We start from the raw sequence: 52,618 nt of genomic DNA, 5'->3' as shown, positions 1-52,618 counted from the left end.
CCGCCGCGGGCGGTGCCGTCCAGCTTGGCGAGGACGACGCCGGTCACCCCGACCGTCCCCGCGAACTCGCGGGCCTGGACGAGCCCGTTCTGGCCCGTGGTCGCGTCGAGGACGAGCAGCACCTCGGCGAGCGCGTCCGGGAACCGGTCGACGATCCGGCGGATCTTCGCCAGCTCCTCCATGAGGTTGCGCTTGGTGTGGAGCCGCCCGGCGGTGTCGACGAGGACGACGTCGACGCCGCGCGCCTGGGCGGCCTGGACGGCGTCGAACACGACGCTGGCCGGGTCGCCCCCCTCCTGGCCGCGCAGGACGTCGACGCCGAGGCTGGCGCCCCACGCCGCGAGCTGGTCCGCGGCCGCGGCGCGGAAGGTGTCGGCGGCGACGAGCAGGACGCGGCGCCCGGCCTCGCGCTCGCGTCGGGCCAGCTTCGCCGCCGTCGTCGTCTTGCCGACGCCGTTGACCCCGACCAGCAGCCACACGCTCGGTCGTCCCGGCTCGAGGTGCAGGGCCCGGTCGGGGTGGTCGAAGGCGGCCGTGATCTCGGCCTCGAGGAGCGGGGTGAGCCCGTCGGCGTCGCGGACGCCGTCGCGCCGGGCCCGGGCCCGCAGGGACTCGAGGAGCCGCGCCGTCATGGGGACGCCGACGTCGGCGAGCAGCAGCGTCTCCTCGAGGTCCTCCCACGCCTCGTCGTCGAGGCGACGGGCGCGCCAGCGGTCGCGCAGGGTCCGGAACGGCTTCCGGCTGCTCGCCAGCCCGCTCTCGAGGCGCTCACCGGTCGCGGCGTCCGGCGCGTCGATGGCCGGCTCGGCGACGTCGGCGTCGGCTTCGGCTTCGGCGCGCCGGCGTCGCTCCCGCCGGCCGAGCACGCCGGGGAGCGCGAGGAGGAAGGCTGCGAACGCCAGGATGAGCACGAGGATGACGACACCAGTGGTCGTGAGCATCAGCGCGTCGATGCTATCCGGCGTCCTCCTGACCATCGCCGCCGCGGCGCGGCGCTCGCTCGGCGCCGGTGGTGATGAGCTGCGCGACCGCGAGGTCGATGCCGGCGTCCTCGAACGCGACCTTCAGTCGGGCGCGCAGGGCGCGCGCGACGTCCCACTGCGCCAGGGGCATCGTGCGCACGACGAGCCGGATCACGACGCGGTCGCCTTCGAGGTGCTCGACGCCCCACACCTCGGGCTCGGTGGGGATCCGACCGTGCCACGCCGGGTCGGCGCGCAGCTCGCTGGCGACCCGGGCGATGACGGTGGTGGCGTCGGCGACGACGGTGTCGGGCGCGAGCGCCAGGTCCAGCACGGCGCGGGCCCACTGCTGGGCCTTGTTGCCGACGCGCCGGATCTCGCCGTTCGGCACCGACCACAGGGTCCCCTCGACGTCGCGGATGCGGGTGACGCGCAGCGTGAGCGACTCGACGGAGCCGGACACCGCGGTGCCGCTGGTGCCCACCTCGATCACGTCGCCGACGCCGAACTGGTCCTCGAGGAGCATGAACGTGCCGGCGAGGAAGTCGCGCACCACGGCCTGGGCCCCGAAGCCGAGCGCGACCCCGGCGACGCCGGCGCCGGCCAGCAGCGGGGCCAGCTCCACGCCGAGGTCGCCGAGCACGGTGATGACCGCCACCGTCCAGATGACGACGGCGACGGTGCTGCCGAGCACCGCGGCGGTGGTGTCGGCGCGCTGGGTGCGACGCAGCGACGTGGTCGTGCCCGGGACGGTGCCGGCCTTCAGCCGGTCGGCGAGGCGCCGCACGAGCCGGCGGCTGACGCGGGTGGCGACGAAGGCGAGGACGACCACGAGCGCGATGCCGGCCGGCCGGGAGACCGCGTCGGCGACGTCGGCGGCCCCGTTGCTGCCCGTGATCCGGAAGACGGTCTCGCAGAGCCACGAGCGGGTGCCGGGCGACCCGCAGGCGCGCTGGAGGTCGGCGGCGTTGCCGCCCGCGGCGAGCAGCCGCGCCGGCAGGACCCCGATCGCGATGCCCGCCATCGGTCGGGTCAGGCGCCGACGGGGTCGGCGACCCGCTCGCTGACGACTCGCGTCGAGCCGCCGGGCGGCATCGTGACCCCGTAGAGGATGTCGGCGGCCTCCATCGTGCGCTTCTGGTGGGTGACGATGACGAGCTGGGCCTCGTTGCGGAACTCGTGGACGAGGTCGAGGAAGCGGTGCAGGTTCACGTCGTCGAGGGCGGCCTCCACCTCGTCGAGCAGGTAGAAGGGCGACGGCCGGGCCCGGAACACCGCGAACAGGTAGGCGAGGGCGGTGAGCGAGCGCTCGCCGCCGGAGAGCAGCGACAGGCGCCGCACGGTCTTCCCCGACGGGCGGGCGTCGACCTCGATGCCGGTGTTCAGCAGGTCGTCGGGGTCGATGAGGGTGAGCCGCCCCGCCCCGCCCGGGAAGAGCGTCGCGAACAGGTTCGTGAAGTGGGTGCTCACGTCGGCGAAGGCCTGCTCGAAGACGCGCACGATCTCCCGGTCGACCGCCCGCAGCACCCGGTTCAGCTCTCGGCGGCTGGCCCGGACGTCCTCGAGCTGGGACTCGAGGAACTCGTGGCGGGCCTGGAGCGACCGGTGCTCCTCGAGGGCGAGCGGGTTGATCGGTCCCATGAGGCGGAGGTCGCGCTCGAGCTCGCGGGCCCGACCGGCGAGCGTGGTGCCCTCGGGGACGGTGGGGGCTGGCGCGTCGAGCGCCACGTGGGGCTCGACGTCGAACTGGCTGCGCAGCGACTCGACGGTGGCGTCGAGGCGGAGCCGCGCCTCGGCGTCGTCGACGTCGACGCGCCCGAGCCGCTCCCGCACCCCGGTGAGCTCCTGCTCGAGCGCTCGGCGCTCGCCGCGGAGCCGGTCGAGCTGCTCGGCCGACACCCGGGCCGCCTCGGTCTCGCGACGGCGCCGGTCCCGGAGGCGCTCGGCGAGGGCGTCGGCGCGGGCCCGGTGCTCCGCCAGCCGCCGGGCCACGCCGCCGAGCGACTCGTCGCGGTCGAGGAGCGCCCGCCGCTGCCGCTCGGCCGTGGCCTGCGCCTCGGGGTCGCGGGCGGCGAGGCGGCCCTCGACGTCGGCGAGCCGGGCGCCGAGCACGGCCCGACGCTCCTCGGCGGCGGCGCGTCGCAGCTCGGCGGCCCGCGCGGCGCCGAGCGTGGCGCGGGCGGCCTCCACCGTGCGCTCGGCCTCGGCCCGGGCGACCTCGGCCGTCGTGGCCCGCTCCTGGGCCTCGTGGAGCGCCCGCGGGGTGATCGCGGGCGCGTGGCCGCCGCCGACGCTCCACGTCCCCTGGCCGCCGATGCGGTCGCCGTCGGCGGTGACCGCCACCAGCTCGGGCCGCTCGGCGACGACGTCGAGGGCGGCCCGCCAGTCGTCGACGAGGACGTGACCGGCGAGGAGGCGCGTGAGCGCCCGCTGCAGCTCGTCGTCGCGGGCGCGGACGGCGTCGCCGAGCGGTCGGGCGCCGGTCGGCAGGTCGAGGGACGGCGGGTCGGCCCGGTCGCCGAGCACGACGAGCAGGGCGCCGGTCTCCCCCGCGTGCAGCCGAGCCATCGCCGGGCGCGCCGCGGCGCCGCGCACCACGACGGCGCGCATGGCGTCGCCGAGGGCGGAGCCGACCGCCGCCTCGGCGCCGTCGTCGATCTCGAGGTGGTCGACGAGCGGTCCGAGCACGCCGTCGAGCGGCTCGAGCTCGCCGGCGGCGGCCTCGGCGCGCGCGACGCGCCGCTGCCGCTCGAGCGACTCGGCGCCGGCGCGGGCGCGCGCGGCCTCCACCTCGGCGGCTCGCCACCGCTCCTCGGCGGCGCGGAGGGTGTCGTCGGCGGTCTCGACCGCCACGAGGGCGTCGGTGTCGGGCAGCACCAGCTCGCCGGCGTCGAGGGCGGCCAGCTCGCCGCGGAGCGCGACGGCGTCGGCCACGAGGGTCTCGACGACGCCGGCGTCGGCGGCCGCCGCGAGCTCGCGCTCGAGGCCGCGTCGCTTCTCGGCGAGGAGGGCGCCGAGGCCTCGGCCCCGCTCGCGCAGCGCCTCGGCGCGCGCCACCCACTCGGCGAGGCCCTCGACCCCGAGGGCGGTGAGCGAGTGCTCGGCGTCGATGACGTCCTCGTCGAGGGCGGCGAGCCGGTCGTGGAGCTCGCGGTCCCGGGCCGCGAGGCCCTCTCGCTCGTCGTGGAGGCGCGCCAGCCGGGTCTGGAAGCCGGCCAGCTGGTGGCCGACGAGGTAGAGGCGGATGGCGCGCAGCTCGGCGACCACGTCGCCGTGGCGCTGGGCCGCCTCGGCCTGCCGCTGGAGGGGGGCGAGCTGGCGGCGCACCTCGCGCAGCAGGTCCTGGAGCCGCACCAGGTTGCCCTCGGTGGCGGCGAGGCGGCGCTCCGCGCGCTCCTTGCGGCGGCGGAACTTCAGGATCCCGGCCGCCTCCTCGACGATGGCGCGCCGGTCCTCGGGGGTGGCGGACAGGATGGTGTCGAGCTGGCCCTGCCCGACGATCACGTGCTGCTGGCGCCCGATCCCGGTGTCGGACAGCAGCTCCTGGAGGTCGAGCAGCCGGCAGGGGACGCCGTTCAGCTCGTACTCGGACTCGCCGGTGCGGAACAGGCTGCGGGTGATCGTGACCTCGCTGAACTCGATCGGCAGCAGGCGGGCCGTGTTGTCGATGGTGAGCGACACCTCGGCCCGCCCGAGCGGGGGCCGGCTCGGGGTGCCGGCGAAGATGACGTCCTCCATGCGCGCCCCGCGCAGCGTGCGCGGGCCCTGGGCGCCGAGGACCCAGGCCACGGCGTCGACGAGGTTCGACTTCCCGGAGCCGTTCGGGCCGACGACGACGGTCACGCCCGGCTCGAAGTCGAGCGACGTCGTGTCGGCGAAGGACTTGAAGCCCTTCAGGGTGAGCGACTTCAGGAACACGAGCGGCCGTCCCTTCTCCTCGTCGGATCGTAGCGACGGCCTCGCGGCTGCCAAGGGAGTGCCGGGCGCCGCGGCTCAGCGCACCGCGAAGCCGGTGGCCCCGGTGGCGGCCTCGTCGCGCGCCTCGACGTGGTGGACCGCGGCCCCGCGGGGCCCCGACCGGCACCACGCCTCGACGGCGGCGACGGCGGCGGGCGGGCCCTCGAGCGCGACCTCGACGCGGCCGTCGGGCAGGTTGCGGACGAAGCCGGCCAGGCCGTGGGCGAGCGCCTCGGCCCGGCACCGGTCCCGGTAGAAGACCCCCTGGACCCGACCCGAGATCCACAGGTGTCGGCGCACGCGCTCGGTCACGGCGCTCAGACCTGGCACGCCTCGCAGTAGAAGGTGGAGCGACCGCCGTAGCGCTCGCGGCGGATGACGTGCCGGCACCGGCGGCAGAACTCGCCGTCGCGGGCGTAGACGTTGTGGTGGAGCTGGAAGTCGCCCGGGCGCCCGAACAGGTCCACGTACTGCTCGTCGGCGAGCGACGAGCCGCGGTACTTCACCGCGTCCTGGAGGGTCTCGACCATGGCCCGGTAGAGCCGCCGGACCTCCTGCGAGGACAGCGAGTCGCTCATGCGGTCCCAGCGCAGCCCCGCGCCCCAGAGGATCTCGTCGCTGTAGATGTTCCCGATCCCGGCCAGGAAGCGCTGGTCCATGAGCAGCGGCTTCAGCTTGGCGTGACGCTGCGAGATGAGCTGGCCGAAGTGCTCCCACGACATGGCGGTCTCGAGCGGGTCGAGGCCGAGGTGGTTGAGCTCGGTGACCTTGTTCAGCGCGTCGGCCTCGGTCACGAACATCTCGCCGAAGGTGCGCGGGTCCACGAAGCGCAGCTGGCCGCCCTGGGTGAAGGTGATGACGACGTGGGTGTGCTTGCTCCGAGCCTCGCGGGAGGTCTTGGCCCGCAGCAGCTGCCCCGACATGCCGAGGTGGATGACGAGCACGTCGCCGCCCTCGAGGCGCACGAGGATGTACTTGCCGCGTCGCTCGACGCCGGTGATCCGCTTGCCCTCGAGGCGGTGCGCGAACTGCTTGCGGTTGTGGTGCCGGCGCACCGACCGCATGCCGTCGACCTCGACCGCCTTCACGCGCTTCCCGACGACCTCGCGCTCGAGGTCGCGGCGCACCACCTCGACCTCAGGAAGCTCCGGCATCCGCCTGGTCCTCGGTGTCGTGCAGGGTCTGCCAGGCCGCGTGCGCCGCGGCCTGCTCGGCCTGCTTCTTCGAGCGGCCCTCGCCCTCGCCGCGGGCCTGGCCGTCGAGGCGCACGGTGGCGTAGAAGCGCTTCGAGTGGTCGGGGCCCTCGGCCCGGACCTGGTAGCGCGGGAGCTGGTCGAAGCGCCGGGCCGCCAGCTCCTGCAGGCGCGTCTTGTAGTCCTGGCCGCCGGGCCCGGCGGCGGCCTCGGCGATCTGGTCGCCGAGGAGGCCGACGACGAGGTCCCACGCCGCGGTCCAGCCGCCGTCGAGGTACACGGCGGCGATCACCGCCTCCATGGCGTCGGCGAGGATCGACGGCTTCGTGCGCCCGCCCGACGCCGCCTCGCCCTTGCCGAGCAGCAGCGCCGGGCCGAGGCCGACCCGGGTGGCGAGGTCGGCGAGCACCTCGGCGTTCACCACCGCGGCTCGCACCTTCGCCAGCGCGCCCTCGGGCAGCTCGGGGTACTCGTCGTAGATGTGGGTCGTCACGACGAGGCCGAGGACGGCGTCGCCGAGGAACTCGAGGCGCTCGTTCGACGAGGAGTCGGCGTGCTCGGCGCAGTAGGAGCGGTGCACCAGCGCGGCGTCGAGCCGGCGCGGGTCGCGGAACTGGTGGCCGAGCGCCCCCTCGAGGCGGGCCCGCTCGTCGGCGCTCATGACGTGCCGTCGCCCCCCTCGTCGAGCCGGGCGACGATGTAGTCCACCGCCTCGCGCACGGTGCGCAGGTCGGCGAGGTCCTCGTCGTCGACCCGGAACCCGACCGTGCGCTCCCCCAGCTCCTCCTCGAGCTCCTCGACCAGCTCGATGAGCGCGAGCGAGTCGGCGTCGAGGTCGTCGGCGAACGAGGCGTCGAGGGTGATCCGGGCCTCGTCGATCTCGAGGATCGCGGCCAGCCGCTCCCGCAGCAGCGCGTAGACGCCGTCGGGCCCGAGCGGGGCGCGCTCCACGTGGGTCTCAGCCGGCATCGGCGACCGCCTCCTGCATCCGGCCGATGACCCCCGACCGGACGCACTCCGCCGCGACCCGCACCGCGCTCACGACGGCCCGCGCCGACGAGGCGCCGTGCGAGATGACGCAGACCCCGTCGACGCCGAGAAGGACGGCCCCGCCGGTGAGGTCGGGGTCGTAGACCTCGGCCGCCGCCAGCAGGAGGGGCAGCACGACCTTCGCCGCCTCGCGGGCCTCGGGGCTGGCGTCGAGGGCCCGGAACACGACGCCGGCGAGCGAGCGCAGCGCCGCCTCCATGCTCTTCAGGGCCACGTTGCCGGTGAACCCGTCGGCGACGACCACGTCGGCCCGCCCGGCGTGCATGAAGTCGCTGCCCTCGACGTTGCCGATGAACCCGGGGACCGAGCCGAGCCGCTCGTGGGCCTCCTTCCGGAGGTCGTCGCCCTTGCCGGGCTCCTCGCCGTTCGAGAGCAGGCCGATGGTCGGGGCGTCGAGGCCGTAGCGGGCGCGGGCGTAGGCGCCGCCCATCCGCGCGTACTGGACCAGCCGCTCGGCCGAGGCGCCGACGACGGCGCCGGCGTCCACGAGGACCTGGGGGTGCCCGCCGGGCACCGGGATCGGGACCGCGATGGCGGGGTTCGGCACCCCCTTGAAGCGGCCGAGGCGCAGCACCGCCGCGGTGGTGACGGCGCCGGTGTTGCCGGCGCTGACCATGGCGTCGGCGTCGCCGACGCGCACCGCCCGGGCGCAGCGCACGATCGAGGCGTCCTTCTGCTTCCGGACCGCGCTGACGGGCTCGTCGTCCATGGCGATCACGTCGCGGGCGTCGACGAGCTCCACGCCGCCCGGCGGCGGGTCCGGCAGGAGGGGGGTCAGCTCCTCGGCGCGCCCGAAAAGGAGGATCCGGACGTCGAGGGCGGCGGCGGCGTCGAGGGCCCCGGCGACGATCTCGCCCGGCGCCCGGTCGCCGCCCATGGCGTCGACCGCGACCGTGCAGGGCGGCCGGCGCACGGGCTCAGTCCACCTCGATGCGCTGCCGGCCCCGGTAGTGCCCGCAGTTGGCGCACACCCGGTGGGGCAGCTTCACGGCGCCGCAGTTCGGGCACAGCGACCGCGGCGGCGGGTCGAGGCGGCGGTTCGCCGACCGGCGGCTGTGGGTGCGGGCCCGCGGGGTCTTGCGCTTGGGGACGGCCATCGGGGTCTCCTCTGGGGTTCAGAGCTCGAGCTCGGAGAGGGCGGCCCACCGGGGGTCGACCTCGTCGTCGGCGGCGGCGTCGTCGGCGCCGGGGGGCGCGCACGGCGGCTCGCAGTGGGGGGCCAGCGGCAGCTCGAGGAGCACCGCGTCGCGCACCAGCGGGTCGAGGTCCAGCTCGTGGCCCTCGAGGGGGTAGGTCTCGCCGGGCACGGGGTGGGGCTCGAAGAGCTCGTCGACGTGGACCTCGAGGGGGCGGCGCACCTCCGAGAGGCAGCGGCTGCAGTCGGCCCGCCAGGTGGCCGAGACCGAGCCCCGGACCACGATCCCCTCCGAGACCCGCTCGAGGTCGAGGGCCACCGCCACCGGGCCCTCGACGACGGCGGCGGAGCCGGCCAGGTCGTCCAGCGGCTCGGCCAGCCGGACGGTGCGCCGGGCGCCGGGCTGGGCCAGCAGGTCGGCGACGTCAAGACGAAAGCGGGACATGGGGTCGGCCTCGGCGGCGGGAGCGGTGGTCCAGGATACCAGCGGCGCCGTCGCGCCTCCGATGGGCGAATCGCGCCCTTTGGGGGGTTCAGGGAGCGTTCAGGGCGGGGTCAGCCGGGGGGTGGGGCGGTGGCGGGGCCGGTCTGGTCCTGGTCGAACACCGGGACCTCCTCCTCGGCCTCCTCGCCCTCGTCCTCCTCGGGCAGGTCGACGGCCAGGCGCTCCCGCCCCTTCCGGACCCCGGCCGCGGTCCGGTCGAGGAGGCCCTCGAGGGTCGCGAGCCGCTGGTCGACGTAGTCCTCGGCCGCGTGCTGGAGGCGACGCCCCTCGGCCTCGGCGTCGACGATGATCTGCTGGGCCCGGTTGCGGGCCTCCCGCACGATGTCGCTGCGCTCCACCATCCGCTCGGCCTGGACCCGGGCCGAGTCGAGGAGCCCCTCGGCCTCGCGCTTGGCCTGCTCCAGGTACTCCTGGCGCTCCTTCAGGAGCCAGCGGGCGTGGCGGAGCTCGGCGGGCAGGTTCTGGAGCGCCCGGTCGACGAGCTCCATGGCCTCGTCGCGGTTCACGAGCACCGAGGCCGACATCGGCATGGTCCGAGCGGTCTCGATCATGTCGCGGAGGTGCTGGAGCGCCCCCTCGAGGTGGCGGGCCTCGGCCTCGCTCATCCCGTCCCGCCGCCGAAGCGCTCGGCCAGGCGCTTGGCGACGATCGGCGGGACCATGCTCGAGACGTCGCCGCCGTAGCGCGCCACCTCCCGCACGAGGCTCGAGGACAGGAACGAGTACTGGGGGCTGGTCGAGATGAAGAAGGTGTCGATGCCCGAGAGCGACTGGTTCATCTGCGCCATCTGCAGCTCGTAGTCGAAGTCCGACACCGCGCGCAGCCCCTTCACGATGGCTTCGCCGCCGTGGTCCTTGGCGAAGTCGACGAGCAGGCCCTTGAAGAACTCGATCCGGATGTTCGAGAGGTGCGCGGTGACCTCGTGGAGCATCTCCTGGCGCTCCGCCAGCGTGAACAGGGACTGGGACTTCTGGGGGTTGCGGATCACGGCCACGATGACGTCGTCGAAGTGGCGCGCGGTGCGCTCGATGATGTCGAGGTGTCCGTTGGTGACCGGGTCGAAGGAACCCGGGCAGAGCGCGGTGGCCACGCGGACGGCTCCTCAGGGACTGCGGACGGGACCGACGGTCGTGAGGAGCGTATCCCCGTAGGTGCGCCGTGACCGGACGTCGAAGCCGGGCGGGACCGCTGGGTCGACGCCGGTCGCGGTCTCGAGCACGAGCCGGGCGCCGGCGGTCAGCCAGCCCGGGCGGCCGAGGGCCGCGAGCACCGACCCGAGCGCCTCGGCGCGGCCGTACGGCGGGTCGCAGAGCACGAGGTCGAAGGGCGCCTCGGGCGGCGGCGGCGCGGCCACGACGCGCTCGACGTCGGCCGCCTCGACGCGGGCCCGGTCCGTGTAGCCCGTCGTCTCCAGGTTCCGTCGGCAGGCGTCGACCGCGGCCCGGTCCCGGTCGACGAGCACCGCGACCGCGGCGCCGCGCGAGAGCGCCTCGACCGTGAGGGCGCCGCTGCCGGCGTAGAGGTCGAGGACGTGCGCGTCGACGACGGCGTCGCCGAGGGCGCCGAAGAGCGCCTCGCGGACGCGCGCCGCGGTGGGCCGGGCGTCGGGCGGCGCCACGAGCCGGCGACCGCGCGCCTCGCCGGCGACGACGCGGAGCCGCGGCCGGGCCATCAGCTCTTGAAGAGGAACTCGGCGGCGTCCTCGGGGTAGAGGTCCTCGAACTCGTCGCGCAGGGCGTCGTGGCCGGCCAGGCTCGGGTCGAGGTCGAGGATCCGCTCGGCGGCGGCGCGGGCCTCGACGACGACGGGCTCGTCCCGGGGCAGCCGACCGAGCTTCAGGTCGCTGAACCCGGACTGCCGCTCGCCGAACACGGCGCCGGCGCCGCGGATCTCGAGGTCGCGCTCGGCCAGCTCGAAGCCGTCGGTCGTGCCGCGCATGGCCTCGAGCCGGGCCTGGCCCTCGGGGGTGCTCGGGTCGGCGAGCAGGAAGCAGCAGGAGCGGTGGGCGCCCCGCCCGATGCGGCCCCGGAGCTGGTGCAGCTGGAGGAGCCCGAACCGGTCGGCGTCCTCGACGACCATGACGGTGGCGTTCGGCACGTCGACGCCGACCTCGATGACGGTCGTGGCGACGAGCACGTCGAGGTCCCGGGCCCGGAAGCGGCGCATGACCTCCTCCTTGTCGCCCGCCGGGAGCTGGCCGTGCAGGAGCCCGAGCCGCAGCCCGGCGAGCTCCTCGCGCCCCAGGCGCTCGTACTCGGCGGTGGCGGCGGTAGCGACGACCCGGTCCGAGCCCTCGACGAGCGGGCACACCACGTAGGCCTGGCGGCCCGCGGCGACCTCGCGCCGGAGCCGGTCGTAGACCCCGGTCCGCTCGAGCGGGCTCGGCCCGACGAGCTCGGTGTCCACCGGCGCCCGGCCCGCCGGCAGCTCGCGCAGCTCCGACTTGTCGAGGTCGCCGTAGAGGAGCATGGCGGCGGTGCGCGGGATCGGCGTCGCCGTCATGACGAGCACGTCCGGGTCGTCGCCCTTGCCGCGCAGCACGTCGCGCTGCTCGACGCCGAAGCGGTGCTGCTCGTCGATGACCGCCACCCCGAGACGCGGGAACGACACCCCCTCCTCGAGCAGCGCGTGGGTGCCGACGACGATGTCGACCTCCCCGCGCTGGAGCCCCTCGTCGAGGCGACGACGGTCGGCACCGGGGGTGCGGCCGGTGAGGAGCGCGACGCGCACCGGCCGGTCGCCGAGCAGGCTCCCGGGCGCCGGCACCGTCAGCCCGTCGACGAGCGACCGCAGCGTGAGCTCGTGTTGCTCGGCGAGCACCTCGGTCGGGGCGAGGAACGCCCCCTGGTAGCCGCCCTGCACCGCGACGAGCAGGGCGGCGAGGGCGACCACGGTCTTGCCCGAGCCGACCTCGCCCTGGAGGAGCCGGTGCATCGGCGCCGGTGCGGCCAGGTCGTCGCCGATGTCGGCGACGGCCCGCCGCTGCGACCCGGTGAGCGCGAACGGGAGGTGGGCGAGGAAGGCGTCGAGGAGCGGCCCGTCCACCTGGTGCTCGATGCCGGTGCGCTCGCCCTCGATGGCGCGGCGGTGGACGACGAGGCGGACCTGGATGCGCAGGAACTCGTCGAAGGCCAGCCGCTCCCGGGCCGTCCGCGCCTCGTCGAGGGTGGCGGGCTGGTGGATGCCCCAGTAGGCGGCGGTCCGGTCGAGGAGGCCCCGGGCTCGCCGGAGCTCGTCGTCGAGCGGGTCGGCGAACCCGCGGGGCCGGGTGCGCTCGAGGGCCTGGGCGACGAGCCGCCGCAGCTGCCAGCTGTGGATCCCGGCCTTCCCCGACTGCGGGTACACCGGCAGCAGCACCCCGGTCGTCGCCTCCCCGTGGCGGCCGAGCACGTCGAGGGCCGGGTTCACCATCTGACGCCGGCCCCGGTAGAGCTCGACCCGGCCGAACACCGACACCTCGGTGCCGGCCTCGAGACGGGCCCGGTACTCCTGGTTGAAGAACGTGAGCCGCAGGTACGAGGTGCCGTCGAAGAGCTCGAGCTCGACGATGGGCCGACCCTTTCGGGGCCGCCGCACCGTGACCCGCTTCAGCTCGCCGGTCACCGTCGCCTCCTGGCCGAGGGCCAGGTTGGCGATGTCGGCCACCGTGGTGCGGTCGTGGTACCGGCGCGGGTAGTGCTCGAGGAGGTCGAGGACGGTCGTGATCCCGAGCTCGGCCAGCTGGGCCTCGAGCCGGGCGCCGACCGCCCGCAGCGCGCCCACCGGCTTGTCGCGCAGCTCGCGCAGGGTCAGGCCCGACTGCTCGGGCACGCGCTACTCGACGCCGATGAGGTACGGGTAGAGCGGCTGGTCGCCCTCGTGCACCTCGAGCTCGACGTGGGGGCAGGCCAGCCCCACGCAGTCCCGGAGGCGGTCGGTGTCACCGGGTCGGGCGTCGGCGCCGACGAGCACGGTGACGAGCTCGCTGTCGGCGTCGACGAGGTGCTCGACGAGCGCGACCGCGGCCTCCACCGCCGACGGGGCGACGGCGCAGATGCCCCCGTCCGCGAGCGCGATCCAGTCGCCGCGCGCGATCGGCCCGTTCGGGCCCACGCTGTCGCGCACGGCCCGGGTGACCTCGCCGGCCCGGACCCGGCCGGCCGCCTCGGTCATCGCCCGCGCGTTCGTGTCGAGGTCCGCGTCCGGGTCGTAGGACACGAGCGCGGCCAGCGCCTCCACGACCGAGCGGGTCTCCACCACCTCGACCCGGTGCTTCGACAGGGCGTCGACCTGCTGGGCGACGGCGACGATGTTCTTGTTGTTCGGCAGGACCACGACGCCTTCGGCGTCGACGCTGTCGACGGCGCTGAGGATCTGGGCCGTCGACGGGTTCATCGACTGCCCGCCGGCGACGACGGCCTGCACGCCGACGCTGCGCAGCAGCCGACCGATCCCCTCCCCGACCGCCACCGCCACCACCGCCGTCGGCACCGACCGGGCGAGGGCCCGCTCGGCCGCCTCGGCGGCCTGACGGACCCAGTGCTCCTCCTCGACCTGCTCGGCGAGGTCGGTCACGCGGATCTTCCACGGCCGCCCGGCCTCGATGCCGGCCTCGATGGCGGCGCCGACGTCGTTCGTGTGCACGTGGCAGTTCCAGGTGCCGTCGCCACCGACGACGACGATCGAGTCGCCGATCGCGTCCCAGGCGTCCTTGAACCCCGGGATGGTCCGGTCCTCCGCGGTGAGCAGGTACATGACCTCGTAGCGGAGCGGGTGCACGTCCTCGCCGCGCTGGTGGGCCGCGACCGCGGCGGGGGTCGCGACCGGCTCCGGCTCGGGCACCGGCCGCCCGTCGACGACGTGGAGGAAGGCCTCGACGAGCAGGGCGAAGCCGCGGCCGCCGGCGTCGACGACGCCGGCGTCCTTCAGCACCGGCAGCAGCTCGGGGGTGCGGTCGACGGCGTCGCGGGCGGCGGCCTCCACCGCCTCGAGCACGGCGTCGAGCGTCGCGGCCCCGTTGGCGCGCGCGGCCTCGGCGGCCTCGGCGGCGGCTCGGCTCACGGTGAGGATCGTGCCCTCGACCGGGCGCACCACGGCCTGGTAGGCGGCGTCGGACGCCCGCCGGAGCGCGGCCACGAGGTCGTCGACGGTCACGACCTTGCGGTCCCGGAACCCGTCGGCGAGGCCGCGCAGGATCTGGGAGAGGATCACGCCCGAGTTGCCGCGGGCGCCCATCAGCGACCCGTGGGCGACGGCCTGGCAGACGTCGTCCATGCGGCGCGCGTCGCCGAGCTCGGCCACCACCGACTCGACCGTCAGGGTCATGTTCGTGCCCGTGTCGCCGTCGGGCACCGGGTAGACGTTGAGCCGGTTCAGCTCCTCCTGGTGGGCGCGCAGCGCGTCGCGGTAGGTGGTGACGACGCGGGCCCAGGCGGCCCCGTCGAGGTCGTCGAGCACCGTGGAGGGCTGCACTCCGGCGGATGGTAGCGGCGCATGCTTCGCGGTTCGCCGACGGACGCGGCTATCGTCGAGGGCCCCCTCGACCCTGGAGCGCGTGATGGCATCGGTGTGCGACGTCTGCGGCAAGGCGCCGCGGTTCGGCATGCGCCTCAGCCACTCGCACCGGCGCACGAAGCGGCGCTGGAACCCGAACGTGCAGCGGGTGCGCGCGATCGTGAACGGCACGCCGAAGCGCATCCACGTCTGCACCTCGTGCCTGAAGGCGGGCAAGGTCCAGAAGCCCTGATGCAGGGCGTGGTCCGGATCTACGACCCGCAGACCGGCGAGGGGCTCGTCGTCCGGGACAGCGACCGGGCCGAGCTGGTCCTCGCCCCCGACGCGCTGGCCGGCTCGCTGTTCCGGATGCTGCGCCAGGGCCAGCGCGTGAACTTCGAGCTCGACGGCGAGGGCCGGGTGACCCGGGTGCGGATCGGCGCCGAGCCCGACCTGGGGCTCCCCACCGCCGAGGTCTGACCGCCCGGCGGCGACCCGCGCGCGGTCGCGTCGCTACCGGTCGCGGGCCCGCGGCCCGCGGACGAGGCCCCACAGGAACAGCAGGACGGTGGCGCCGACGAACGCGACGAGGATCGAGTACAGCGAGAACCGGTTGATGCTCTCGCCGCCGGCGGCCTTGAAGAGCGCGCCGCCGACGATCCCGCCCACCACCCCGAGCGCAACGGTGCCGAGGCAGCCGAGGCGCCGCCCGGTCGCCACCCTGGCGAGGAGCCCGGCGACGAAGCCCACGACGATCCACGACAGCCAGCTCACGAATCGTGGAGCGTACGCCCCGCTTCGGGCGGCCCGGCGGGCCCACTTGTAGACTCGATCCCCCGTTCCCATCCGAGGAGCCCGTCGTCGTGTCAGCCGTGGTGGACGCACCGACCCGGCACGTGGGTCTGCTGCGCTGGGTCGAGGCCATGGCGGAGCGCTGCGAGCCGGACGCCGTCCACTGGTGCGACGGGTCCCGGGCCGAGTACGAGCAGCTGTGCCGGACCCTCGTCGACGCCGGCACCTTCGTCGAGCTCGACGCCGCCCGCCGGCCCGGCTCCTTCTGGGCCAGCACCGACCCGAGCGACGTGGCCCGGGTCGAGGACCGCACCTTCATCTGCTCGGAGCGGGAGGCCGACGCCGGCCCCACGAACCACTGGACGGACCCGGCCGAGATGCGGGGCCGGCTCGAGCGGCTGTTCAAAGGCTGCATGCGGGGCCGGACCATGTACGTGGTGCCGTTCAGCATGGGGCCGCTCGGCTCGCCCCTCTCCTACATCGGCGTGGAGATCACCGACTCGGCCTACGTCGCCGCCTCGATGGTCGTGATGACGCGGGCCGGCAAGGGCGCCCTCGACGTCCTCGGCGACGACGGGGCCTTCGTGCCCTGCATGCACTCCCTCGGCGCCCCCCTCGCCCCGGGCCAGGCCGACGACGTCTGGCCGTGCAACCCGGACGAGAAGTGGATCGTGCACTTCCCGGAGACCCGCGAGATCTGGTCGTACGGCTCCGGGTACGGCGGCAACGCGCTGCTCGGGAAGAAGTGCTTCGCGCTGCGCATCGCCTCGGTCATCGCCCGCGACGAGGGCTGGCTCGCCGAGCACATGCTCATCCTCAAGCTCACCGCCCCGAGCGGCGCCGTCTACTACATCGCGGGGGCGTTCCCGTCCGCGTGCGGCAAGACGAACCTGGCCCTCATGGTCCCGAGCCTCCCCGGCTGGCGGGCCGAGTGCGTCGGCGACGACATCGCCTGGATGAAGTTCGGCGCCGACGGCCGGCTCTACGCCATCAACCCCGAGTACGGCTTCTTCGGCGTCGCGCCGGGCACGAACCGGCGCACGAACCCGAACGGGGTGCGCACGGTGGCCCGCAACACCATCTTCACCAACACCGCCCTCACCGACGACGGCGACGTGTGGTGGGAGGGCATGGACGGCGAGCCGCCCGAGCACGCCACCGACTGGCGCCGCCAGGACTGGACGCCGGCGGCCGACCGGACCGCCGCCCACCCGAACGCCCGCTTCTGCGTCCCGCTCGACGAGTGCCCGGTCCTGGCCCCCGAGTACGACGACGTCGCCGGCGTGCCGATCTCGGCCTTCCTGTTCGGCGGCCGGCGGGCGGGCACGGTCCCGCTCGTCGCCGAGTCCCGGGGCTGGCAGCACGGCGTCTTCGTCGCCAGCACCATGGGCTCCGAGAAGACCGCCGCCGCCGTCGGCGGCCTCGGCGAGCTGCGACGCGACCCGTTCGCGATGCTGCCCTTCTGCGGCTACCACATGGGCGACTACTTCGCCCACTGGCTGTCGATGCCGGAGCGCACCGACGAGAGCCGGCTGCCCCGCATCTACGCGGTGAACTGGTTCCGCAAGGACGCCGACGGGAGCTTCCTGTGGCCCGGCTTCGGCGACAACGCCCGGGTGCTCGACTGGATCTGCCGCCGGCTCGAGGGCGAGGCCGGCGCCGCCGAGACGCCGATCGGGGCCGTGCCCCGGCCCGAGGACCTGAACCTCGAGGGCCTCGACGCCGCCGCCCGGGCCCGAGCCGGCGAGGCGCTCGCGGTCGACGCCGAGGCGTGGCGGCGCGAGCTGCCGACCATCCGCGCCCACTTCGAGCGCTTCGGCGACCGGCTGCCGGCGGCGCTGTGGGACGAGCTGGCCGCGCTCGAGCGTCGCCTCGGCGCCGAGTAGCCGCTCACCCGAGGAGCCGCGCCACCTCCTCGTCGGTCACCTGGGCGAAGTCGCGGTACCACTGGCCGACGGCGACGAAGAACGACGGCGTCTGGACGGCCACGACCTCGTCGTAGTCGCGGCGCAGCGCGGCGAGGGTCTCGGGCGGCCCGACCGGCAGGGCCAGCAGCCGCCGCGCCGCGTCGGTGGTCGCCAGCCACCGGCCCACGGCGGCGGCGGTGGCGCCGGTCGCCACCCCGTCGTCGACCACCACGACGGTGCGCCCGGCGGCGTCGGCGCGGCGGAGCACGCCGGGCAGGGCGGCGACACGCGCGTCGACCTCGGCCCGGGCCGCGGCCACGGCCCGCTCCATGAAGTCCGCGGTGGCGCCGACCCGGCGCACGAGCTGCTCGTCGATCACGGCCACCCCGTCGGGGCCGACGGCGCCGACGGCCAGCTCGGCGTGGCCGGGCGCACCGACCTTGCGGGCCACCACCGCCCGCAGCGGCGCCCCGAGCGCCCGGGCCACCTCGGCCGCCACCACGACGCCGCCGCGCGGGATGCCGGCCACGACCCGGTCGCCGAGCTCGCGGTCGCGGAGCGCGTCGGCGAGCCGACGCCCGGCGTCGACGCGGTCGGCGAAGACGGATCCGCGGTCCACCACTACGATCCCGGCACCACGCCAAGGGGGACCCGCATGGCCATCACCGCCTACGTGCTCATCCAGACCGAGGTCGGGAAGGCCGCCCGCGTCGCCGACGCGGTCCGGGGCATCGGCGGGGTGGTCGCGGCCGACGACGTGACGGGGCCGTACGACGTGATCGTCCGCACCGAGGCCCCGAGCCTCGACGACCTCGGCAAGCTGGTGGTCTCCCAGATCCAGGCCGTGGACGGCATCACGCGCACCTTCACCTGCCCCGTCGTGAACCTCTAGGCACCGGGGTCGCCCCGCTGCCGCCCGGCCCGACGGGCGCGGCGCTCGTGGCGGGCGAGGGCGAGCTCGACGAGCCGGTCGAGGAGCTCCGGGTACGGCACGCCGCTGGCCGCCCACATCCGCGGGTACTGCGAGACGGGGGTGAACCCCGGGATGGTGTTCAGCTCGTTCACAAGGAAGCCCCGCTCCTCGCTCAGGAAGAAGTCGACGCGGGCCATCGCCTCGCCGCGGCACGCCTCGAAGGCCCGCACCGCCAGGGCGCGCACCTCGTCGGCCTGGTCGGCGCCGAGCGGCGCCGGCGTGAGCAGCTGGACCGCGTCCTCCTCGTACTTGTCGGCGTAGGTGTAGAACTCGTCGCCGGGGACCACCTCCCCCGGGACGGACGCCGCCGGCGGGTCGTCGCCGAGGATGCCGACCTCGATCTCGCGTCCCACGATCGCCTCCTCAGCGAGCACCCACTCGTCGAAGGCGAGCGCCACGCCGATGGCGGCGTCGAGCTCGCCGCGGTCGTGGGCCTTCGACACGCCGACCGACGAGCCCATGTTCGCCGGCTTCACGAAGCACGGGAGCCCGAGCCGGGCCTCGACCCGGTCGGCGAACGCGGCCCGGTCGTGGCCGTCTCGGAGCGGCAGCCAGCGCGGGGTGTCGAGCCCGGCGGCGGCGAACGCGGACTTCATGGCGATCTTGTCCATACCCAGGGCCGAGCCGACGACCCCGGCGCCGACGTAGGGGAGGTCGGCGAGCTCGAAGAGGCCCTGCACGGTGCCGTCCTCCCCGTACGGGCCGTGCAGGAGCGGCAGCACCACGTCGACGTCGGTGGGGCCGGGCGCGTCGGGGGCGTCGGCCTCGAGCGACACCAGCGCCGGCTCGGCCGGGTCCGGCGGCTCGGTCACCGGGACGCCCTCGACCCGGAACGCGCTCGGCAGCTCGGCGGGCCCGGCGGCCAGCGCGGCCCGGGCCTCGCCCGCCAGCAGCCACCGGCCCGCGGTGGTGATCGCGACGGGGACGACCTCGTAGCGGTCGGGGTCGAGGGCGCCGGCGACGGCGGCGGCGCTGACGCGCGACACGTCGTGCTCCGCCGACCGGCCGCCGAACAGCAGCAGCACTCGGATCCGGCGCGTCACCCGTGGACCTGGAGGACGGCGCGGATGCCGAGGCCCATGATGAACAGCCCGACGAGCCCCAGGTACAGCTCGCGTCGGCCGCGGATCTGGCGCCGGTACTGGTAGGCGAGGCCGACGGTCAGGAAGGCCAGGAAGCCGTAGAAGATGTGGAAGGTCGGCGCCTTGTACTGCTTGCTGGCCTGGAGGGTGACGCCGACGACCACCTGCAGCATCATCGCGGCCTGGGCGACGATCGTGGCGATCCACACCCACCGGCCCCGCCACCGCTCGACGCGCCAGGCCGCGAGCGCCGCCACGCCGACGAGCCCGTTGGCGGAGATGGCGACGTAGGCCCAGACGTGGTGGAAGCTGAGGAGGGTGGGCACGACGTCGTCGCCGCGCCCTAGCCCGCCTCTTCGTGCTGCACGACGTCGAAGGACCACAGCGCGCTGTCGGTGCCGACCGGCCCCTCGCGGGCGTGGGCGCGGTGGCCGTGCTGGAACGCGGGGCTCTGGGCCCAGCGCTCGAAGTCGGCCTGCGAGCGCCAGCGCGTGTACACGAGGTACACGTCGCGGCCGTCGGTGGGCCGGAGCAGCTCGAAGGCCTCGAACCCGGGCGACGAGGCCACCTGGCCGGCCCGCGCCGCGAACCGGCGCTCGAGCTCCTCGGCCCGCTCCTTCGGCACGGTGATGGCGTTGATGCGAACGACGCTCATGCGGCTGTTCTAATCGGCGGCCCCGCCGGGACGCTCGCCGGGAGGCCGGGCCCGGCCCCGGGGCCCGCGGGTCAGTGGTCGCGCAGGAACCGCTCGATCTCGTCGGCGAGCTCGTCGCCGCTGACCTCGCCCTCGGCCTGGGCCTCGATGGCGGTCACCAGCTCGGCCACGTCGGGCCGCTCGGCCACGCCCTCCTCGACCCGCGAGGTGTACTCGTCGGCCTGGCCCTCGAGGGGTCCGAGGTCGACGGCGACGCTGGCGAGGTCGCCGAGCCTCGAGAGGAGCGCCCGCACCGCGGGCGGGGACGGGGTCGCGGACACGTAGTGCGGCACCTGGGCCCAGAGCCCGAGGGCGGGGATGCCGGCGTCGCCGAGCGCGCACTGCAGCACCGTCTGCATGCCGGTGGCGCCGTGGTAGTCGGTGCGGATGGCGCCGGCCTCGCGGGCCAGGTCGGGCCCGGTCGCGGTGGCGAGCACCGGCACCGGGCGGCGGTGCGACACCACCGCCGGCATGCCGCCGAGCCCGACCGCCAGCTCGACCCCGAGCTGCTGGGCCAGCTCGACGAGCTGGTGGGTGACCGTCGGCCACCGCAGCGACGGCTCGGGGCCGATGCAGCACACCACGTCGCGCCCGGCCCGGCCGGCGACGAACTCGATCGTCGGCCAGACGATCCGGCGGGTGGTGCCGTCGACGAGGGAGACGGTCGGGCGGGTCTGCTGCAGGTCGACGAGGTCGTCGAGCGCGTACCGCGCGAAGACGCGGCGGCCCTCGAGCTGGTTGCAGAGCAACGCCGCCGCGCGCGCGCCCGCCTCGCCGGCGTCGACCCAGCCCACGATCGCGAGCACGAGGACGGGCTTGCGGAGGCGCGGGACCGTGTCGAGCTGGAGCACGGCATCACGGTACCGGGCCTGGGTATCGTGCCCCGTGCGGTTCGGCGTCCACACGGGGCTCCAGAACACCACCACCGACGAGCTGCGCTCGCTGTGGCGCCGCGTCGAGGACGCCGGGTTCGGGTGGATCTCGATCTGGGACCACTTCTACGCCGCCGACGCGACGGTGACGGCCGAGGGCACCACCTCGGGCGCCCGGTGCCACGAGGCCGTCGCCGCGCACACGGCCTTGGCGCTCGAGACCGAGCGGGTGCGGTGCGGCAGCCTCGTGTACTGCGTCGCCTACCGGCACCCGGCGGTGCTCGCCAACGCCATGGCGACGATCGACCACCTCGCCGCGGGCCGGGTCACGCTCGGCCTCGGCGCCGGGTGGCACCAGGGCGAGTTCGCCGCCTACGGGATCCCGTTCCCGCCCGCGCCGGTGCGCCTCCGCATGCTCGACGAGGCCATCCGCTGCGTGCGACTGCTCCTGACCGAGGACGTCGCCGACTTCGACGGCGAGTTCTTCACGCTCGAGGAGGCTCGCTGCGAGCCGAAGCCGGTGCAGGCGCGCCTGCCCCTCTGGATCGGCGGCGGTGGCGAGCGGGTAACGCTGCGCATCGCGGCGCGCCACGCCGACGGCTGGAACATCCCGTTCATCACCCCCGACGTCTACCGCCACAAGGTCGGGGTCCTGGCCGAGCACTGCGCGCGGGAGGGGCGCGACCCGGCCACGATCGAGAAGAGCGTGAACCTGACGCTGGCCTGGACCGACGAGGAGCTGCAGGCCCGCTTCGGCGGCCTGACCGAGTGGATCCGCCCGAGCGCGCTCACCGGCAGCCCGGCCGAGATCGTCGAGCGCGTCGCCGCCTACGGGGACGCCGGCGCCGACTGGGTGAACGTGGCCCTGCGGGCGCCGTTCGACCCCCGATCGATCGACCGGTTCGCCGCCGAGGTGCTGCCCGCCTTCCGCTGAGCCGGAGCCGCGACCGCGGCCGCGGCCGCGGCCCGGGTCAGCCGCCGAAGCCGAGGCCGGGGCGGTTCTGGCGGGGGCCGAGCGCGTGCTGCAGGTCGGCGCCGGCGAAGGCGGGCGGGGCGACACCGTCGACCGCGAACCGGTAGAGGGCGGTCCGGTAGATGCCGCTCAGCGCCGAGACGGCGAGGATGGTCACGAGCGCCCACGCCACCGCGACGGTCGCGAGGGCGATGACGACCACCAGGCTCCCGGTGGCGGCGCCGATCGCGACGAGGAGCGCGGCGGGGAGCAGGGCGACGAAGCCGAAGATCCCGAAGCCCACCTGGGCGGTGAGGTTCTCGCCCCACGACCGGCGGAGCAGCTGGCCGGACCGCTTGACGGCGACGATCGGCCCGAGGTCCTCGAGCATGATGATCGGGACGGTGAGGAAGGTCAGCACCGCCCACGCGGTGCCGATGAGGCTGGCGACGATCTGGCCGATGAGCCGCTGGCTCTCGAGGGCCTGGATGACGATCGACACCGTCGCCTGCACGAGGGCCCAGGGCAGGATGCGGTGCAGCCGGCTGTTCGCGGCGCCGAAGCACTCGCCGAGCTCGGCGTGGCGGCCCTCGAGCGCCTCGTTGGCGCCGTGCACGAGCGCGCCGAGGAAGTAGGTGGTCACGAACGCGGACGCGATGTAGCCGGCGGCGATGAACACGTAGCCGATGCCCTTCAGGCTGCCGCCGTTGGCGCTGTTCACGCCGGTCGCGGCGATGAGGCCGGCGACGACGCCCACGACGGCGAGGCCGGCGAGGGCGGAGAGCAACGGGAACACGGCCAGGCTCTTGTCCGACCGCAGCACCGACCACGAGACCTTGGCCAGCTCCCACGAGTTCCGGATGCGCTGCACGCTCGGATCCTAGGGCGGCCACCGCGCCGCGGCGGCGCGCCGCGGTCGGCGCGGTGCGCAGCCCGCCGCGTGCCTACCGTGACGCCGTGCAGTCGCGCGTGCGGGCCGTGCTCGACGCCCTCGGTGGCGACGCGTCGGCGCGCGTCGTGCGGGCGCCGGGCCGGGTCAACCTCGTCGGCGACCACACCGACTACAACGACGGCTTCTGCCTCCCGATGGCGATCGACCGCGACTGCCTGGTCGGGGTCCGCCCCACCGGCGACGGCCGGGTTCGGGCCCGGTCCCTCGACGTCGACGGGGTCGTCGAGTGGGAGCGCGGGCCGCCGGCGACGGTCGAGCCCGCGTGGGGCCGGTTCGTCGCCGCCGCGGCCCGGCGCGCCGGCGTCACCGGCGTCGAGCTCGCGGTCTCGTCGACCGTCCCGCTGGGGTCGGGGCTGTCGTCGAGCGCGGCCCTCAGCGTCGCCCTGGTCCTGGCGCTGGGCCCCGATCGCGACCCGCGGTCGGTCGCCGGCGCGGCCCGCCAGGTCGAGGTCGAGGCCAGCGGGGTGCCGGTCGGCCTCATGGACCAGCTGGCGTCGACGCTCGGGCGCGCCGGCGCGGCGCTGCGGCTCGACTGCCGCACCCTCGCGGTCGAGGTCGTGCCGCTGCCGGCCACGGTGCGGGTCGGCGTCGTGCACAGCGGCCTGCCCCGGACGCTCGCCACGAGCGAGTACGCGGCGCGCCGGGCCGCGTGCGAGGCGGCGGCGCGGCGGCTCGGTGTGGCCTCCTTGCGCGACGCGCGGGCCGACCAGGTCACCGACGACCCGCTGGCGCGTCACGTGGTGTCCGAGAACGGCCGTGTCCTCGAGGCCGCGGCGGCGCTCCGCGCCGGCGACGTCGAGCGGGTGGGCCGGCTGCTGGTCGCCAGCCACGCGAGCCTCCGCGACGACTTCGCGGTGTCGACCCCGGAGCTCGACCGCCTCGTGGACCTGCTCCTCGAGGAGGGCGCGCTCGGTGCGCGGCTGACCGGCGCCGGGTTCGGTGGGTGCGTCGTCGCGCTGACCACCGCGGCGGACGCGGCGGCGCTGGACCGGGCCGCGGAGCGGTACGCGGCGGCGACGCGCTTGCGGCCGCGGGCGTTCCTGGTCCGCGGCGTCGACGGCGCCGGCCCGGTGCCCGTCAGCTGAGCGCGGCGGCGAGGCGCGCCACCGCCGCCGGGGTGCGGGCGCCCCACCAGAACAGGTCGCGCCCGTCGACGAGCGTCACCGCGGTCCCGGGCAGCGCGTCCTCGACCTCGGCGAGGTGCCGGCGACCGAACGGGTACGGCTCCGACGGCAGGAGCGCCAGGTCGGGCCGGCGGGCGCGCACGGCCTCGAGCGTCACCGTCGGGTACCGGTCGGCGGCGTCGCCGGTCTCGGCGAGCGAGAGCCCGACGCGCTCGAGGACCGACGCCCCGTAGGTGTCCGGGCCGAGGGTCATCCACGGGCGCCGCCAGACGAACGTCACCGCCGGGCGCGCCAGGGGCGCCGGCGCGGCGTCGGCGAGCCACGCCCGCCAGCGCGACGGCTCGAAGGGTGGGGGCACGTCGGCGCCGACGGCCTCGGCCAGGGCCACGACGGCGGGCCCGACGTCGGCGACCGAGCGCGGCGAGCAGTCGTGGAGCGCCAGGCCGGCGGCGAGGAGCGCGTCGGCGTCGGCGCGGCGGTTCTCCTCGTTGTTGACGACGACGAGGTCCGGGCGAAGGGCGACGACGCCGGGCACGTCGGGGTTCTTCGTGCCGCCGACGGTCGGCAGGCCGGGCTGGTCGCAGAACCGGGTGCCGGCGATCGGCGGCACCCCGAGCGCCAGCAGCGTCTCGGTGGCCGACGGGACGAGCGAGACGACCCGCACGGCGACTAGAGCTGGTCGAGCAGGTGGTTCTTGCGGCGCTCGAACTCGTCGACGGTGATGAGGCCCTGGTCGCGCAGCCGGGCCAGCTGCTCGATCCGGGCCGCGAGGTCGGTGCCGGCGGCGGGCGGCCCCTGGTCGCCCATGGCGCGGACGACGGCCTGGCCGATGGCGTCGGCGCCGGCGCGGGTGCGACGCTCGGCCGCCCCCTCCATCTGGTCGTAGATCTCGTTCTGCACGTCGTCGGGGTGGCGCACGTCCTCGAAGTGGGTGTCGCCCTCCTCCCCGGCGGACTCGATGTCCAGGTCGCCGACGCCGATGAGCCGCGCCCAGATGCCCTGGTGGTAGCGGATGTCGGTGATCCGGTCGAGCGGGATCTCGACGCCGCGGCGGCTGACGAGGCCGGTGCGGTACAGGACCCGCTGGTCGGTGACCACGAACCAGGTGCGGAGCCAGGCCAGGTACTGCCGGCCGAGCCACGCCGCCCACACCAGCACGAGGAGCGCCACCGGCCACCGCACGACGTTGCGGAGGTCGTCGCTCTGGATGCTGGCCGTGGCCACGACGAGGGCGAGCAGCGGAACCCCGGTGAGGATGTGCCGCGAGAAGAACCACCAGTGCGGGCGGAGGTCCAGCGCCACCGTCTCGTCGTCGTAGACGAGGCGTCTCGGGAACGGCATCCTCGGCTAGTTGGGGCCCAGGACCCGGTCGAGGTACGCGTTCGAGAAGCGGCCCTCGGGGTCGAGCTTGCGCCGCACGGCCTGGAACCGCTCCCACTCCGGGTAGCGGGGCGCCAGCGTCGCCGCGGTCTGGAAGTGCAGCTTCCCCCAGTGAGGTCGGCCGTCGAGCCCGTCCATGACCGCCTCAACGCCCCGGAAGTACTCCTCGTACGGAACGCCGCGCGCCATGTGCACCGCCACGTAGCAGGTGTCGCGGCCGGACGCGGTGCTGAGCGGGATGTCGTCCGGCGCGACGAAGCGGACCTCGATCGGGAAGCTGACCCGGAGCCCTCGCCGCTCGACGACCTCCCGGACCCCGTCGACCGCCTCCCGGGCCCGGGCCCGGGGCACCGCGTACTCCATCTCGGCGAACCGGACGAGGCGGGTGCTGATGAGGACGCGGTCGCTGCGCTGGATCAGCTCGGTCGTGCCGAGCGCGCCGGCCACGATCGCGTTCAGGCGCGGCACGAGGCTCGGCGCGGCCCGGCCGGCCGCGACCACCGCGCCGAAGAAGTAGTTGGGGTAGAAGACCTCGGCCCGCCACCGCTTGTAGGCGCTCTTCACCTGGGCCGGCTCGTCGGTGCGGTTGTTCTCGATCGTGGCGCACGAGTCAGTGTGGGGCAGCCAGTAGAACTCGAAGTGCTCGTTCGCGTCCACGTAGCGGTCCAGGTCGGCGAGGACGTCGGCGAGGCGGTGTCGCCGCTCGACGTGGCGGAGGGTGAACGCGGGCACGCACTGCAGCGTCACCCGGGTCACGACCCCGAGGGCGCCGAGGCCGACGCGCGCGACGTGGAACACCTCCGGCTCCTCGTCCGGTGAGCACCGCAGCGTCTCCCCGTCGGCGGTGATGAGGTGCAGGCCCCGCAGGAACGTGGCGAGGCCGCCGAACCGCGCGCCGGTCCCGTGGGTGGCGGTGGCGACGGCGCCGGCGATGCTCTGACGATCGATGTCACCGAGGTTCGGCAGCGCCAGCCCGCGCGCGGCCAGCTCCTCGTTGAGGCGCGCGATCGTGATGCCCGCCTCCACGGTGACGAGGCGGGCCCGCTCGTCGACGGCCAGCACCCGGTTCAGCCGATCGAGCGACAGCATGCGGCCGTCGGTGCAGGCGATGTCGGTGAACGAGTGCCCGCTGCCGACCACCTTGACCCGCTGCCCGGCGGCGTCGGCGCGGCGAATCGCCTCCGCGACCTCGAGTTCGCTGCCCGGCAGCTCGACCGCGGCCGGGTCGCACTGCTGGGTCCGACCCCAGTTGCGCCATCCGTGCCGGTCGCGCATCGCCACCGATGCTACGGGCGCGGCCCGGGCGCCGTCAGGCCCAGCCCAGGTCGCGCAGCCGCGCGTCGGACAGCCCGAAGTAGTGGCCGATCTCGTGCAGGACGGTCGTGCGCACCTGCGCCGCGAGGTCGGCCTCGTCGGTGGCGCGGGCGCAGAGCGGCCCCTGGAAGATCGTGATGCGGTCGGGGGCGACGCCGGCGTAGCGGGTCGGGTCGCGTCGGGTCAGGGGCACCCCCTCGTACCGGCCGAGGAGCACGCCGCCACCGCCCCGGTCCTCGCGCGGGGGCCAGTCGGCGACGATGACGGCCACGTTCTCGATCGCCGACGCCAGCTCGGCCGGCACGGCGTCGAGCGCGTCGGCGACCAGCTCCTCGAAGCGTTCCGGCGTGACCTGCACCATGGCCAAACACGCGGTGACACCGCGCCGCCGGAACCGTAACGCGTTCGACACAAAAGTCTCTTGACCGCGGCACCGCGTCGGCGTACCTTGCCCAAGCCGACGCCACGACGGCACGGACCCGAACGGTTCTCGGAGCGATCCGGGGGACGGTGCGGAAGACGGGTCGACGGGGCGACGGTCGGCGAAGGAGCCCGGGCCCGCCTCGGGTGTCCGGAAGCCGGGGTCAAGGTCGAGACCGTGGACCGGTGGTGTTCCAGCCGGTCTGGGGCTGCGAGTCTGTCCCTCGCGAGAGGGTGCGGCGAGCGAGAGACATGACCCGAAGGAACCGGGGCCCCGAGGAGCCCGGATCGCTTCGGCGTGATGGCTACTCGGGGCCCCCTCGCGTCCCCCCTCGAACCATCCGCGGGGCCGTCACACGCCCTCGGTACGGTCCGAGCCGTGGACGCCGACGCGCTGCTGGTCGGCCTCGACCCCGACCAGCGGGCGGCGGTCGTCACCGACGCCGCGCCGCTCGCGGTGCTGGCCGGCGCCGGCGCCGGCAAGACCCGGGTCCTCACCCGGCGCATCGCCTGGCGGGCCGCGACCGGCCGCCTCGACGCCGAGCGGGTCCTCGCCCTGACGTTCACCCGGCGGGCCGCGGCCGAGCTGCGGGACCGGCTGGCGACGCTCGAGGTGCGTCCCCTCGTGACCGCGGGGACCATCCACGCCCTGTGCCTGGCCCAGCTGCGGGGCCGGGCCGCCGAGCGTCGGCGGGCCTTCCCGGCGCTGCTGGACCGGAAGGCCCGGCTGCTCGTCCCCCTCACGGCGCGGCGGGGCGCCGACGCCCGCGTCGCGGCCTCGGAGCTCGCGGGCGAGATCGAGTGGGCGAAGGCCCGGCTCGTCGACCCCGAGCGGTACGAGGCGGCCGTCGCCGCGGCCGGCCGGACCCCGCCCCGGCCGGCGGCCGAGGTGGCGGCGATCTACCGGCGGTACGAGCTCGAGAAGCGCCGCCGCGGCCTCGTCGACTTCGACGACCTCCTCTGGCGGTGCGCCGACGCGCTCGAGACCGACGCCGCGTTCGCGGCGGCGCAGCGTTGGCGCTTCCGGCACGTCTTCGTCGACGAGTTCCAGGACGTCAGCCCCGCGCAGTGGCGGGTCGTGCGCGGCTGGGTCGGGGGGCGCCCGGACCTCTGCGTGGTGGGCGACGCCGACCAGGCCATCTACGGCTTCGGCGGCGCCGACCCCTCGTACCTGACCGGGTTCGCCACCCACTGCCCCGGCGGCCGGGCGGTGCGGCTGGGGCGCAACTACCGGTCGACGCCCCAGATCGTGGACGTCGCCGAGGCCGTCCTGCGCGACGGGCAACGCGGCCGACCGCGGCGCGTCGCGGCCCGACCCGCCGGCCCGCGCCCGACCGTCGACGCCTACGACACCGGCGAGGACGAGGCCCGCCAGGTCGCGGCGCGGCTGCGCGCCGCGCGCGGCGCCGGGACGCCCTGGTCGGCGCTGGCGGTCCTGTACCGCACGAACGCGCAGTCGGCCGGGTTCGAGGCCGCGCTCACCGCCGCCGACATCCCGTACCGGGTGCGCGGCCCGGGCGCGTTCCTGGCCCGGCCCGAGGTCCGGGCCGCGCTCGACGCCCTCGCCGACGCCGCCCGGGCCGCGCCGGGCCGGCGCTTCGCCGAGCACCTCGTCGACCTCGCGGCCATGGCCGACGACACCGCCGAGGCCGGCTCGGAGCGGGCCGAGCACGTCGCCGCGCTGGTCCAGCTCGGCCGCGAGTACCTCGACGCCGAGCCCGGCCCGGGCTCGCTCGACGGCTTCCGGGCCTACCTCGCGGCGGCGCTGCGCGACGACCTGCCGGCGGCCGACGCCGACGCGGTCGAGCTCCTGAGCTTCCACCGGGCCAAGGGCCTCGAGTTCCACACCGTGTGCGTCACCGGCCTGGAGCGGGGCATGGTCCCCATCGCGTACGCGTCCGACCCGGCGGCGCGGGCCGAGGAGCGGCGCCTGCTCTACGTCGCGCTGACGCGCGCCGAGCACGGGCTCCACTGCTCCTGGGCCCGGACCCGGACCCTGGGGGGCCGGGCGGTGCCACGAGCGCCGAGCCCGTGGCTCGCGGCCGTGGCGGCCGCCGCCCGCCGCCCGCCGCCGACGGCCCCGGCGTCGCCGCTCACCGGGCTCGACGAGGCGCGGCGTCGGCTCCCCGCCTCGCGTCGCGGGTCCGGCGACGGCCTCCTCGCAGCGCTGCAGGACTGGCGGCGACGCCTGGCGCGCGCGGCCGGCGTCCCCGCCTACGTGATCTTCCCCGACGCCACGCTGCACGCGGTCGCGGCGACCCGCCCGGCGACGCGCGACGCGCTCCTCGCCCTCCCCGGGGTCGGGCCGGTGAAGCTCGAGCGGCACGGGCAGACCGTGCTCGAGCTGGTCCGCGCCCACGGATGACCGACACCGAGCGCGGCCCCGGGCGCCCGCTCCCGACGGTACGTCGCTGCGCGCGACGGCGCCGGTAGCGTCGACTCGGTGCGTCGACGGCTGCTGTGGGTGGCGCTGGCCGTCGTGGCCGTCGTGCTGGTGGCGGCGGTCGTCGCCATGGTCACGATCCGACCGGACCAGAGCGACGCCCGGGACCGGGTCGACCGGGCGTGGACGCCGCTGCGGGCCCCGCTCGTCGCCCGCTACCAGGCGCTCGGCGGGGTCGCCCAGGCGCTCGACCGCGCCGGCGCCCGCGGCCGGACCGTGACCGCGGACCTCGCGGCGGCGTTGGCTCGGTGGCAGCGGCTGGCGCGCGTCGACGACCCGGGGAGCCAGGCGCCCCTCGCCAACGACCTCGAGGCGCTCGGGGCCCGGGTGAAGGCGAACGTCGCCGCCTCCGACCGCCTGAACGCCGACGCCGCGATCAAGGCCTCGCTGAGCGTGTTCGACCGGGTGGTGGTGAGCCCACCAACGGTCGAGGCGTACAACCGCGCCGTGCGCGCGTACCAGCACGCGCGGACGGGGACGATCCGTCGCCTCGTCGCCGACCTCCTCGGCTACGACGCTCGCCCGCAGCTGGTGCTGGCGGGCTGATCAGCGCGCGGCGCCGATCACGCCCTCGTTCGCGCGCTCGATGCGCGCCACCTCGCTGACGGGGGCGACGCGGCGGCAGCGGCGAAGGGTGGCGTCCCAGTCCTCGAGCAGGGCGGCCGCGACGGGCGAGCCGGTGAGCTCGACGTGGCGCTCGACGAGGTAGCGGAGCCCGGCCGCCTGCTCGTCGTCGAGGCGCGCCGCGTCGACGAGCTGCGGGTTCAGCCGGCTGGCCAGCAGGCGCGCGGGGTCGAACACGTACGCGTCGCCGCCGGTCATCCCGGCGCCGATGTTGTACCCGAAGGAGCCGAGGATCACGACGGTGCCGCCGGTCATGTACTCGCAGGCGTGGTCACCGACGCCCTCCACGACCGCGGTGGCGCCGCTGTTCCGCACGCAGAACCGCTCCCCCACCCGGCCCGCGGCGAAGAGCTGGCCGCCGGTGGCGCCGTACAGGACGGTGTTGCCGGCCAGGACCGGGTCGCCGGCGTCGTCGTCGGGGGGCCGGAGCACGATCCGCCCGCCGCCCATCCCCTTGGCGACGTAGTCCTGGGCCTCGCCCACCAGCTCGAGGGTGACCCCAGCGGAGAGAAAGGCCCCGAAGCTCTGGCCCGCCGTGCCCGTGAACCGGGCGTGGACCGAGCCGGGCGGGAGCCGCTGGCCGAACTCGAGGCCGATGGCGCCGCCGAGCGACGCGCCGACGGTGCGGTCGCCGTTGGTGATCGGGTACTCGAGCGTCGCCTCGCCGCCGCCCCACACCGCCGCGAAGGCGTCCTGGAGGAGCTGGGCGTCGAGCTCGGAGCGGGGCCGCTGCACCGGGTTGTGGGCCACGAACCGCCGCGGGGCCCGCGGGTCGGGCGGCGGGACGAGCAGGGGCGCCAGGTCGAGCGAGTCGGCTCGCGCGTCGCCGGTCCGACGCTGCCGCAGGCACTCCACCCGCCCGACGGCCTCGTCGAGGCTGCGGAGGCCGAGCGACGCGAGGAGGCGACGGACCTCCTCGGCCACGTAGAGCATGTACGTCGCGACGCCTTCGGGGGTGCCGGCGAACTTGGCCCGCAGCCCCGGCCGCTGCGTCGCGATGCCGGTGGGGCACGTGTCGCGGTGGCAGGCCCGCACCATGATGCAGCCCTCGGCGAGCATGGCCGCGGTGCCGAACGAGTACTCGTCGGCGCCGAGCAGCGCCGCGACCACCACGTCGCGGCCGGTCTTGAACCCGCCGTCCACCCGGACGCGGACCCGGTCCCGCAGCCGGTTCTCGATGAGCCGCGCCCGGGTCTCGGCCAGGCCCAGCTCCCAGGGCAGCCCGGCGTTCTTGATCGACGACAGCGGCGACGCGCCGGTGCCGCCGTTGCAGCCGGAGATGTGCACGACCTCGGCCAGCGCCTTCACGACCCCGGCGGCGATCGTCCCGACGTTCTGCTCGGCGACGAGCTTCACCGACACGTCGGCGTTGGGGTTCACCTGCTTCAGGTCGTAGATCAGCTGCGCCAGGTCCTCGATCGAGTAGATGTCGTGGTGCGGGGGCGGCGAGATGAGGCCGACCCCGGGCTGGGTGAACCGCAGCCGCGCGATCTCGGGGCTCACCTTGTGGCCGGGCAGCTGGCCGCCCTCCCCCGGCTTCGAGCCCTGGGCGATCTTGATGTTCAGCTCGTCCGCGAACGCGCAGTACTCAGGCGTCACCCCGAACCGCCCCGACGCGATCTGCTTGATGCGCGAGTTCCGGTCCCGGGCCGTGCCGCGGGTGCGGTACCGCGCCGGGTCCTCGCCGCCCTCGCCGCAGTTGCTCCGGCCGCCGAGCATGTTCATGGCGATCGCCAGCGTCTCGTGCGCCTCGGCCGAGAGCGCCCCGTGCGACATGGCGCCGGTCGAGAAGCGCCGGGTGATCGCCTCCACCGGCTCCACCTCGTCGACGGGCACCGCGGGCGCCGCCGGCACCAGCTCGAGCAGGTCGTGCAGCTCGGTGACCGGGCGGCTCTCGACCAGGTCGCGGAACCGGTCGTAGAGCTCGGCCCGTCCCTCTCGGACGGCCCGGGTCAGGAGGTGCGCGGCCTGCCGCTCAACCGGCGGCGCCTCGGGGACGAGGTCGGGGAGGGGGAGCTGGCCGCTGTCGTCGCGCATCTCGGGGTCGAGCACGATCACCCGCCCCTGGTCCTCCACCGGCGCCGACGGGACGTCGGCGAACTTGCTGTCGGCGTCGGCCTTCGCCGGGCGCCGCCGCGGCGCGTCCTCGTCGTCCGGGTCCTCGACGACGAGGCCGATCGACGCGTGGAGCTGCTTGATGACGGGGTCCGGGTTGTTGGCGTGGTACTCGCCGCCGCGCTTGCGGAACCGGATGAACCCGGGCTGGTCGAGGGCGGGTCGCTCCGCCTCGTAGGCGTCCCGGTGCCGCGCGAGGACGTCGGCGCCGAGCGTCGCGAACCCGACCCCGCCGGCCGTCGAGGTGGTGTGGGTCAGGCACCGCTCCATCACCTCGCGGCCCAGCCCGACGGCCTCGAAGATCTGCGCGCCGCGGTACCCGTCGACGGTCGAGATGCCCATCTTCGACATGATCTTCAGGACGCCGTCCTCGGCCGCGGCCTGGTACCGGGACTGCGCCGCGGGCGAGTCGAGCTCGCCGAGGCGGCCGTCGTCGGCCATCGCCGCCACCGTCTGGAGGGCCACGCGCGGGCACACCGCGTCGGCGCCGTAGCTGAGCAGGCAGGCGATGGCGTGGGTGTCGCGGGCGTCGCCGGTGTCGACGACGATCGAGCACTCCTGGCGGATCCGCTCGGCGACGAGCTGCTGGTCGAGGGCGCCGAGCGCGAGCAGCGACGGGATCGGCGCCCGGGCGGCGTCGACGGCGGCGTCCGACACGATCAGCACCGCGGCGCCGGCGCGCACTGCCGCGACGCCGACGTCGACGAGCTCGTCGAGGCCGGCGCGCAGGCCGTCCGGCCCGTCGGCGGCGGCGAAGGTGGCGTCGAGGCGTCGGGCCCGGAACGGGGACCGGGCCGCGTCCTCGAGCGACTCGAGCGCGTCCGGGTACAGGAAGAAGCTCTGGAGCTCGAGGAGGCGGGCCGCCTCGGGCACCTCGGTCAGCAGCGCCCGGCGCGGGCCGAGGCAGGTCCGCAGCGACATGACGAGGCGCTCGCGGAGGTGGTCGATCGGGGGGTTGCTCACCTGGGCGAAGCGCTGCTTCAGGAAGTTGAAGAACGGGCGCGGCCGCGTCGCCACGCTGGCGAACGGCGTGTCGTCACCCATCGAGAAGGTGGGCTCCTTGGCGTCGGTCGCCATCGGCTGCAGCACCATCGTCACCTCTTCGCCGCTGCAGCCGTGCGCGACCTGCTGACGGGTGAGCTCGCCCCGCCCCGGTGGCATGAGGAGCGCGGTGCCGCCCGACGCGGGCACGAGGCCGTCGCGGGCCCACTCGCCGTACGGCGCCCGCGAGGCGAGCCCCCGCTTCACGGTGGCGTCGTCCTGCCAGGGGGTCGCCGCGTCCGGGTCGACGCAGAGCATCTCGCCCGGGCCGAGCCGGCCCCGCTGGATCTGGCCGTGCCCGGTCAGCGGCACCGCGCCCGCCTCCGAGCAGCACACGACGATCCCGTCGTCGGCGCGCTGCCACCGGAGCGGGCGCAGCCCGTTGCGGTCGAGGGCGGCGCCGACCCGCCGGCCGTCGCTGATGATGAGCCCGGCGGGCCCGTCCCACGGCTCGGTGAGGCAGGCGTGGTACCGGAAGTAGTCCCGGACCTCGGGGGCCAGCTCCCGGTCGCCCTCCCACGCCTCGGGGACGAGCATCGACACCGCGGCGCGGACGTCGCGCCCGCCGCGCACGAGCAGCTCGAGCGTCTGGTCGAGCTTCGCCGAGTCGGAGCCGGACGGCTCGAGCACCGGCCGGAGCAGCTCCTCGGGGCCGAGCCCGACCGTGTCGGAGCCGAGCCTCCCGCGGGCGAGCATGCGGTGCTCGTTGCCCTGCAGGGTGTTGATCTCGCCGTTGTGGCAGAGGAGCCGGAACGGCTGGGCCCGCTCCCAGGCCGGGAGGGTGTTGGTCGAGAAGCGGCTGTGGAAGACGACGTGCGGGGCGACGAAGTCCTCGTCGGCCAGGTCGGGGTAGAAGAGCGGCAGCCGGTCGCTGATGACGAGCGCCTTGTAGGTGACGGTGGCGAACGACCAGCTGGCGAAGTAGTGGCGCACCCCCTCCTCTCGGCACCGGGCCTCGGCGCGGCGCCGGGCTCGGAACGCCCGTCGCTCGGCCTCGTCGTCGTCGACGCCCTCGGGCCGCAGGAGCAGCGCCTGGACGAGGCTCGGCAGGTCGGCGCGCGCGTGGGCGCCGAGGTGGGCCTCGTCGATCGGCACCCCGCGCCAGCCGACGAGCTCGAGGCCCTCGGCGGCGCACGCGTCCGCCACCGCGGCCTCGGCGGTCTTGCGGGCCACGTCGTCGTCGAGGTCCAAGAAGGCGAACACGACCCCGAGGCGGGCCTCGTCGAGCGGCCGGCCGCACGCCGCCGCGCCGACCCGGCCGAAGAACGACCGCGGGATCGGCGCCAGGATCCCCGCCCCGTCCCCCGAGACGCCGTCGGCGGCCACGGCGGCCCGATGCCGGACGCAGCCCAGCCCGGTGAGGGCCAGCTCGACGACGCCGCGCGAGGCCCCGCCGGCGGCGTCGGCGACGAAGCCGATGCCGCACCCGTCGAGCTCGGGCATGCGCAGACGCTGCACGTGCGTGGACACGGTCTCCTCGCGGTCGGGGAATGGTCCGGGGAGCCGCGGCGTCACGACGGGCGCCGCACCCCATCCGGGTCCGAGAGCTGGGGCGACGCCGGTGTCGCGCCCCGGATCGTACCGGACCCCACGCAACGTCCGAGCCATTTCGGCCCCGCCCCGCCGGCGACCGGCCGTCCGGTGGGGTAGAACGCGACCGTGGAGGGCGCGGGACCGGTCGTCGCGGTGCTCGGCGGCGGACAGCTCGGCCGCATGCTCGGCCTGGCCGGCATCCCGCTCGGCCTCCGGTTCCGGTTCCTCGACCCCTCCCCCGACGCCGCCGCGGCCGCGGTCGGGGCGCTGCGGGTGTCGTCGCTCCACGACGCCGACGCCGCCGCCGCCCTGGCCGAGGGCGCCGTCGTCGTCACCTACGAGTGGGAGGGCGTGCCGGGCCCGACGGCGCGGGCGGCCGGCGCGCGCGCGCCGCTGCGCCCGAACGCCCGGGCGCTCGAGGTGGCCCAGGACCGGCTGGCCGAGAAGACGATGCTGGCCCGGCTCGGGCTGCCGGTGCCGGCGTTCGCGCCCGTCGACGGCCGCGGCGGCCTCGACGAGGCGGTCGGGCGGCTCGGGCTGCCGGCGGTGCTGAAGACGCGGCGCGGCGGCTACGACGGCAAGGGCCAGCGGGTGCTGCGGACGGCCGGCGACCTCGACGAGGCCTGGGCCGCGCTCGGCGACGTGCCGCTGATCCTCGAGGAGCACGTCGCGTTCGACCGCGAGCTGTCGATCATCGCCGTCCGCGGCCTCGACGGCACCACCGCGTGCTACCCGCTCGTCGAGACCGAGCACGGCGGCGGCATCCTGCGCGCGACCCGCGCCCCGGCCCCGGGTCCCGCGCAGGGGGGCCAGGCCGCCGCGGACGCGATCGCGCGCCGCGTGGCCGACGAGCTCGACCACGTCGGCACGCTCGCGGTGGAGCTCTTCGAGCGAGACGGTCGCCTGCTCGTGAACGAGCTCGCCCCGCGCGTCCACAACTCGGGTCACTGGACGATCGAGGGCGCGGTGACGAGCCAGTTCGAGAACCACCTGCGCGCCATCCTCGGGTGGCCGCTCGGCTCCGTGGAGGCCCGCGGTCACAGCGGCATGGTCAACGCGCTCGGGACGCTCCCCGACCGGGAGCGCGTGCTCGCCGTCACCGGCGCGCACCTCCACGACTACGGGAAGGGCCCCCACCCCGGCCGGAAGGTCGGCCACGTCACGGTGACGGCCGATACCACCACCGCGCGTGACCAGGGGCTGGCCGCGATCCGCGCCGTCGTCGACGGGCGCTGAGCGGGCGTCAGCGGATGGCGCCGGCGTCGCGCAGCGACGCCAGCTCGCCCGGGCTGAAGCCCCAGTCGCGCAGCGCGGTGTCGGTGTGCTCGCCGGGTTTCGGGGCCGGCCGGCGCAGCTCGGGCCTCGTGCGCGAGAAGCGGGGCGCCGGCGCCGGCTGCAGCACGCCGTCGTGCTCCACGACGGTCCCGCGCGCGGTGACGTGCGGGTGCTCGGCGGCCTCGCTGAGGGTGAGCACGGGCGCGAAGCAGGCGTCGCTGCCCTCGAGGACGGCGCGCCACTCGTCGCGGGTCTTGGTCCGGAACAGCTCGGTCAGCCGTTCCCGCAGGCGGGACCAGCCACTGCGGTCCATCTGCTCCCCGAGGTCCTCGTCGCCGAGGCCCGTCTTGGCCAGCAGCTCGGCGTAGAACTGGGGCTCGAGTGCGCCGACGGCCACGAAGGCGCCGTCGGCGCACTCGTAGGTGTCGTAGAAGGGCGCGCCCGTGTCGAGCACGTTCGTGCCGCGATGGGCCTCGTCGAAGGCGCCGAGGTGGCGCAGGCCCCAGAACATCGACATGAGGACGGCGGTGCCGTCGACCATCGCGGCGTCGACGACCTGGCCCTGCCCCGAGGTGCGCGCCTCGAGCACGCCGCACACCACGCCGAAGGCGAGGAACATGCCGCCGCCGCCGAAGTCCCCGACCATGTTCAGGGGCGGCGTCGGCTTCTCCCCGGCCCGGCCGAAGTGGGCGAGCGCCCCCGCCAGGGCGATGTAGTCGATGTCGTGGCCGGCGGCGTGCGCCATCGGGCCGTCCTGGCCCCAGCCGGTCATCCGCCCGTAGACGAGGCGCGGGTTGCGGGCCCGGCAGGCGTCCGGCCCGACCCCGAGCCGCTCGGTGACCCCGGGCCGGAACCCCTCGAGGAGGGCGTCGGCCTGCTCGACAAGGCGCAGCAGCGTCTCGACGCCCTCGGGACGCTTCAGGTCGACGCCGACGGAGCGGCGGTTCCGGTCGAGGACGGGGACGCCGCCGGGGTCGTAGCCGCGCTCGACCGACTCGACGCGGTGGACGCGCAGCACGTCGGCGCCCATGTCGGCGAGCAGCATCGCCGCGAACGGGCCGGGCCCGATCCCGACGAGCTCGACGACCTTCAGCGATTCGAGCGGCCCGGCCACGGCTCCTCCCCGACGTCGGTGTCCGAGACTAGAGGTGCCGGTCGCGGGCCGGCACGCCCGCGTTCGGTGCGACCGAGCCGGCCTGCTTGACCGGACGCCGAGGCCCGGGTTCGATGGCCGCATGCGACTGCGCCTCGACCCCGCCGACGAGTACATGCACCCGCTCGAGGAGGCCTCGAACTTCAACGAGAGCATGTACTTCAACTACTTCGACCCCCGCGAGCGCCTCGGCGGCTTCCTCCGGCTCGGGAACCGCGCCAACGAGGGGTACGCCGAGCTCACGACCTGCCTCTACCTGCCCGACGGGCGGGTCGCGTTCACCTACCACCGCCCCGAGATCGCGACGAACGACGCCTTCGACGCCGGCGGCATGCGCTTCGAGGTGGTGACGCCGTTCGAGGCCCAGCGCGTCAGCTACGAGGGCAAGATCTGCCTCCTCGAGCGGCCCCTCGAGATGGCCGACCCCCGCCGGGCGTTCACCGAGAACCCGTGGACGAGCTGCGCCGTCGACCTCGAGTACCGGGGCCTGTCCCCGATGCTCGGGGGCGAGCGCGTGAACGACGACGGGACCTCGATCGTCGAGGACGCGGCCGAGGCGTTCGCCCGCGGGCACTACGAGCAGCACGTCGGCGCCCGCGGCGTCGTCCGCGTCGGCGACGAGGAGTGGGCCGTCGACGGCTACGGCCTGCGCGACCACTCGTGGGGCCCTCGCTTCTGGCAGTCGCCCTGGTGGTACCGGTGGCTCACGGGCAACTTCGGCGAGGACGCCGGGTTCGTGGTCTCGATCGTCACCCGACGGACGGGCGAGCAGCAGGTGGGCGGGGTGTGGCTCGAGGACGGGAAGTACCAGCCGCTCGAGCGCGTGACCCTCGACACGACGTGGCGCAGCGACGACCACTACCACGAGCACATCCGCGCCGTCGCCGCCACCGCCGACGGCGAGCACGTGATCGACGGCACCGTGCTGTCGCTCATCCCCCTCCGCAACCGTCGCACCAGCCCGGAGGGCGAGCCGCTCGTGACCCGGATCTCGGAGGGCATGACGGAGTGGCGCAGCGACGGGCGGGTCGGCTTCGGGCTCTCGGAGTACCTGGACCAGATCGTCGACGGCCGCCCGGTGGGTGTCGCCGCCTGACCCGAGTGGCGCGGTCGGCTGCGGGCCCGGCCGACGCCGGCTCGTAGGCTGCTGCGCCTTGGACGCGGCGGCCCTGGCGGCAGCGGTGACGCGCCACCTGGCGGGCGAGGCGACCGTCGCCGGCGTCCGGCGCCTCTCCGGCGGCGCGTCCCGAGAGACCTGGGCCTTCGACGCCCGGGTCGGCGGGGACCAGCTCGCCCTCGTGCTGCGCCGCGACCCGGCGCCGGACGTCGCCGGCCCGCTCGCGCGCTCCGCCGAGGCCGACGTGCTCGCCGCCGCCCACGCCGCCGGCGTGCTGGCGCCGCGGGTGCGGTTCGTCCTCACCCCCGAGGACGGGCTCGGCACCGGCTTCGTGATGGACCGGGTCGAGGGCGAGACGGTGGCCCGTCGGATCCTCCGCGACGACGCGTACGCCGCCGCCCGGCCGCGGCTCGCGGCCCAGTGCGGCACGCAGGCGGCCCGGATCCACGCCGTGCCCACCGGCGCGCTGCCGCCGCTCGCCGCGCTCGGCCCCCGAGAGCAGCTCGACCAGTACCGCGCCGTGCTCGACGGCTTCGGCGAGCCGCACCCGGCCTTCGAGCTCGGGCTGCGCCGGCTCGCCCGCGACGCACCCTCGGTCGACGAGCTGACGCTCGTGCACGGCGACTTCCGCGCCGGGAACCTGGTCGTCGGGCCCGAGGGCCTCCGGGCCGTCCTCGACTGGGAGCTCGCCCACCTCGGCGACCCGCTCGAGGACCTCGGCTGGCTCTGCGTGAAGTCGTGGCGCTTCGGCGTGACCGAGCACCGCGTCGGCGGCTTCGGCGACGTCGAGGAGCTCGGTGCCGCGTACGCCGCCGCCGGCGGCGGCCCCGTGGACCCGGCCCGGCTGGCCTGGTGGGAGGCGTTCGGGACCCTGAAGTGGGGGGTGATCTGCGAGATCCAGGCCCAGACCCACCTCCAGGGGCTCGTCCGGTCGGTCGAGCTGGCGACGCTGGGACGCCGGATCGCCGAGATGGAGTGGGACCTGCTCGAGCTCCTCGACGACGAGGACCGGCCGCCCGACCCGGCGCCGGGCGCGGGCGCCGCCCGCGCCGATCGCGTCCCGTCGCTGCAGGACCGCCCGAGCGCGGCCGAGCTCGTGGCCGCCGTCCGCGAGTTCCTCGAGCGTGACGTGCAGGGCGCCGTCAACGGGCGCGTCGGGTTCCACACCCGCGTCGCCGTCAACGCCCTCGGCATGGTCGAGCGCGAGCTCGCGCTCGGCGCCGCGCTCGACGCCGCGGCCCGAGCGCGCCTCGCGACCTTCCTCGGCCACGACGGCGACGTGTCGACGCTCGTCGCCGAACTGGCCCGCCGGATCCGGGAGGGCGGCCTCGACGACGACCCGGAGGCGCTCGCGGTCACGCGCGCGACCGTGCGGGCCAAGATCGAGGTCTCGAACCCGCGCTACGTCGCCCCGGCCCGACGATGACGGGACGGGCGGCCGTCGCCGCCGTCGGGCTCGGCGTCACCGTGCTCCTCGGTCCCACCGCCGCGGGCACCGTCGCTGCGCCGCCACCCGCCGGCGCCGCCGTCCCGTGCCCGAACGGCCGGCCCGCGGGGCCGCACGTGGCCTGCACCGGGCCGGTCACCCACCACGCCGGCGGGGGCGGCGGCGTGCTCACGATCGTCGTCTCGGTCGTGGTCGGCCTCGGCGTGGCGGGGGCGGCGCTGGCGCTGGTCCGGCGGCGGATCGCCGTCGACGCCACCCGGCCGAGCCCGGCCGCGGCCCGGCCCCGGCGGCCCTCATGAGGCTGGCGACCTGGAACGTCAACTCGTTGAAGGCGCGCCAGGACCGCGTCGAGGAGTGGCTCGCGTACGCCGACGCCGACGTCGTGTGCCTCCAGGAGACGAAGGTCAGCGACGACGCGTTCCCGCAGCTGGCGTTCGGCGCCCTCGGCTACGACGCCGTCCACCACGGCCAGGGGCAGTGGAACGGCGTGGCGATCCTGTCCCGCGTCGGGATCGACGAGGTGAGCACCGGGTTCGACGACGCCAAGCTCGCCGACCCCTACGAAGGCGACGCGCGGCTGCTGGCGGCGACGTGCGGCGGCGTGCGCGTCGTCACCGTGTACGTGCCGAACGGCCGCGAGGTGGGCTCGGACTACTACGCCCGGAAGCTCGACTGGCTCCGGCGCCTGCGCGAGTGGCTCGACGCCACCGCCTCCCCCGACGACCCGCTCGCGGTGCTCGGCGACTTCAACGTCGCGCCCGAGGACCGCGACGTCTGGTCGCCGGCCGCGTTCGAGGGCGCGACCCACGTCACCGAGCCCGAGCGGGCGGCGGTGCGGGACCTCGAGGCGTGGGGCCTCGTCGACGCCTTCCGCGCCGTGTACGGCCAGGACCGGCTCTACACCTACTGGGACTACCGCCGGGGCGACTTCCACGAGCACCGCGGCATGCGGATCGACCTCGTCCTCGTCACCGAGCCGCTGGCGCGCCGGGTGCGCTGGGCGCTCGTCGACCGCAACGCCCGGAAGGGCAAGCTGCCGTCGGACCACGCGCCGCTCGTCGTCGACCTCGCCGACTGACCGCCGGTGCGGCGGCGCCACGCCGAGCCTCGCGCCTCAGGCCGCCTCCGTGGCCCGCAGCACCGCCTCGCAGTGGAAGCCGAGGGGCAGGCCGACCGCGGCCAGGTCGAGCCGGTACCAGAGCACGTCGCCGCGCCGCTCGTACGTGCGGCGCACCTCGGTCACCGCCTTCGCCGTCGGGGTCGTCGCGACCGTGCGCGACGTCAGCTCGAGGCGGTCGCCCCGCACCGTGCCGAGGCTCAGCTCGAGGACGCCGCTCGGGTGGGCGAGGACGAGCTCGGCGCCGTCGCCGGTCGGCCGCAGGTACCCGACCTCGGCGTGGGACGGCGCGCCGTCGGGCGGGACCCACGTCCGCTGCGAGTAGGCCACGACCGGGCGGCCGGGGTACGCGAACGTCGTCTCCTCCGCGTACGCGAAGCGCTCGATCGTCGGGTAGTCGCCCTCGCCCTCGCCGGTCCAGGTGCCGAGCAGGAACGCGAGCGGCGCCAGCGCCGGCGGCAGCTCGGCGAGGTCCACGGCTCGAGCCTCGCGCGGCGGCGCGCCGGGCTCCCGATCGGGACGGGGCCGCGGCCCGGCCGTCCCCGGCTCAGCCAGGCGGTCGGCGCATGAACCAGATCGGGAAGCCGAGCCGGCGATCCTCGGCGTCGACGTCGAAGCCGTGGCGACGGTAGAAGACGACGTTCTCGGGTCGGTCCGTCTCCAGCCAGCCCACCTCGCCCTCGGCGTCCAGCCGCTCGCAGACCACACGCAGCATCGCGGCGCCGACGCCGAGGCCCTGCCCGCCCGGCTCGACGCCGACCGGGCCGACGTGGACGTGGCGCTCGGCCGGGTCGTGGTCGCACATCGTCGAGATGACGAAGCGGGCCCGCTCGTAGCCGACGGCGTCGACGGGCCGGAGGTCCGGCGCCCGGCGCAGCTCGGGGGTGGCGGTCACGGCGACGCACCCGCCGGGCCGCGCCGCGGCGGCCACGCCGATCACGTGGCGGCCGACCAGCGCGCCGACCGAGCCGGGCGCGATGCGGTCCCCGAAGGTGTCGTAGCCGGCGCGCAGCCGGCCCAAGGGGTCGTCGGGGACGCTGAACACCATCATGGGGTTGTCGCGCAGCGCCCGCGCCGCGACCCCGCCCGCGGCGCGCACCTCGTCGTCGGTGAGGGCCCGCACCTCGAACTGCACGGGCGCGACGGCCTACTGCTTGGCCTTGATCGCCTCGATGAGCTTCGGCACGACCTTGTGCACGTCGCCGACGACGCCGAGGTCGGCGATCGAGAAGATCGGCGCCTCGCCGTCCTTGTTGATCGCCAGGATGTTGTCGGAGCCCTTCATGCCCACGAGGTGCTGCGTCGCGCCCGAGATTCCCAGCGCGACGTAGAGCTTCGGCTTCACGACCTTGCCGGTCTGGCCCACCTGCTTCGCGTACGGGACCCAGCCCGCGTCGACGATGGCCCGGGACGCCCCCGAGGCGCCGTGGAGCAGCTTGGCCAGCTCCTCGACGAGCGGCTCGTACGCCTCGGCGCTGCCGAGCCCCCGCCCCCCGGAGACCACGACCGCGGCCTCCTCGAGCTTCGGGCCCTCGCGCTCCTCGACGTGGCGCTCGAGGACGCGGGCCTCGCCGGCCCGGCCGGCGTCGACGGCGTCGACCCGCTCCACGGTGGCGGGACCCCCGCCGGACGGCTCGGCGGGGAAGGACTTCGGCCTGATGGCGGCGAGGTACGGGGCCGGCCCCGTGAACGCGGTGTCGACGAGGGTGTTGCCGCCGAAGATGGCGGTGCCGACCGTCACGCGGTCCCCGTCGACCGTGAGCGCGGTGCCGTTCGTCACCAGCGGCCGGTCGAGCGCCGAGGACAGGCGGCCGATCGCGTCCCGCCCGTCGTAGGTCTGGGCGAAGAGGATGAGGTCGGGCTGGTGGGCGGCGACGAGCGCCGTGAGCACGGCGGCGCCGACCACGCCGCTCAGCGCCTCGCCCGGGTCGGCGGCGTAGAGCGTCGTCGCCCCGTGCTCCCCGAGCGGCCCCGCGAAGGCGTCGGCGTCGGCGCCCACGTACACGGCCTCGACCGTGTCGCCGAGCTCGCGGGCCTTCGTCAGGAGCTCGAGGGTGCTGGCGTGCGGCTTCGGGCCGTCCGCCTCGGCGTAGACCCAGACCTTCGTGATGCCCATCGTCGACCTCAGATGACCTTGAGCTGTTCCAGGAAGGCGACGATCTGCTCGTGGGCGCTGCCGTCGTCCTCGATCTTCTCGCCCGCCTCTCGCGCCGGCGCCGCGGCCACGTCCGTGATCTCCTGGCGGGCGCCGGCCCACCCGACCTCGTCGGGCGAGAGGCCCAGGTCGGCGACGGTGCACGCGTCGACCGGCTTGTTCTTCGCCGCCATGATCCCCTTGAACGACGGGTAGCGAGGCTCCACCACGCCGGCGGTCACGCTCACGACCGCGGGCAGCGAGCTCTCGACGACGTCGTAGCCGGCCTCGGTCTGCCGCTGGATCGTCACCGTGTCGCCGCTGACCTCGACGTGCTTGGCGAACGTGAGCGACGGCCAGTCGAGCTGCTGGGCCAGCTGGGCCGAGATGGTGCCGGTGTACCCGTCGGTGGATTCGGTGGCGGTGATCACCAGGTCGACGGCGCCGGCGCGCTCGACGGCCTTGGCCAGCACCTTCGCCGTGGCCAGCGCGTCGCTGCCGGCCAGGGCCGGGTCCGACACCAGGACCGCCTTCGCCGCGCCCATCGCCAGGGCGGTGCGCAGGCCCGAGACCTCGTCGTTCGGGGCCATCGAGAGCAGCGTGACCTCGCCGCCCCCGGTCCCGTCGGCGAGCTGGAGCGCCATCTCCACGCCGAAGCTGTCCGATTCGTCGAGGATGAGCTTGCCCTCCCGCTTGAGGGTCTTCGTCTCGGGGTCGAGCTCGCCGGGCAGGGCCGGGTCGGGGATCTGCTTCACGCAGACGGCGATGTTCATGGGTGATCGGCTCCGGTGTCGGCGCGCCGCCTCGGGCCCGTGCCGTCGGCGGCGGGGCGCATTCTGCTCCGGGCGGCGCCGCAGCGTCGAAACGCCCGCCCCGGACGTGGATACCGTCGTCAAGGTGCGGGCCAGCGCCGACGTCGTCGTGGTGGGGGCCGGGCCCGCCGGCACGGCCGCGGCGATCACGGCCCGGACCCGCGGCCTCGACGTCGTCGTGGTGGACCGGGCCCACTTCCCCCGCGACAAGACCTGCGGCGACGGCCTCACCGCGGCCGCGCTCCGCGACCTGGAGGGCCTCGGCGTCGAGGTGCCGGGCCTGCCGGCCGAGACCGTGCGCGCCGTCGTGCTCGTGGCGCCGGACCGCTGGCAGGTGGAGCTCCCGCTCCCCGGGAGCGGGATGCACGCCGCCGTCGTCGAGCGGGCCCAGCTCGACGCCGCCCTCGTCGACCGGGCCCGCGCCCTCGGGATCGGCGTGCACGAGGGCGTTGCCGTCGCCGACGTCGTCGAGCGGCCCGACCGGGTGCGGCTGCGCACCGACGACGGCGACGACCTCGAGGCCGGCTTCGTGATCGCGGCCGACGGCCACTACTCGAGCGTCCGCCGGGCCCGCCGCCACGCCGGCCCGGACCTCGGGACGTGGCACGCCGTCCGCCAGTACTTCCGCCAGGTCGGGGACGCGCGCCTGTGGGTGCTCTTCGAGCCCGACCTGCTCCCCGGCTACGCGTGGGTGTTCCCGCTGCCGGGCGGGCGCGCGAACGTCGGGTTCGGGGTGCTGCGGGGCGGCGGCTACGACGGCGCCGCGCTCCGTCGGCTCTGGCCCGACCTGCTGGACCGGGCGCCAATGCGCGCCGCGCTCGGTCCCCTCGCCGAGCCCGAGGACCGCCACCGGGCCTGGCCGATCCCGAGCGCGTACTCGCCGGCCCGACTCGCGGACGGCCGCGTGCTCTACGCCGGCGACGCCGCCGGGGTCGTGGACCCGATGACCGGCGAGGGCATCGCCCAGGCCATCGAGACCGGTGCGCTGGCCGCGGTCGCGGTCGCCGGCGGCGGCGACGCCGCCGCGGTCGACGACCGGTATCGCGCCGCCGTCCACCGCGCCCTCGGGCGCGACCTGCGGTTCGCGGCGCTGCTGCAGCGCCTCCTGAGCTCACGGCGCGTCACGGCGGCGGCCATCCGAGCCGCCGGTCTGAGCCCGTGGACCCGGCGGCACTTCGCGCGCTGGATGTTCGAGGACTATCCGCGCGCCGCGCTCTTCACCCCCGACCGCTGGCGGCGTCGCCTGCTCACCCCCTCGGGCGCGTTCGGGCCGGCGGGCTGAGCCGAGGCCGCGCCGGCTCCGTCGGCGGTCGGCCCCGCCCGGCTTGACCGCGGGGGCGGGCGCCACGACACTCGCCGGCATGGCGATCGACTTCACGCTGCCGCCCGACGTCGAGGAGGTGCGACGCCGGGTCCGCGAGTTCATGGACACCGAGGTTCGCCCCGCCGAGGAGAAGCTCTACGCCAACGCGCCCGACGGCGAGCCGGCCCGCCGCGACGTGGTGGCGATGATCCTCGAGCTCCGCGAGAAGGCGAAGGAGTTCGGGGTCTGGCTCCCCCACATGCCGGCGGAATGGGGCGGCCTGGGCCTCGGCGTCACCGCCATGGCCTTCGTGTCGGCCGAGGCGGCCCGCACGAACTTCGGCCCGTTCGTGCTGAACGCGCAGGCTCCCGACGAGGGCAACCAGCACACGCTGCTCCACCACGGCACCCCGGACCAGCAGGAGCGGTACCTGCGGCCGCTGCTCGAGGGACGGGTGCGCTCGTGCTTCGCCATGACCGAGCCCGAGGTGGCCGGATCCGACCCGACCGGGATCCGCACCACCGCGGTCCACGACGACGACCACGGCGACTGGATCATCAACGGCCACAAGTGGTTCATCTCCGGCGCTCGTGGCGCCGGGTTCGCGATCCTCATCGCCAAGACCGACCCCGACGCCGACCCGCCCCAGGCCAGCAACACCGCGTTCCTGGTCGACCTGCCCGCCGACGGCTGGGAGATCGTCCGCGACGTGGAGACGATGGCCGGGCACGGCAACCACTGCGAGATCCGGATCACCGACCTGCGCGTGCCCGACGCCAACGTCCTCGGCGGCCGCGGCAACGGTCACCTCCTCGGGCAGGCTCGCCTCGGGCCGGCCCGGCTCGCGCACTGCATGCGCTGGATCGGCCAGATCGAGACCGCGCTCGAGCTGCTCGTGGACCGGGCCGAGCAGCGCCAGCTGCACGGCGAGCCGCTGGCCGAGAAGCAGGCGATCCAGTGGATGATGGCCGACTCGGCGATGGAGCTGTACGCCGCGAAGCTCATGGTGCTGCACGCCGCGTACAAGATCGAACACGGCCTGCCGTTCCGCCAGGAGGTCAGCTTCGCGAAGCACCATGTGGCGAACGCGCTGTGGCGCGTCGTCGACCGGGCCGTGCAGGTGCACGGCGCGCTCGGCTACTCGACCGACACCCCGCTCGAGCGCATGCTGCGGCACGCCCGCTCGGCCCGGCTCGTCGACGGCGCCGACGAGGTGCATCAGGCGCTGATCGCGCGCAACGTGCGGGGCGCGTACGCGAGCACGGGCTCGGTGCGTGGCGCCACCGGCGACCTCGAGCTCTGAGCGGCGCCACGGCCGGGAGACCGACCCCGAGCGGGGCCGGTTCCTACACTCGGGCCATGGTCCCGACCGCCGACCTGCTCCGCGGGGCGCTGAAGACCCCGCACTGGTCGACCGACATCCCGCTCGAGACGCCCCACCCGCGGCCGGCGGCGCTGGCGGAGCGGGGCTACGTCGTGCTGCGCGACCTCGACCCGCCGATCGAGGAGCCGGAGTACCTCGGCCTCGAGTTCATGGACTGGAAGAGCGGCGGCGACACCAACTTCGCGCCGATCGCGACCGCCGACGGCGAGCTCGACTGCCGCGGGTTCTGGAAGCCCGGGGACGAGCGCCCCGACCGCGGCGGCCGCTGGACGGTGAACGCGCCGCGCTGCCCGAGCATCGTGCGTCAGGTCGAGGCCGTCGGCGCCGACTTCGGGCGGGTGCGCGTGATCCGCCTCGAGCCGCAGCGCTACGAGGAGTCGCTGCGCCACATCCACCGCGACGACAACAACCGCTTCAACCCCCACGACGAGGGCTGGGTGGTCCGCATGTGGACCGAGCTCACCGACCACCCCGACAGCTTCATGATCCTCATGGAGCAGGGCCCCGACGGCCTCCCCGACCCGTCGACCGAGGCCCACGTTCCGCTGCACCGGGGCTCCCGGTTCGTGGTGGACACGCAACGGCTCTGGCACGTGGTGTGCCATCCGGGAGCGTCGACGCGGTACGCGTTGATCTCGAGCTTCACGAGCAGCCCCAACCTCGACGCCTGGATCTCGGCCGAGCGCGCCTAGGGGCGCGTACGATCCCCGACCGTGCGCTTCGGGATCTTCCTCGCCCCGTTCCACGACGTCGGCCAGAACCCGACCGTGGCCCTCGAACGGGATCTCGAGCTGCTCGTCCACCTCGACCGGCTGGGCTTCGACGAGGCCTGGGTGGGCGAGCACCACTCGGGGGGCTTCGAGCTCATCGCGTCGCCCGAGGTGTTCCTCGCCACCGCGGCGGAGCGGACCCGGCACCTGCGGCTCGGGACCGGGGTCAACTCGCTCCCCTACCACCACCCCCTGCTGCTCGCCGACCGCTTCGTGCTGCTCGACCACCTCACCCGGGGGCGGGTCATGCTCGGCTGCGGACCCGGCCAGCTGACGTCCGACGCGCTGATGATGGGCATCCCGCCGGACACGCAGCGGCCCCGGATGGACGAGGCGCTCGAGGCGATCGTCCGCCTCCTCGCCGGCGAGGTCGTCTCGATGCGCACCGACTGGTTCACCCTCGACGAGGCGCGGCTGCAGCTGCGCCCCTACTCGGCCGACGGGCTCGAGCTCGCGGTCGCGGCGACGCTCTCGCCGGCGGGCCCGCGCGCCGCCGGGCGCTACGGGCTCGGGCTCCTGTCGATCGGCGCCACCACCGAGATCGGCTTCGACGTGCTCGCCGCCCACTGGGACGTGATGGAGCAGCGGGCCGCCGAGTTCGGCCGTCGCGCCGACCGGGCCCGGTGGCGGCTCGTCGGCCCGATGCACCTCGCCACCACGCGGGAGCAGGCCCGGCGCGACGTCGAGTACGGGATCCTGCCCTTCGCCCGGTACTTCCGCCACGTGCTGCCGACGAGCCCGGTCGGGGACGCCGATGACATCCCGGGGATCCTCGACCACTGCGACCGGTCCGGCTTCGCCGTGATCGGCACCCCCGACGACGCCATCCGCCAGATCGAGCGCCTCGAGCGCCAGTCGGGCGGCTTCGGCACCTTCCTGATCTTCGGGCACGAGTGGGCCGATCCCGCGGCCACGCTCGAGAGCTACGAGCTGTTCGCCCGGTACGTGATGCCGCGCTTCCAAGGCCAGCTCGACCCGATCCAGTCCTCCTACGACTGGATCGCCGGCAGCGAGGGCCGATTCGTCGACGCGGCGTCGAACGCGATCAACCGCGCCATCGAGGACCACGCCGCCGAGCGATCGGCGCCCGCCCGCCGCTAGGTCGCGTCGCCGCTCACCGGTGAGCCGTGGTGGTGCACCATGTGCCACCGCCCGCGCTGGCGTACGAACACGTTCGTCGCCGCCACCCGCGCGCCGGACAGCTGGTCGGAGCCGACGTCGCCGCCCTCGGGCGGGTCGGCCGCCTGCAGGATGTTCTCGTCGAGGGTCACGAGGGCGACGTCCCCGACGACGAGGACGCGCTCGTCGGTCAGCACGAACTGGATGAACGGCGTGCTCGAGAAGATGGCCCGCCAGGAGCCGGCCACCTTCGGCCAGCCGGCGAGCGTGGGCCACCCGGGGTGGGTGACGCGCGAGCGCTCGGACTGCTCCCAGACGTCGGCCATGGCCTCGAGGTCGCCGGCCTCGAAGGCGGCGTAGAACGCGGCGTTCGCCGAGCGAACGTCGTCCTCGGCGCCCACCCCAAGGATGATGGCGGGCGACGCGGCTGGTGTCGACCGCGCCGTCCGGAGGCCGTCAGCGGCCCGGGTCAGCTGATCACGGCCGCGGCGCGCAGACGCTCGAGCTCGGCCGGGTCCAGCCCCAGCTCCCCCTGCAGCACCTCGTCGGTGTGCTCGCCGACCCAGGGGACGCGCGTCTCCGGGCCCTCGCTGACCTTCGTCAGCTTCACCGGGTTGCCCGGCATCAGGTACGGCGGCTCGCCGTCAGTTCGGGGCACCTCGACGAGCATGTCGCGCGCGGCGACGTGCGGATCGGCGATCACGTCCGGCGCGGTATTCATCGGCCCGGCCGCGATCCCGGCCTCGTTCAGCTCGCGGGCGGCGTCGAGCTTCGTCTTCGACGCCGCCCAGCCCTCGATCGCCGGCCGGATGACGTCCTCGAGGTGCACCCGCCAGCCCTCCCGCGTCGCGAAGCGCGGGTCGTCGAGCCACTCCGGGTGACCGATGATCTTGGCCAGCCGCTCGAACTGGTGCTCCCGCCCGACCTGCACGACGATCCAGCCGTCTTGGACGCGGAAGCCGTCCATGATGAGGAGCGGCCCGAGGCCGCCGGGTCGCAGGCCCATGGACCAGAAGTTGGTGACGAGGTCGGTCATGGAGACGACGGCGTCGAGCATCGCCACGTCGACGTACTGGCCTTCCCCGGTGTGGTCCCGGTGGCGAAGCGCGGCGAGGATGCCCACCACCGCGAACAGCGCGCTCGAGATGTCGCCCAGCGCGCCGACGGGCCCGACGACCGGCGGCTGGTCGTCCACCTGCTTGAAGGCGTAGATCCCCGACATCGCCTCGACGATCGGCGCGTAGGCCGCCCAGGAGTCGTACGGCGACGGCACCGTGTTCCCGAACCCGGAGACGGACGCGTAGATGAGTCGCGGGTAGCGCGCGGCGAGGTCCCCGTAGCCGAGTCCCATCCGGGCCATCGTGCCGGGCTTGAAGTTCTCGGCCACCACGTCGTAGTGGGCGGCGAGGGCGACGAACAGCTCCCGACCCTCGGCGGTCTTGAGGTCGATGCCGACGCTGCGCTTGTTGAGGTTGTTGCGCAGGAAGGTCGCGCCGGCGCGCCGCCCCGTCGGGTCCGTCATCGCCGGGAGCGCGCCCCGACCCGACTCGCCCTCGCCGGGGTGCTCGACCTTCACGACGTCGGCGCCGAGCCGAGCGAGGAGCTGGGTCCCGTAGGGCAGGGCCTGCATCTGCTCGGCGGCCAGCACCCGCACCCCGTCGAGGGGCTTGCCGTAGCGGGCGGCGTCGGGGTTGCCGACGTCCCCGAGCTTCACCGTCGCCCCCGGAGGCGGTGCGGCCGGCCATCGTCCACGCGCGCATCGTAGGTGGGGTCGGGCGAGACCCGGGTACGCTCACCGTTCGCATGCAAGGGATCCTGAGCGTCGCCGGCTACGTGCCGTACCGGCGGCTCGACCGCGCCGCGATCGCCCAGACCTTCGGGTCCGGCGGTGGGCGGGGCACCCGCGCCGTGGCCGGCTACGACGAGGACACCACCACGATGGGGGTCGAGGCGGCGCGCTTCGCGCTCCGGGCCGCGCCCGAGTCGCGCCCGCAGGCCTTGTGGTTCTCGACGACCGGTCCCGCGTACCTCGACAAGACCAACGCCACCGCCGTCCACGCCGCCTTGCGCCTCGACGGCGACGTGCTGGCCGCCGACTTCGGTGGCGCCATCCGCTCCGGGGTCGCGGCGATGGTCGCGGCCCTGCACGGCTCGGACCCGACCCTGGTCGTGACCGCCGACCTGCGCGACGGGCTCCCGACCAGCGCCGACGAGGCCGGCGGCGGCGACGCCGGCGCCGCCGTCCTGATCGGGTCGGCCGCCGACGGGCCGCTCCTCGCCACCGTGCTCGGCGAGGGCCACACCACCGAGGAGTTCATCGACCGCTGGCGTCAGCCCGGCGAGCGACGCTCGAAGGTCTGGGAGGAGCGCTTCGGGGAGACGAAGTACGTGCCGCTCGGCGAGCAGGCGTGGAACGCGGCCCTGAAGTCGGCCGAGCTGAGCGCCGAGCAGATCGACCGGGTCATCGTCACCGGGCCGCACGCACGCGCCGTGCGCGCCCTCACGGCCCGACTCGGCGTCGACCCGAGCCGGGTCGTCGACGACCTCGGCGCCGCCGTCGGGTTCACCGGCGCCGCCCATCCCGGCTTGCTCCTGGCGGCCACGCTCGAGGCGGCCGCGCCCGGCGAGACGATCGCCCTCGTGTCGCTCGCCGACGGCGCCGACGTCCTGATCCTCCGCGCCACCGACGCGCTGGCCCGCTGGGCCTCGGCCCGTCCCGTCGCGGCCCAGGTGGCGGCCGGCGCCCCCTTGCCCTACGGCAAGTTCCTCGCCTGGCGCGGCATGGTCACCATCGAGCCGCCGCGGCGACCCGAGCCCGACCGGATCTCGGCCGCGGTCACCGGCCGCACCGAGGGCTGGAAGTACGGCTTCGTCGGATCGAAGGACCGGGCCAGCGACGCCTTGCACCTCCCACCCGCCCGGGTCTCGCGGGTCGGGGGGGACGTCGACGACATGGAGCCCACGCCGATGGCCGACGTGGCCGGGACCGTCGCCGCGATCACGATCGACCGCATCGCCTACTCGCCGAGCCCGCCGATCGCGTTCGCGATCGTCGACTTCGACGGCGGCGGGCGGCTGCCGATCGAGCTCACCGACGTCAACGCCGACGAGCTGCAGGTCGGCGACCGGGTCGAGATGACATTCCGCCGGCTCTTCACCGCCGACGGGATCCACAACTACTTCTGGAAGGCGCGCCCGCTCCGCGCCGGGTAGCGGATCGGGCCCCGACGAGAGAGGACAGGACATGGGCTCGCACGGCATCAAGGACCGGGTGGCCATCGTGGGGATGGGGTGCACGCGCTTCGGTGAGCACTGGACTAAGTCCGCCGACGACCTCCTCATCGAATCGACGACCGACGCCCTCACGAGCGCCGGCGTCACGAAGCAGGACATCGACGCCTACTGGGTCGGCACCGCCATGTCCGGCATGTCGGGCATGACCGTGTCCCGCCCGCTCCAGCTCGAGAACAAGCCCGTCACGAGGGTCGAGAACTTCTGCGCCACCGGCTCCGAGGCGCTGCGCAACGCCGCCTACGCGGTGGCGTCCGGCGCGTACGACACCGCCCTGGCCGTCGGCGTCGAGAAGGTGAAGGACAGCGGCTACCAGGGCCTCGTGGGCGCGGGCAAGACGCCGACCGACGGCACCAACCGCACCCTCACCGCCGCGGCCATGTTCGCCATGTGCGCTCCGGCCTACGGCCACAAGTACGGGGTGAGCGACGACCAGATGCGGGAGGTCCTGGCCCGCATCTCCTGGAAGAACCACTACAACGGCGCTCGGAACCCGCGGGCGCAGTTCCGCAAGGAAGTCACGATGGAGACCATCTGCGGGGCGCCGCTGATGGCCGGCGGCCTGCGGGTGTTCGACTGCTCCGGCGTCGCCGACGGCAGCGCCGCCGCCATCCTGGTCCGCGCCGAGGACGCCCACCGCTACACCGACCGGCCGCTGTACGTGAAGGCCCTGTCGTTCGTCGCCGGCAACGCGTCGGGCAACGCCGACCCGGACTACGACTACACGTACTTCCCCGAGATCCAGGCCGCCGGCCGGGACGCGTACGCCCAGGCCGGGGTGACCGAACCGCGCGGTCAGATCGCGATGGCCGAGGTTCACGACTGCTTCACGCCGGCCGAGCTCCTCATCTACGAGGACCTCGGCTTCGCCGAGCGGGGCACGGCGTGGAAGGAGGTGCTCGCCGGGACCTTCGACCTCGCCGGGGACCTGCCGGTGAACCCCGACGGCGGCCTCAAGAGCTTCGGCCACCCCGTCGGCGCCTCGGGGCTGCGCATGTTCTTCGAGGCCTGGCTGCAGCTGCGCGGCGACGCGCCCGAGGAGCGGCGGATCACCACCGCCGACCGCGGGCTGGCCCTCACCCACAACCTGGGCGGCTACCCGGGCGAGATGGTGAGCTTCGTCGGGATCGTCGGCAACGAGCCCGGCTGACCCTCAGCCCGTCGGCCCCAGCCAGTCCCGCACCACCGCCTCCCGGTCGGCGCC

53 protein-coding genes are annotated in these 52,618 nt (G+C 75.2%); 19 read left to right on the top strand and 34 right to left on the bottom strand.

Annotated features, from left to right (window positions below; genetic code table 11):
* The 15 genes from ftsY to VG869_14185 all read right to left on the bottom strand — a co-directional run.
* Window positions 1–941, bottom strand: a 941-nt coding sequence (gene ftsY / locus VG869_14255) for a signal recognition particle-docking protein FtsY (GenBank protein HEV3452345.1), incomplete at its 3' end; no start/stop codon positions are given.
* 13 nt (window positions 942–954) lie between these two features.
* Complete coding sequence (locus tag VG869_14250) at window positions 955–1,986, bottom strand: mechanosensitive ion channel family protein (protein HEV3452344.1); 1,032 nt, start codon at window positions 1,984–1,986, stop codon at window positions 955–957.
* An 8-nt stretch (window positions 1,987–1,994) separates the two neighbouring features.
* Complete coding sequence (locus VG869_14245; protein ID HEV3452343.1) at window positions 1,995–4,880, bottom strand: AAA family ATPase; 2,886 nt, start codon at window positions 4,878–4,880, stop codon at window positions 1,995–1,997.
* Window positions 4,881–4,955: 75 nt separating this feature from the next.
* Complete coding sequence (locus VG869_14240) at window positions 4,956–5,231, bottom strand: acylphosphatase (protein HEV3452342.1); 276 nt, start codon at window positions 5,229–5,231, stop codon at window positions 4,956–4,958.
* A 5-nt stretch (window positions 5,232–5,236) separates the two neighbouring features.
* Window positions 5,237–6,073 (bottom strand): bifunctional DNA-formamidopyrimidine glycosylase/DNA-(apurinic or apyrimidinic site) lyase, encoded by an 837-nt coding sequence (gene mutM, locus VG869_14235; protein HEV3452341.1) that lies wholly within the window; start codon window positions 6,071–6,073, stop codon window positions 5,237–5,239.
* On the bottom strand, window positions 6,057–6,773 hold the full coding sequence (gene rnc, locus VG869_14230; GenBank protein ID HEV3452340.1) for a ribonuclease III: 717 nt from the start codon (window positions 6,771–6,773) through the stop codon (window positions 6,057–6,059). The genes mutM and rnc overlap by 17 nt, the downstream gene beginning before the upstream one ends.
* Entirely contained in the window at window positions 6,770–7,081 is a 312-nt protein-coding gene (locus VG869_14225; protein HEV3452339.1) for a phosphopantetheine-binding protein, read from the bottom strand. The genes rnc and VG869_14225 overlap by 4 nt, the downstream gene beginning before the upstream one ends.
* On the bottom strand, window positions 7,071–8,075 hold the full coding sequence (gene plsX, locus VG869_14220; protein ID HEV3452338.1) for a phosphate acyltransferase PlsX: 1,005 nt from the start codon (window positions 8,073–8,075) through the stop codon (window positions 7,071–7,073). Before plsX ends, VG869_14225 begins: the two co-directional genes overlap by 11 nt.
* Window positions 8,076–8,079: 4 nt before the next feature.
* Window positions 8,080–8,259 (bottom strand): 50S ribosomal protein L32, encoded by a 180-nt coding sequence (rpmF, locus tag VG869_14215; protein ID HEV3452337.1) that lies wholly within the window; start codon window positions 8,257–8,259, stop codon window positions 8,080–8,082.
* An 18-nt stretch (window positions 8,260–8,277) separates the two neighbouring features.
* Complete coding sequence (locus tag VG869_14210) at window positions 8,278–8,742, bottom strand: YceD family protein (protein HEV3452336.1); 465 nt, start codon at window positions 8,740–8,742, stop codon at window positions 8,278–8,280.
* Between the two features lie 110 nt (window positions 8,743–8,852).
* Complete coding sequence (locus VG869_14205) at window positions 8,853–9,407, bottom strand: hypothetical protein (protein ID HEV3452335.1); 555 nt, start codon at window positions 9,405–9,407, stop codon at window positions 8,853–8,855.
* Window positions 9,404–9,892: a pantetheine-phosphate adenylyltransferase gene (gene coaD, locus VG869_14200; GenBank protein ID HEV3452334.1), complete on the bottom strand. Its 489-nt coding sequence runs from the start codon at window positions 9,890–9,892 to the stop codon at window positions 9,404–9,406. Before coaD ends, VG869_14205 begins: the two co-directional genes overlap by 4 nt.
* A 12-nt stretch (window positions 9,893–9,904) precedes the next feature.
* On the bottom strand, window positions 9,905–10,474 hold the full coding sequence (gene rsmD, locus VG869_14195) for a 16S rRNA (guanine(966)-N(2))-methyltransferase RsmD (protein ID HEV3452333.1): 570 nt from the start codon (window positions 10,472–10,474) through the stop codon (window positions 9,905–9,907).
* A complete protein-coding gene (gene recG, locus VG869_14190; protein ID HEV3452332.1) occupies window positions 10,474–12,612 on the bottom strand; it encodes an ATP-dependent DNA helicase RecG in 2,139 nt (712 codons plus the stop codon). Before recG ends, rsmD begins: the two co-directional genes overlap by 1 nt.
* Before the next feature lie 3 nt (window positions 12,613–12,615).
* Entirely contained in the window at window positions 12,616–14,253 is a 1,638-nt protein-coding gene (locus VG869_14185; protein ID HEV3452331.1) for a DAK2 domain-containing protein, read from the bottom strand.
* Between the two features lie 85 nt (window positions 14,254–14,338).
* Between VG869_14185 and rpmB the strand changes: the two genes are divergently transcribed.
* Both rpmB and VG869_14175 read left to right on the top strand, forming a co-directional pair.
* On the top strand, window positions 14,339–14,527 hold the full coding sequence (rpmB, locus tag VG869_14180) for a 50S ribosomal protein L28 (GenBank protein HEV3452330.1): 189 nt from the start codon (window positions 14,339–14,341) through the stop codon (window positions 14,525–14,527).
* Entirely contained in the window at window positions 14,527–14,754 is a 228-nt protein-coding gene (locus VG869_14175) for a cold-shock protein (GenBank protein ID HEV3452329.1), read from the top strand. The genes rpmB and VG869_14175 overlap by 1 nt, the downstream gene beginning before the upstream one ends.
* A 33-nt stretch (window positions 14,755–14,787) precedes the next feature.
* On the opposite strand, the gene VG869_14170 is transcribed toward VG869_14175, so the two are convergent.
* The gene (locus tag VG869_14170) at window positions 14,788–15,048 is read right to left on the bottom strand and encodes a GlsB/YeaQ/YmgE family stress response membrane protein (protein ID HEV3452328.1); all 261 of its coding nucleotides are present in this window, start codon (window positions 15,046–15,048) and stop codon (window positions 14,788–14,790) included.
* 89 nt (window positions 15,049–15,137) lie between these two features.
* Here VG869_14170 and VG869_14165 point away from each other — a divergent pair, with 89 nt between their 5' ends.
* Complete coding sequence (locus VG869_14165) at window positions 15,138–16,952, top strand: phosphoenolpyruvate carboxykinase (GTP) (protein ID HEV3452327.1); 1,815 nt, start codon at window positions 15,138–15,140, stop codon at window positions 16,950–16,952.
* 4 nt (window positions 16,953–16,956) lie between these two features.
* On the opposite strand, the gene VG869_14160 is transcribed toward VG869_14165, so the two are convergent.
* Window positions 16,957–17,592, bottom strand: a complete 636-nt coding sequence (locus tag VG869_14160) for a phosphoribosyltransferase family protein (protein HEV3452326.1) — start codon at window positions 17,590–17,592, stop codon at window positions 16,957–16,959.
* A 36-nt stretch (window positions 17,593–17,628) separates the two neighbouring features.
* Here VG869_14160 and VG869_14155 point away from each other — a divergent pair, with 36 nt between their 5' ends.
* Entirely contained in the window at window positions 17,629–17,865 is a 237-nt protein-coding gene (locus tag VG869_14155; protein HEV3452325.1) for an Lrp/AsnC ligand binding domain-containing protein, read from the top strand.
* Here the strand turns inward: VG869_14155 and VG869_14150 are convergent.
* The 4 genes from VG869_14150 to VG869_14135 form a co-directional block, all read right to left on the bottom strand.
* A complete protein-coding gene (locus VG869_14150) occupies window positions 17,862–18,989 on the bottom strand; it encodes a D-alanine--D-alanine ligase family protein (GenBank protein ID HEV3452324.1) in 1,128 nt (375 codons plus the stop codon). The genes VG869_14155 and VG869_14150 overlap by 4 nt on opposite strands.
* Complete coding sequence (locus VG869_14145; protein HEV3452323.1) at window positions 18,986–19,354, bottom strand: hypothetical protein; 369 nt, start codon at window positions 19,352–19,354, stop codon at window positions 18,986–18,988. Before VG869_14145 ends, VG869_14150 begins: the two co-directional genes overlap by 4 nt.
* Window positions 19,355–19,371: 17 nt before the next feature.
* Window positions 19,372–19,683: an antibiotic biosynthesis monooxygenase gene (locus VG869_14140; GenBank protein HEV3452322.1), complete on the bottom strand. Its 312-nt coding sequence runs from the start codon at window positions 19,681–19,683 to the stop codon at window positions 19,372–19,374.
* A gap of 71 nt (window positions 19,684–19,754) precedes the next feature.
* Window positions 19,755–20,573 (bottom strand): PAC2 family protein, encoded by an 819-nt coding sequence (locus VG869_14135; protein HEV3452321.1) that lies wholly within the window; start codon window positions 20,571–20,573, stop codon window positions 19,755–19,757.
* 34 nt (window positions 20,574–20,607) lie between these two features.
* Between VG869_14135 and VG869_14130 the strand changes: the two genes are divergently transcribed.
* On the top strand, window positions 20,608–21,528 hold the full coding sequence (locus VG869_14130) for a TIGR03560 family F420-dependent LLM class oxidoreductase (GenBank protein ID HEV3452320.1): 921 nt from the start codon (window positions 20,608–20,610) through the stop codon (window positions 21,526–21,528).
* Window positions 21,529–21,565: 37 nt separating this feature from the next.
* Here the strand turns inward: VG869_14130 and VG869_14125 are convergent, their stop codons facing one another.
* A complete protein-coding gene (locus tag VG869_14125; protein HEV3452319.1) occupies window positions 21,566–22,417 on the bottom strand; it encodes a DUF6159 family protein in 852 nt (283 codons plus the stop codon).
* A gap of 86 nt (window positions 22,418–22,503) precedes the next feature.
* On the opposite strand from VG869_14125, the gene galK reads away from it, so the two are divergent.
* Entirely contained in the window at window positions 22,504–23,583 is a 1,080-nt protein-coding gene (galK, locus tag VG869_14120) for a galactokinase (protein HEV3452318.1), read from the top strand.
* On the opposite strand, the gene VG869_14115 is transcribed toward galK, so the two are convergent.
* Genes VG869_14115 through VG869_14100 form a run of 4 tightly spaced genes read right to left on the bottom strand, consistent with a single transcriptional unit; the run spans window position 23,576 to window position 26,677 of the window.
* Entirely contained in the window at window positions 23,576–24,286 is a 711-nt protein-coding gene (locus VG869_14115; protein ID HEV3452317.1) for a helical backbone metal receptor, read from the bottom strand. The two genes, galK and VG869_14115, sit on opposite strands and share 8 nt — an antisense overlap.
* Window positions 24,287–24,291: 5 nt before the next feature.
* Window positions 24,292–24,963 (bottom strand): PH domain-containing protein, encoded by a 672-nt coding sequence (locus tag VG869_14110; GenBank protein ID HEV3452316.1) that lies wholly within the window; start codon window positions 24,961–24,963, stop codon window positions 24,292–24,294.
* 6 nt (window positions 24,964–24,969) lie between these two features.
* The gene (locus VG869_14105) at window positions 24,970–26,277 is read right to left on the bottom strand and encodes a D-arabinono-1,4-lactone oxidase (protein ID HEV3452315.1); all 1,308 of its coding nucleotides are present in this window, start codon (window positions 26,275–26,277) and stop codon (window positions 24,970–24,972) included.
* 34 nt (window positions 26,278–26,311) lie between these two features.
* Window positions 26,312–26,677: a metallopeptidase family protein gene (locus VG869_14100; GenBank protein ID HEV3452314.1), complete on the bottom strand. Its 366-nt coding sequence runs from the start codon at window positions 26,675–26,677 to the stop codon at window positions 26,312–26,314.
* 438 nt (window positions 26,678–27,115) lie between these two features.
* Between VG869_14100 and VG869_14095 the strand changes: the two genes are divergently transcribed.
* Together VG869_14095 and VG869_14090 are read left to right on the top strand one after the other, a co-directional pair.
* Entirely contained in the window at window positions 27,116–29,101 is a 1,986-nt protein-coding gene (locus tag VG869_14095) for an ATP-dependent DNA helicase UvrD2 (GenBank protein ID HEV3452313.1), read from the top strand.
* A gap of 78 nt (window positions 29,102–29,179) precedes the next feature.
* Complete coding sequence (locus tag VG869_14090) at window positions 29,180–29,725, top strand: hypothetical protein (protein ID HEV3452312.1); 546 nt, start codon at window positions 29,180–29,182, stop codon at window positions 29,723–29,725.
* Here the strand turns inward: VG869_14090 and VG869_14085 are convergent, their stop codons facing one another.
* Window positions 29,726–34,429, bottom strand: coding sequence for a glutamate synthase-related protein (locus tag VG869_14085; GenBank protein ID HEV3452311.1), 4,704 nt, complete (start codon window positions 34,427–34,429; stop codon window positions 29,726–29,728). It abuts the gene before it with no gap.
* Window positions 34,430–34,618: 189 nt separating this feature from the next.
* On the opposite strand from VG869_14085, the gene VG869_14080 reads away from it, so the two are divergent.
* Complete coding sequence (locus VG869_14080; protein HEV3452310.1) at window positions 34,619–35,728, top strand: 5-(carboxyamino)imidazole ribonucleotide synthase; 1,110 nt, start codon at window positions 34,619–34,621, stop codon at window positions 35,726–35,728.
* A gap of 7 nt (window positions 35,729–35,735) precedes the next feature.
* Here VG869_14080 and VG869_14075 read toward each other — a convergent pair whose 3' ends face one another.
* Window positions 35,736–36,881 (bottom strand): CaiB/BaiF CoA-transferase family protein, encoded by a 1,146-nt coding sequence (locus tag VG869_14075; protein HEV3452309.1) that lies wholly within the window; start codon window positions 36,879–36,881, stop codon window positions 35,736–35,738.
* Between the two features lie 121 nt (window positions 36,882–37,002).
* On the opposite strand from VG869_14075, the gene VG869_14070 reads away from it, so the two are divergent.
* The 4 genes from VG869_14070 to VG869_14055 are packed head-to-tail and all read left to right on the top strand — an operon-like array spanning window position 37,003 to window position 40,562.
* Window positions 37,003–38,016 carry a hypothetical protein gene (locus VG869_14070; protein HEV3452308.1) on the top strand — a complete coding sequence of 338 codons (1,014 nt, stop codon included), beginning with the start codon at window positions 37,003–37,005 and terminating at the stop codon, window positions 38,014–38,016.
* 58 nt (window positions 38,017–38,074) lie between these two features.
* The gene (locus tag VG869_14065) at window positions 38,075–39,463 is read left to right on the top strand and encodes a phosphotransferase family protein (protein HEV3452307.1); all 1,389 of its coding nucleotides are present in this window, start codon (window positions 38,075–38,077) and stop codon (window positions 39,461–39,463) included.
* Window positions 39,460–39,783, top strand: coding sequence for a hypothetical protein (locus tag VG869_14060; GenBank protein HEV3452306.1), 324 nt, complete (start codon window positions 39,460–39,462; stop codon window positions 39,781–39,783). The genes VG869_14065 and VG869_14060 overlap by 4 nt, the downstream gene beginning before the upstream one ends.
* On the top strand, window positions 39,780–40,562 hold the full coding sequence (locus VG869_14055) for an exodeoxyribonuclease III (protein ID HEV3452305.1): 783 nt from the start codon (window positions 39,780–39,782) through the stop codon (window positions 40,560–40,562). Before VG869_14060 ends, VG869_14055 begins: the two co-directional genes overlap by 4 nt.
* A 36-nt stretch (window positions 40,563–40,598) precedes the next feature.
* Here VG869_14055 and VG869_14050 read toward each other — a convergent pair whose 3' ends face one another.
* The 4 genes from VG869_14050 to VG869_14035 all read right to left on the bottom strand — a co-directional run bounded on the left by VG869_14050 (window position 40,599) and on the right by VG869_14035 (window position 43,508).
* On the bottom strand, window positions 40,599–41,078 hold the full coding sequence (locus VG869_14050; GenBank protein HEV3452304.1) for an FABP family protein: 480 nt from the start codon (window positions 41,076–41,078) through the stop codon (window positions 40,599–40,601).
* A gap of 70 nt (window positions 41,079–41,148) precedes the next feature.
* On the bottom strand, window positions 41,149–41,736 hold the full coding sequence (locus tag VG869_14045; protein ID HEV3452303.1) for a GNAT family N-acetyltransferase: 588 nt from the start codon (window positions 41,734–41,736) through the stop codon (window positions 41,149–41,151).
* Between the two features lie 12 nt (window positions 41,737–41,748).
* Window positions 41,749–42,717 carry an electron transfer flavoprotein subunit alpha/FixB family protein gene (locus tag VG869_14040; GenBank protein HEV3452302.1) on the bottom strand — a complete coding sequence of 323 codons (969 nt, stop codon included), beginning with the start codon at window positions 42,715–42,717 and terminating at the stop codon, window positions 41,749–41,751.
* 8 nt (window positions 42,718–42,725) lie between these two features.
* On the bottom strand, window positions 42,726–43,508 hold the full coding sequence (locus VG869_14035; protein ID HEV3452301.1) for an electron transfer flavoprotein subunit beta/FixA family protein: 783 nt from the start codon (window positions 43,506–43,508) through the stop codon (window positions 42,726–42,728).
* 106 nt (window positions 43,509–43,614) lie between these two features.
* On the opposite strand from VG869_14035, the gene VG869_14030 reads away from it, so the two are divergent.
* The 4 genes from VG869_14030 (at window position 43,615) to VG869_14015 (ending at window position 48,105) form a co-directional block, all read left to right on the top strand.
* Entirely contained in the window at window positions 43,615–44,829 is a 1,215-nt protein-coding gene (locus tag VG869_14030; protein ID HEV3452300.1) for a geranylgeranyl reductase family protein, read from the top strand.
* A 79-nt stretch (window positions 44,830–44,908) separates the two neighbouring features.
* Entirely contained in the window at window positions 44,909–46,153 is a 1,245-nt protein-coding gene (locus VG869_14025) for an acyl-CoA dehydrogenase family protein (GenBank protein ID HEV3452299.1), read from the top strand.
* Window positions 46,154–46,209: 56 nt separating this feature from the next.
* On the top strand, window positions 46,210–46,926 hold the full coding sequence (locus VG869_14020; protein ID HEV3452298.1) for a hypothetical protein: 717 nt from the start codon (window positions 46,210–46,212) through the stop codon (window positions 46,924–46,926).
* Window positions 46,927–46,947: 21 nt separating this feature from the next.
* The gene (locus VG869_14015; GenBank protein ID HEV3452297.1) at window positions 46,948–48,105 is read left to right on the top strand and encodes an LLM class flavin-dependent oxidoreductase; all 1,158 of its coding nucleotides are present in this window, start codon (window positions 46,948–46,950) and stop codon (window positions 48,103–48,105) included.
* Here the strand turns inward: VG869_14015 and VG869_14010 are convergent.
* Window positions 48,102–48,524 carry a nuclear transport factor 2 family protein gene (locus VG869_14010; GenBank protein ID HEV3452296.1) on the bottom strand — a complete coding sequence of 141 codons (423 nt, stop codon included), beginning with the start codon at window positions 48,522–48,524 and terminating at the stop codon, window positions 48,102–48,104. The genes VG869_14015 and VG869_14010 overlap by 4 nt on opposite strands.
* A gap of 68 nt (window positions 48,525–48,592) precedes the next feature.
* On the bottom strand, window positions 48,593–49,837 hold the full coding sequence (locus VG869_14005; protein ID HEV3452295.1) for a CaiB/BaiF CoA-transferase family protein: 1,245 nt from the start codon (window positions 49,835–49,837) through the stop codon (window positions 48,593–48,595).
* Between the two features lie 89 nt (window positions 49,838–49,926).
* On the opposite strand from VG869_14005, the gene VG869_14000 reads away from it, so the two are divergent.
* Window positions 49,927–51,336: an OB-fold domain-containing protein gene (locus VG869_14000; protein HEV3452294.1), complete on the top strand. Its 1,410-nt coding sequence runs from the start codon at window positions 49,927–49,929 to the stop codon at window positions 51,334–51,336.
* A 31-nt stretch (window positions 51,337–51,367) separates the two neighbouring features.
* Window positions 51,368–52,564: an acetyl-CoA acetyltransferase gene (locus VG869_13995; GenBank protein ID HEV3452293.1), complete on the top strand. Its 1,197-nt coding sequence runs from the start codon at window positions 51,368–51,370 to the stop codon at window positions 52,562–52,564.
* Window positions 52,565–52,618: the final 54 nt, after the last annotated feature.

The organism is Acidimicrobiia bacterium (assembly GCA_035948415.1).
Lineage (GTDB): Bacteria > Actinomycetota > Acidimicrobiia > IMCC26256 > PALSA-555 > PALSA-555.
This window is presented reverse-complemented; position numbering and strand designations above follow the sequence as displayed.

Coding starts and splice junctions, on each gene's coding strand:
- VG869_14110 (HEV3452316.1), bottom strand. CDS start 24,963: ATGCCGTTCCCGAGACGCCTCGTCTACGACGACGAGACGGTGGCGCTG.
- mutM (HEV3452341.1), bottom strand. CDS start 6,073: ATGCCGGAGCTTCCTGAGGTCGAGGTGGTGCGCCGCGACCTCGAGCGC.
- rsmD (HEV3452333.1), bottom strand. CDS start 10,474: ATGGCCCGGCCGCGGCTCCGCGTCGTCGCCGGCGAGGCGCGCGGTCGC.
- VG869_14020 (HEV3452298.1), top strand. CDS start 46,210: ATGGTCCCGACCGCCGACCTGCTCCGCGGGGCGCTGAAGACCCCGCAC.
- rpmF (HEV3452337.1), bottom strand. CDS start 8,259: ATGGCCGTCCCCAAGCGCAAGACCCCGCGGGCCCGCACCCACAGCCGC.
- rpmB (HEV3452330.1), top strand. CDS start 14,339: ATGGCATCGGTGTGCGACGTCTGCGGCAAGGCGCCGCGGTTCGGCATG.
- VG869_14035 (HEV3452301.1), bottom strand. CDS start 43,508: ATGAACATCGCCGTCTGCGTGAAGCAGATCCCCGACCCGGCCCTGCCC.
- VG869_14155 (HEV3452325.1), top strand. CDS start 17,629: ATGGCCATCACCGCCTACGTGCTCATCCAGACCGAGGTCGGGAAGGCC.
- VG869_14210 (HEV3452336.1), bottom strand. CDS start 8,742: ATGTCCCGCTTTCGTCTTGACGTCGCCGACCTGCTGGCCCAGCCCGGC.
- VG869_14060 (HEV3452306.1), top strand. CDS start 39,460: ATGACGGGACGGGCGGCCGTCGCCGCCGTCGGGCTCGGCGTCACCGTG.
- VG869_14140 (HEV3452322.1), bottom strand. CDS start 19,683: ATGAGCGTCGTTCGCATCAACGCCATCACCGTGCCGAAGGAGCGGGCC.
- VG869_14055 (HEV3452305.1), top strand. CDS start 39,780: ATGAGGCTGGCGACCTGGAACGTCAACTCGTTGAAGGCGCGCCAGGAC.
- VG869_14250 (HEV3452344.1), bottom strand. CDS start 1,986: ATGGCGGGCATCGCGATCGGGGTCCTGCCGGCGCGGCTGCTCGCCGCG.
- VG869_14000 (HEV3452294.1), top strand. CDS start 49,927: ATGCAAGGGATCCTGAGCGTCGCCGGCTACGTGCCGTACCGGCGGCTC.
- VG869_14040 (HEV3452302.1), bottom strand. CDS start 42,717: ATGGGCATCACGAAGGTCTGGGTCTACGCCGAGGCGGACGGCCCGAAG.
- VG869_14105 (HEV3452315.1), bottom strand. CDS start 26,277: ATGCGCGACCGGCACGGATGGCGCAACTGGGGTCGGACCCAGCAGTGC.
- VG869_14225 (HEV3452339.1), bottom strand. CDS start 7,081: ATGCCGGCTGAGACCCACGTGGAGCGCGCCCCGCTCGGGCCCGACGGC.
- VG869_13995 (HEV3452293.1), top strand. CDS start 51,368: ATGGGCTCGCACGGCATCAAGGACCGGGTGGCCATCGTGGGGATGGGG.
- VG869_14070 (HEV3452308.1), top strand. CDS start 37,003: ATGCGACTGCGCCTCGACCCCGCCGACGAGTACATGCACCCGCTCGAG.
- VG869_14205 (HEV3452335.1), bottom strand. CDS start 9,407: ATGAGCGAGGCCGAGGCCCGCCACCTCGAGGGGGCGCTCCAGCACCTC.
- VG869_14025 (HEV3452299.1), top strand. CDS start 44,909: ATGGCGATCGACTTCACGCTGCCGCCCGACGTCGAGGAGGTGCGACGC.
- rnc (HEV3452340.1), bottom strand. CDS start 6,773: ATGAGCGCCGACGAGCGGGCCCGCCTCGAGGGGGCGCTCGGCCACCAG.
- VG869_14100 (HEV3452314.1), bottom strand. CDS start 26,677: ATGGTGCAGGTCACGCCGGAACGCTTCGAGGAGCTGGTCGCCGACGCG.
- VG869_14175 (HEV3452329.1), top strand. CDS start 14,527: ATGCAGGGCGTGGTCCGGATCTACGACCCGCAGACCGGCGAGGGGCTC.